We start from the raw sequence: 53,849 nt of genomic DNA on the forward strand, positions 1-53,849 counted from the left end.
GCTCAAGCTCTACAAGGGCAATGCCATGGTGGTGGGACGGGATTCACCCAGCGATTCCCTGTTCGATCCCGCCATCGCCACCTTCGAGGACGATCAGGGCGCCTACAACCAGGCGGATGCGACCGGCTTCATCCGCCTCAATGCGTTGCGCATGCGCATCGCCGCCCGACGTAAGCACCGCTGAAAGGAGCTGCGTTTGCATGATGAAGCGCGCGAAGTTTCACCGGGACCGTTTGGCTTGACCGGAAACCATCGGCCCTCACGGGCAGCCATTTCGGCTGGAATCTGCCTGACGGGAGACAATCATGACCACGCTCGCGGTTGTCAGAAAGAAAGGCCAGATCGCCATCGCGGCGGACACCCTCACCAAATGGGGCACCACCAAGGAATCCGCCGCCTACATCGCCAACCATGAAAAAATTCTGCGCGTGGGCGATAGCTACATCGCCGTCACCGGCACCACCACCTTCAATCTCATCCTGCGTGATTATTTCGCCAGCCTGGAAATACCCCCGGCCCTGGATTCGGTGCAGGCCATTTTCCGCACCTGGCAGGAGCTCCACGGGGCGATGAAGGAGCGCTATTTCCTCATCCCCACGGAGGACAAGGAGGATGATCTGGAAAGCTCCCGCATCCATGTCTTGATCGCCAATCCCCACGGCATCTTCGGTGTTGGCGCACACCGCACGGTGCAGGAGTTCACCCGCTTCTACGCCTACGGCGCGGGCAACGAATACGCCATGGGGGCGCTGTGGGCGTCCTACGACAATCCACGGCTGGATGCGGAAGCCCTCGCCCGGCTCGCCATCGAATGCGCCATCGAGTTCGACGACAGCACCGGCGGTCCCATCACCAGTTACGTCGTCAGGGAAGCGCGGAAAAAGTAGGAGGCAGCCATGCCATCGTTCGACATCGTCTCCGAGGTGGACAAGCAGGAGGTGCGCAACGCGGTGGAGCAGACCAACAGGGAAGTGGCCAACCGCTTTGACTTCAAGGGCTCGGATGCCCGCGTGGAGCAGGCCGATTACGTGCTCACCGTCTATGCCGACGACGAATTCAAGCTGGACCAGGTGCAGGATATTCTGAACGCCCGGCTCATAAAAAGGGGCATCGACATCCGCTGCCTGGAACTTAGCAAGCCGGAGAAAATCAGCGGCAACAAGATGAAACGCACCGTCACCGTGAAGACCGGGGTCAATCCGGAGCTGGCGAAGAGAATCGTCAAGCTCATCAAGGAGAGCAAGCTCAAGGTTCAGGCCAGCATCCACGGCGATGCGGTGCGCGTGGCGGGGCCGAAGAAGGACACGCTGCAGGAGACCATCGCCCTGGTGCGCAAATCCATCACCGACTTCCCCCTTCAGTTCACCAACTTCCGCGATTGAGGCAACCATGGCCCGCGTACTCGTTCCCCTGGCAGAAGGTTTCGAGGAACTGGAAGCCGTCACCATCATTGATCTGCTGCGCCGCGCCGGCGTCGAGGTCGTCACCGCCGGGCTTGCCCCTGGCCCGGTGCGGGCGAGCCGGCAGACGGTCATCGTCCCCGACACCACCCTGGATGCGGTCCTCGACCAGGACTTCGACATGGTCGTGCTGCCGGGCGGCATGCCGGGCGCAAAAAACCTCGACCAGGATGCGCGGGTGAAAGCGCTGTTGCGGCGAATGGCGGAGGCGGGCCGGTTCACCGGCGCCATCTGCGCCGCGCCCATGGTGCTGGCCCATGCAGGGCTGCTGTCCGGAAAGAAGGCCACCAGTTATCCGGGCTTCGTCGACAGCATGGGGCTGGCCGATGTCACCTATGTCGCCGAACCCGTGGTGCGGGATGGCAAGGTGATCACCTCCCGCGGTCCCGGCACGGCCATGGATTTTGCTCTCACCCTCATCGAGGTCCTCGTCGGCCGCGCCAGGCGGGAGGAAGTGGAAGCCGCCCTGTTGCGCCCCGCCAAGGCTTGAGGTTGAGGGTCGCGCGCCAAACCCGGGAGCCCGAACATGCTGGAAAAACCCGCAAAGACCGCCGTGCCCATCCACCCGCTGCTGCGTGACCGCTGGAGTCCACGCGCCTTCGACCCCGCACGCAATGTGACGGAACAGGAAATCCTCGCCCTCCTGGAAGCCGCGCGCTGGGCACCTTCCTGTTATGGGGACCAGCCCTGGCGTTTTCTCCTGTGGAACCGGCAAACCGACCCCCAGGGCTGGCAGGCCGCCTTCGACTGCCTGGCGGAGGGCAACCAGCTCTGGGTCAAGGATGTGCCCCTGCTCATCGCCGCCTTCGCCGTGCCCGATTTCCGTCACGATGGCAAACCCAACCGCTGGGCCCAGTACGATACGGGCGCGGCAGCCATGAGTCTGTGCCTGCAGGCGGTGGCCTTGGGCCTGGCCGCCCACCAGATGGGAGGTTTTGACGCGCAGCGTCTCAAAACGACCTTCGGCGTCCCGCCAGAGGTGACGGCCATGGCCATGATCGCCGTCGGCCACCGGGGCACACCGGAACAGTTGCCGGAGCCGCTGCGGGAAAGGGAAACCGCGCCCCGCAGCCGCCTGCCCCTGGGGGAGGTGGCCTATCGCGGACGCTGGGGAAGCGCCTTCACCACACCCTGACGTCGGGAAAGTTTACAGGCGGCCCCGGAACCTTACGAAAAAGCGCCGTTGAAACAAGCGATTACGGCTTTGGCATTGGCCTTGCTCAACATCAGAGCGCCCTGCCGCGCCGAAGGATCTGGCCGTTTGCTGGAATGTTTCCTCCCCCTGTCCCCTCCGGGAGGACAGGGGGGGACACGCTTCGCGTGGTTTCACGTCGAGGACAGGGCAAATCCTGCGAAAGCCTGCCATGGACTCTGCTGCCGCCGCCCGTCCCCCCGATCCGGCCCGCAAGCCCCGGCTCATGCGGCGGCTCATGTGTCGGATTCTCGGTCACCAGTGGCGTTTCCTCCACGCCCGTGACGACGGGGGCAAGGTCCATCGCTGCCAGCGGTGTGGCCTCGAGGCCGTCTTCGTCCGCTAAGTCCTTGTTTCGTGAGCCCCCGCCCCGACCCCCGGGCACGCTGCCGCAGATGGCATGAGGGTTGCTAGATGGTGTGCGGAGTCCGCATCAGTTCGAGGAGCGCACACCATGATCAAGTGGCTTGCCCAACGTCTTTTCCGCAACCGCAGCCAGGCCAACCCGGACACGGTCATCATCAAGGTGAGGATCAACGACCAGTACACGTTTTACTACCCCTTCACCGCCCGCGCCGGCATGAAGGTGCGGGAAATGAGTGCAGAGGAGTTTCAGGAATATCTCGCCGCGCGCTAGACGCGACGGGAGAGGCGGCTTGTCCCCCGTTGCGAAAGGGCCCGTTGCGAAAGTGAAGGAAGGCCGGCCTATCGGCCGCCCGGGATGCGGGCCACCCCCAGCTTGTCCAGATCCTCCGCGCTGAGCAGCCCGGGCAGCTCCTGCTGGGTGTCCTCCCGCACCTTGTCTTCATCGATCATCACCTGGCGCGCCCGCTGCGCCCGCAATTCGCGGTACTTGTTGGAATTGGCGATGAGCCACTCCATGTTGGTGCGGGAATCGGCGTTGATGAGCGCCTCCTCCCGGCTGATGCGGCCATTCACATAAAGCTCCAGCAGCGATTCCTCGAAGGTCTGCGCGCCTTCCACCAGGCTTTGCTCGATGGCCTCCTTGATCTTGTCGATCTCCCGCCGCTGGATGAGTTCGGCAATGTGCAGGTTGTTGATGAGGACCTCCACCGCCGCCACCCGTTTGCCATCCACCCCCTTCACCAGCCGCTGGGAGATGACCGCCTTCAGGCTCGTGGCCAGGTCCAGCAAAAGTCCCTCGTGGGTCTCCGCGGGGAAGAGGCTGATGATGCGGTTGAGGGCGTGATAGGCATTGTTGGCGTGCAGCGTGGCCAGACACAGATGGCCGGTCTGGGTGTAGATGAGCGCCTGGCGCATGGTCTCCTGATCGCGGATCTCGCCGATGAGGAGGACGTCCGGCGCCTCGCGCAGGGCGTTGACCAGGGCACTGGCATAGGACTCGGTGTCGATGCCCACTTCCCGCTGGTTGACGATGGAACGCTTGTGGCGGTGGATGAATTCGATGGGGTCCTCGATGGCGAGGATGTGACTCGTGGCGTGGGTGTTGCGATGGTCGATCATCGCCGCCAGGGTGGTGGATTTGCCGGAACCGGTGGCCCCCACCACCAGGATCAGGCCCCGCTTCTGCATGACCAGGTCCTTGAGCACCGGCGGCAGGCCCAGGCTGTCGATGGAGGGCACCTGGTCGGTGATGTAGCGGATGACCATGGCTACCGAACCCCGCTGGCGGAAGACATTGACGCGGAACCGTCCGCAGTTGGGCACGGACAGCCCGAAGTTCATCTCCCATCTGGCCTCGAAGGTGCGGATCTGCTCCTCGGTCATCAACGCATAGGCCACGCGCTTGACCATGGCCGCATCGAAGACCTGCTGGTTGACGGGGCGGATCTCGCCCTCGATCTTGATGTAGACGGGTGCGCCGGCGGAAAAGAAGAGGTCGGAGGCGCGTTTTTCCGCCATCAGGCGGAAGAACTGGGTCAGATCCATGGACGCGGCCACCTGGGACTCACGAGAAGAGGGATTTCAGCTTGCCGAGCAACCCCTTGCCTTCCTGCTCCTGGCTTTTCTCCGCCTCCCCTTCGTTGCCCGGCGCTGCCGGTGGCGCCGTTTTCGCCGCTGTGGCGGGACGCACCAGGGTGCGCCGGGCCTGCTGATGGACGCCCAGCTCCCGCAGCCGGTTCGGCTTGTCCAGGATGAACTTGGCGAATTCGTCCAGCACTTCCTGATTGATCTCGTTCACGTCATAGACGAATTCGTTGATGGTGAGGCCATGCAGATTGCGCACCTGCAGGGTGATGCGCGCCTTTTCGAAATCGGCGGAGAACCGGGCCGTGACCGGAATTTCGCTGGCCACGGTGAAGACGGCGCGGGTGACGAGACCGCGCTCGTTGCGGAACTCCGTGCACTGGTATTTGAGATTGTTCTGCCAGAGGTATTCCTTCTGGTTGTCGATCTTCTGCGGCGTGTCCCGTTCGAACTGGATCACCTTGTCGGTGACACATTTGAAGCGCAGCACCAGGGTATTGATGAAATCCTTCTGCCCGATGCGGATGGAGTCGATGCTGAGCGCATAGTTCTGCGGGCGGAAATCGTCGATCAGGCCAAAGCCGTCGATGAAATAGCTGCGCTTGATATCCAGGTTGAGGACGTTGAGCTGGTTGACGAGCTCCTGGAGGTAGCGCTGGATTTCCTTGTACTTGGTCTGGACCGCCATGAAGTTCTGGCTGACGGTGACCAGCTTGGACTGCGTTTCGGTTTGCTCCTGCTGCCGCTTGAGTTCGGCCTGTTTTTTGAGTTCGTCGAGAAACGCCATGATCTACCTGTGCACTCTTCTTACCGGAAGCAAAGCGCCTGGGAGGAATTGTAGTGAAAAATCGCGCCCCTGTCGGCCGCCCGGCGCGCCACTCCCAGTGGCTTCATATCGGCCTGGCCCGGCACAACTTTAACGGGAACAACGGGAAGCGCGTCCTCCCCCTTCCGCCTCGTCGTGCCCCCGGCAGGAAGTGGGTAGCAAGAATTGTTCCATTGACCCCACCGGCGGCGGGACAAGCCAAAACCCTCGCCTGGACGCGGAAAACGACGGCGTGCTATTTTGCCCCACCGCAGCTTACTGACGCTCACCGGCACAATCCGACGAAGTTTTGACACATGCGTATCCGGCATTACGGCCCGGCGCCGAAAAACCGCAACGACTGGAAGACCATCCGCACCCTGCTGCCCTATCTGTGGGAGTTCCGCTGGCGGGTGGCGTTGGCCCTTGCCCTGCTGGTGCTGGCCAAGGTGGCCAACGTGGCCGTCCCCCTCATGCTCAAGCACATCGTCGATGCCCTGGACAAACCCCGTCCGGAGCTGGTGCTGCCCGTCGCCTTCCTCCTCGGCTACGGCCTGCTGCGCTTTGCCAGCACCCTCTTTGGCGAACTGCGCGATGCAGTGTTCGCCAAGGTCACCCAGCGGGCCATCCGTCGTGTGGCGCTCAAGGTGTTCAGCCATCTGCACGCGCTGCCGGTGCGCTTTCACCTGGAGCGGCAGACGGGAGGGGTGTCCCGCGACATCGAACGCGGCACCCGGGGCATCGGCTTCCTGCTCAATTTCATGCTGTTCAATATTTTGCCCACCCTGGTGGAAATCGGGCTGGTGGCAGGCATCCTCATCGTCCACTACGACATCCGCTTTGCCCTCATCGTGCTGGCCACCCTCCTTGTCTATGTGGCCTTCACCCTGTTCGTCACGGAATGGCGCATGGTTTTCCGCCGCACCATGAACGACATGGATTCCAAAGCCAACACCCGCGCCATCGACAGCCTGCTCAACTACGAGACGGTCAAGTATTTCGGCAACGAAGCGTTCGAGACGCGGCGCTATGACGAAAGCCTGCAGGTGTGGGAAAAGGCGGCCATCCGCAACCAGACTTCGCTTGCCGCCCTCAACGCCGGCCAGAGTTTCATCATCGCCGTCGGCGTCACCCTGCTCATGTTCCTCGCCGCGGAAGGGGTGATCGAGGGCACCATGACCCTCGGCGATCTGGTGCTGGTCAACGCCTACATGATCCAGATTTACCTGCCGCTACACTTCCTCGGCTTCGTCTATCGGGAGATCAAGCACTCCCTGGCGGACATGGAAAAGATGTTCGGGCTGCTCGAAGTCACCCCGGAAATCCGCGACAAGCCCGGTGCACCGGAACTCAAGGTGACGCGGGGCGAGATCCGTTTCGAGCACGTGGATTTCGCCTATGAGCCACGACGCCAGATTCTCTTCGATGTCAGCTTCGTCGTGCCACCGGGCAGGACCGTGGCCGTGGTGGGCCACAGCGGGGCCGGCAAATCCACGCTGTCGCGCCTGCTGTTCCGTTTCTATGACGTCACCGGCGGCCGCATCCTCATCGACGGCCAGGACATCCGCGATGTCACCCAGAAAAGCCTGCGTGCGGCCATCGGCATCGTGCCCCAGGACACGGTGCTGTTCAACGACACGATCTACTACAACATCGCCTATGGCCGACCCGATGCCAGCCGCGAGGAAGTCATCGCCGCCGCCAAGGCCGCCCACATCCACGACTTCATCGAAAGCCTGCCGGACAAATACGATACCCTGGTGGGGGAACGGGGCCTCAAGCTTTCCGGCGGTGAAAAGCAGCGCGTGGCCATCGCCCGCGCCCTGCTCAAGAATCCGCGCATCCTCATTTTCGATGAAGCGACTTCAGCGCTGGACTCCAAATCGGAAAAGGCCATCCAGGCGGAACTGCGGCGCATCGCCGAAAACCGCACCACCCTCGTCATCGCCCATCGCCTGTCCACCATCGTCGATGCCGACCGCATCCTGGTCATGGACCATGGCCGCATCGTCGAAGCCGGCACCCACCGGGAACTTCTGGAGGCAAACGGTCTCTACGCCCACATGTGGGCCCTGCAGCAGCAGGAAGACGCAGACGGCGCACCGCTTGCCGCCGTCTCCCTGTAAGTCAGCTGCGGATCATCCCTGAAGCTGCGGCAGGCTTTGGCCCCGCCCGCGATTTGCGGGATAATGCCTGTGGTTGCACCGCGTCGGCCCGGAAGCCCGCTTCCCTGTCCCTCCGGTCAACTTCTTTTCAACCCTTGAGCCGGAGTGAACAGCATGGCCACCGTGGAACTGACCAAAGACAATTTCGAGGAAACCGTCCTCAACAACGATCTCGTGCTCGTGGATTTCTGGGCCCCCTGGTGCGGTCCCTGCCAATCCTTCGCCCCCGTCTATGAAGCCGTCTCGGAGCGCTATCCGGACGTGGTGTTCGGCAAGGTGAATACCGAGGAGGAGCCCGAGATTGCCGGCTACTTCCAGATCCGTTCCATTCCCACGCTGATGGTCTTCCGCGAGCGGATCATCCTTTTCTCCCAGGCGGGTGCGCTCCCCCCCCAGGCCCTGGAACAGGTGGTGGAAGGCGCCAAATCCCTGGACATGGACCAGGTGCGCGCGGAAATCGCCGCCGAGCAGGCCGCTGCCGACAAGGGGTAGGCGCCCTCAGCGCTCCCGTGATGCCGATGCCGGCGTTTCGTGAGCAAGGAGGGCCAACACCTCCCGCACCAGGGGCAGCGTGATGGGCCGCTTGACCTGCAGCGAATAGCGGTCGAGGGCCTCGAGCAGCCCCATGAGGGAAGGCAGATCCCGCTGCCAGGTGCGCAGAAGATAGGCCGCCACATCCCCGCCGAGGGTGAAGCCCCGTTCCCGGGCATGGGCCATCAGGGCCTGGGCCTTGTCCTCGTCCGACAGACAGTGCACCTGGTAGATCAGTCCCTGCGCAAGCCGGGTGGCCAGCTCCGGCCGCAGGCGCAGCCGCATGGGGGGTACACTGCCGGTGACGAGGAGCAACGCTGTGCCTTCCTGCATGCGGTTGATGAGGTCGAAGAGGGCAATCTGTTGGGCATCATTGAGCCGTCCCACGTCCTCCACCGCCACGGCGCCCCGGCGGGCGAGTTCCGCAGGCGAAAGCGCCTCCTCGCCCGCCCGCACCTGGCCGGTGGTGAGCCCCAGGGCGGCGGCCGCGGCCAGAAAACCCGCCGCGAGGTGGCTCTTGCCACAACCGCGGCCCCCCCACAGGTAGACGAAGCGCTCCCCCGCGCGCCCCTCGAGCAGGGCACGCAGGGCGGCCAGCACCTCGGCGTTTCTGCCGGGAACGAAATTCTCCAGGGTGGGTGGTGGCGGTGGCGTGAGCTCCAGGGTGAGCTGCTGCATGGGCGGTCAATGGAGCGTTGGGGTAAAATTCCGGGTCAACCACGACTTTACCCGAACCCCCTGCAGGAACTCAATTGAACCCTGAACAATCCCCGCCCTCCCTGAGTTATCGCGATGCCGGTGTCGACATCGATGCCGGCGATGCGCTGGTGGAGAATATCAAGCCGCTGGCCCGCCGTACCCTGCGTCCCGAAGTGCTCGCCGGCATCGGTGGCTTCGGCGCCCTTTTCGAGCTCACCGGCAAATACCGGGAACCGGTGCTGGTCTCCGGCACCGACGGCGTGGGCACCAAACTCAAGCTCGCCTTCCAGTTGAACCGCCACGACACCATCGGCATCGACCTGGTGGCGATGAGCGTCAACGACATCCTGGTCCAGGGCGCAGAGCCCCTCTTCTTCCTCGATTATTTCGCCTGCGGCCGGCTCGATGTCGCCACCGCCACCGAGGTGGTGAAGGGCATCGCCCGCGGCTGCGAACTTGCCGGCTGCGCCCTCATCGGCGGCGAAACGGCGGAAATGCCCGGCATGTATGCGCCGGGGGAATACGATCTCGCCGGTTTTGCCGTGGGCGTGGTGGAAAAGAGCCGCATCATCACCGGCCGCGACATCACCGTCGGCGATGTGGTGCTGGGTCTTGCCGCAAGCGGCCCCCACTCCAACGGCTATTCCCTCATCCGCAAGGTGCTGGAGATCACCGGTTGCGATCTCGCCGGCGATTTTCATGGCCGCAGCCTGGGCGAAACCCTCCTCGAACCCACGCGCATCTACGTGAAACCGCTGCTCGCGCTGATGGAACGACTGCCGGTCAAGGGGCTTGCCCACATCACCGGCGGGGGCCTTCTGGAAAACGTGCCGCGCATCCTGCCCGAGCACGTGAGTGCGGTGCTCGACCGGCACGCCTGGGAAATGCCGCCCATCTTCCGCTGGCTCAAGGAAGCGGGCAATGTCGCCGAGCGGGAGATGTACCGCACCTTCAATTGCGGCATCGGCATGGTGGTCGTGGTGGCACCGGAAGTGGCGGAGGAAGCCCGGCGTTTCCTCACCGAGCAGGGCGAGACCGTCCACACCCTGGGCCGCATCGTGCCGCGGGCGCCGGGGCAGCCGCAGACCGTGGTGGCGTAGGCGCGTGAAATCCTTCGTCATCCTCATCTCCGGCCGCGGCAGCAATCTGCGCGCCATCCTCGAGGCGGGGCTTGCCGACCGGGTTGCCGCGGTGATCAGCAACAATCCCCTCGCCGCCGGGCTTGAGTTCGCCCGCGCCCGGGGCATCCCCACGCGGGTGGTGGATCACCGGCACTATGCGCGGCGGGAGGATTTCGATGCCGCACTCCGCAGCGTCATCGAGGAATACACGCCCGATCTCGTCGTGCTGGCCGGTTTCATGCGGGTGCTCACGGCGGATTTCGTCAACCATTACGCGGGGCGCATGATCAACATCCATCCCTCCCTGCTGCCCCTCTTCCCTGGTCTCGACACCCACCGGCGGGCCCTTGCAGCAGGGGTGCGCGTTCACGGCTGCACGGTGCATTTCGTCACACCCACCGTGGACCATGGTCCCATCATCGCCCAGGCCGCCGTACCTGTCTTCGACGGCGACACCCCCGAGCGGCTGGCCTCTCGGGTGTTGGAACAGGAACACCGTCTCTATCCGGCGGTGATCCGCTGGTTCCTGGAGGGACGCATCCTTCTCAAGGAAGACGGCCGCGTCGAGGTGACGAAAGCCGGCGCCTCCTGCGGCGCGCTGCTTGCTCCCTGGGACGCATGAGGAAAGTCATCGCGCTCCTGCTCGTCGCGGCAAGCCTCACGGCCCAGGCGGCGCCCGGCCGCATCACCGCCCATTACAGCCTGACCCGCAACGGTCAGGAACTGGCCGAGGTGGTGGAAGTCTTTACCCAAGACAGGGGTCGTTACCGCATCGAGAGCGTCACTCAGGCCGTGGGTGTCTTGCGCCTCCTCACCCGGGAAAACATCCGCTTCCTCTCCGAAGGGCGGGTGACCCACAATGGACTTCAGCCCCTGCACTTCGAGCACCACCGGGGAGCGGCGCCGGCGCGCCGCATCATCGCCGATTTCGACTGGAAGGCCCGGCAGGCGCGCCTTCAGCACGACGGAGAGGAGGAGATCCTGCCCATTTCCCCGGGGCTGCAGGACCGCTTGAGCCTCATGTATCAGTTCATGTTTCTCAAGCTCGACAAACCCGTGCTCGTCTTCGACATGACCAATGGGCGCAGAATCAGCCGCTACACCTACCGGCGAGTGGAGGAAGGGGAGCTGGTCACGCCCGCCGGCTCCTTTCGCACCGTGCAGTGGAGTCGCGTACGGGAGCCCGGCGATGAGGGTACCGACGTGTGGCTGGCCCTCGACCGCCACCAGCTGCCGGTGAAAATCGTCTTCGAGGAGGAAGGGGGGGCGCGGCTCACCCAGGTGCTCACCCGCCTTCTCGTCCAGTGAAGCGGCAGTGTTCACGCGAGCGCTGGGGGTCCCACGAAGGGCGGGAACATGACGCTACCCCACCGGCTGCTGTGGGCGCTTTTGCTCTCGGCTCTCGCCCACGCCCTGCTCCTTTTGCTGCCTGCACCCCGGCCACCCACACCCCCTTCTACGCCGCCGCTTCTTGCGCGGCTTGAGCCCATGCCACCGGCGCCGCCTGCGGCAAAACTCCGGGCTGGGAAGGCGACGGTAAAAGCTGCGCCGCCAAGGCGCCTCACCCCCCCTGCCCCGGAACCACCGGAGGCGCAGGGAGGCGAGACGCCGCGAGCCACCATAAACCAGGAGGAACCGGCCGCCATAAGCAGCGAGCTCGCAGCCGAGGCCGATGCGCCGTCAGTGGCAGGCGAGGCTCGGCTCCCTGGCCGCATCGTCATCGATTTCACCCTCATCCGCGGCGAGCAGGGCCTGGTGGTGGGGCGCATGCGCCACGAGTGGCAGGTCACCGACGACCAGTACACCTTGACCAGCACCGCCGAGGCGACCGGGGTGTTCTCCCTTTTTCTGCCCGGCGTGCTCCTTCAGGTGAGCCGCGGCCTCATCACCCCCGAAGGCCTCAAACCCCTGAGTTTCTGGATTCAGCGGGGACAGCGGCAAGACCGCACGGAATCGGCCAGTTTCGATTGGGGCGCGGGCAGCCTGCGTTTCGGCCGCAGCGGTGAGGAGAAAACCGTCCCCCTGCCCGCCGGCAGTCAGGACGTGCTGTCGGTCTTCTATCAGCTCGCGCTCACCGCGCCCCACAACGGCGTGCTGGAACTGCCGGTGACCAACGGCCGCAAGTTCGACCGCTATCGCTATCGGGTGGTCGGCGAGGAAACCCTCGACACCCCGCTGGGGCCGCTGGTGACGGAACGACTGGAACGCATCCAGGCACCGGGGGAGGATGCGCTCACGCTGTGGCTTGCCCGGGACTACCACTGGCTGCCGGTACGCCTGCGCTTCGTGGACCGACGCGGCGAGGTGGCGGAGCAGGTGGTAGACACCCTGCTTGCCCAATGAACGCCCGCATCTTTCCCCAAGGGCTTTCGCCGTTACAATAGGTGCTTTTGGCTGCCCATGTCCGCGCCCCCCTCTTCCCTTCGCCTCGAGCCTTTGCTGCTGGTCCTGCTCCTGGGCCTTCTCGCCTTCGGCACGCTGCTCGTGCTGCTGCCCTTCGTTTCGGTGCTGCTGTGGGCCTCCATCCTCTGCTATGCCACCTGGCCCCTCTTCGACCAGCTCACCCGGCTGCTCAAAGGCAGGCGTAATCTTGCCGCCTTCCTCATGTGCGTGGCCGTGACGCTCCTCCTCGTGCTGCCCTTCGTGGTGGTGGGGGCAAGTCTCGGCGATAGCGTCGCCCAACTTGCACAAACCCTGCAGCAGGCCTTAAACCATGCGCCGCGCTCAGCACCGTCCTGGCTTGCTTCGCTGCCCCTGGTGGGCAATGGCATCGCCGAATACTGGCAGCGGGTGGTGGATGACCCCAATTCCCTCGTGCAGCAGGCCCGCGCCGCACTGCCCACCGTCTCCCGCTGGCTGCTCGCCCAGGGGCTGGCGCTGGCGCATGGCGTGTTGATGCTGGTGCTCGCCGTGTTCGTCGCCTTTTTCATCTATCGCGACGGCGCGAGTCTGGCTGATCATCTGGCCACGGCCGTGGAACGTCTCGGGGGCGAGCGGGGCGTGCGCCTCATGCACCTGGCCGGCGGCACCATTCAGGGGGTGGTCTATGGCATTCTCGGCACAGCACTGGCCCAGGGCATCCTGGCCGGCATCGGTTTTCTCATCACCGGCGTGCCGGGAGCCCTCATGCTGGGCCTGCTCACCTTTTTCCTTTCCATCATCCCCATGGGTCCGCCGCTCGTGTGGATCCCCGCCGCCATCTGGCTCTTTGCCCAGGGTGAAACGGGCATGGCGATCTTCCTCGCCCTGTGGGGGGCGCTGGTGGTCTCCAGCATCGACAACGTGCTCAAGCCCTATCTCATCAGCAAGGGGGCGGATCTACCCTTCATCCTCGTCCTCTTCGGGGTGCTCGGGGGAATCCTCGCCTTCGGCTTCCTCGGCGTTTTCCTCGGCCCCACCCTGATCGCGGTGAGCTTCAGTCTTCTCAAGGAATGGACCCTGCGGCCGTCCGCGCTCAAGCCATGAGCCTAAGCCCCGCCCTCCTCCACCACGTGGTGGGGGCCCTCGCAGAAATCCTGCCCTTCACCCACCCCGCGGACAAGGTGTTGTCCCACTACCTACGCACCCATCATCTGGGGGCGCGGGATCGCAGCCTGGTGGCAGAAAGGGTGTATGGCGTGCTGCGCCGGCTGCGTTTCCTCGAATATCTGTGTGAATGCCGCGAACCGCGGCCGTTGCTTTTGGCCTATCTCACCCGCATCGAAGGCTACAATCTGCGCGCCCTCGAACCCGTGCTTGAAGCGGGCGAGGCCGCCCTCGTCAAGCGCATCAAGGCGCGTCCCACAGCGGCGCTGCCCTTGGGCGTGCGCGCGGAACTGCCGGACTGGGTGGTGGAACGGCTGCAAGAAAGCCTCAGCGACGAGGCCATCCTGGAGCTGGGGCGGGCCATGCAGCAGCAAGCACCCCTCGATCTGCGGGTCAACACCCTCAAGGCCAGCCGGGAAGAGGTGCTGGCGCGGCTTCAGGCGGAGGGCTTCGCCGCCACCGCGACCCCCTACTCCCCCGTGGGTATCCGCCTTGCCCACAAACCGGCGATCAACCGGCATCCCCTCTTCACTGCGGGCGTGATCGAGGTCCAGGACGAAGGCAGCCAGCTTCTGGGTTTTCTTCTGGCACCGAAACGGCACGAGCGGGTGGCAGATTTCTGCGCCGGCGCCGGCGGCAAGACGCTTTTGCTGGGCGCCCTCATGCACGCCCAGGGGCGGCTTTATGCCTTCGACGTCTCCGCCCGACGCCTTGCCCAATTTAAGCCACGCCTGGCCCGTTCCGGCCTGTCCAATGTGCATCCGCAGGTCATCGAGGACGAAGGCGATGTCCGCCTCAAGCGTCTGGCGGGCAAATTCGACCGTGTGCTGGTGGATGCCCCCTGCACGGGGCTGGGCACGCTGCGGCGCAATCCCGACCTCAAGTGGCGTCAGACCCCCCAGTCGGTGGCGGAACTGACGGCAAAACAGGCGCGCATCCTGGAGGCGGCCGCGCGCCTGCTCAAACCCGGTGGCCGGCTCGTCTATGCCACCTGCAGCATCCTTAAGGAAGAAAACGAAAATATCGTCGCCGCCTTCCTTAAACGGCATCGCGATTTCAGGCTGCGCCCCGCCGGCGAGCTTTTGGCCAAAAGCCACATCCCCCTCGAGATGGGAGACTTTCTTCGCCTCTCACCGGCCAGCCACGGCACGGATGCCTTCTTCGCCGCCGCCCTCGAGTACGACGTGAGTTCTGCCGCCGAAGGATCAGCATGACACGCCTGCTTGGCCCGCTCCTCGCAAGCCTCCTTTTCCTCATCGCCCCCGCCGAAAGTGCAGAACGGCTGCCGGCGCAGGGCAGCATCGAGCTTGCCTTCACGCCGGAGGACAACGCCATCCATCTCATCGCGCAAGCGCTGCGTGAGGCAAGACAGAAAATCCGCGTCCAGGCCTTCAGCTTCACCAGCAACGAGATCGCCTTCGCCCTCATCGAAGCGAAACGGCGCGGCGTCGATGTGCAGGTGGTGGCGGATGCAGAACAGTCCCTGAAGCTGGAGAACAGCCGCATCCGGCTCCTGGCGGAGGCCGGAATACCGGTCTGGTTGGATGACCAGCACAGCGCCGCCCACAGCAAGGTCATCATCATCGATCCGGGCACGGCGCAGGCGGCGGTCATCACCGGCTCCATGAATTTCACCTATGCAGGGCAGTTCAAAAACGCGGAAAATGTCCTCATCCTGCGCGGCAACCCGCGCCTGGCCGAGGCGTATGCCGCCAACTGGCAACGCCACCGCCAGCACTCCCGCAAGCACCCCTGAACAAGTGGACCATGAACCGCACCCAGCAAGCCCATAACCTGTTGCTTGAGGCGCTGGCCGATCTCGACCGCCCGGCCATGCTCTGGCAGGCCGCGGTGATCGGTCTGGCGGTGGCCCTTGCCTGGCTGCTGGCCGGCGCACTCAAGCGCCGTCTAGCACCGCCGGATCCCAGCAAACCCTCCCTGCTCGGCCTGCGCCACGCGGCGGCCCCCGCCCTCGCCGTGCTGCTGCTTCTGCCCGCCAAGGCGCTGTTGAAGACCTGGTTTGCACCGACCCTGCTCAACGTCGCCATCCCGCTGCTTTTCGCCCTCACCCTGATGCGCGTGGCCTCCCAGTTGCTGCGCTATGTGTTCGTGCCCAGTGGCGTGCTGCGCCTGGTGGAGCATGCCGTCACCTGGACGGTGCTGGTGGGACTCGCGCTTCACCTCACCGGCCTCACCCAGGAAGTGGTGGCGGTGATGGACGACATCGGTTTTACCATTGGTCGGCAGAGGATTTCGCTGCTCCTCGTGCTGCAGGGCGTGCTGGCGGTGGTCATCGCCCTGCTCATCGCCCTCTATCTCGGCCGCATCCTGGAAAACCGGCTGATGAGGAGCGAGGCGCTGGATCACAGCCTGCGGCTGGTGTTTTCCAAACTGGCGCGGGGCGTGCTCATCGTCATCGCGGTGGTCATCGCCCTGCCCCTTGCCGGCGTCGATATCACCTTTCTCTCCCTCTTCGGCGGCGCCCTGGGCGTGGGCCTCGGCTTCGGCCTGCAGAAGATCGCCGCCAACTATGTGAGCGGCTTCATCATCCTCCTCGACCGTTCGGTGCGCATCGGTGATCTCCTGACCATCGACAACCGCTACGGCACCGTCACCGAGATCAAAACCCGTTACACGGTCCTGCGCGCCACGGATGGAACCGAGGCCATCATCCCCAACGAGGCCCTGGTGTCCTCGGTGGTGATCAACCATTCCTTCAGCGACCGCCAACTGCGCATCAACCTGCCGGTGCAGGTGGGTTATGGCAGCGATGTGGAACGGGCCATGGCCATCCTTGTCGAAGTGGCCCGCAGCCATCCGCGGGTGCTCAGGGAACCGGGGCCCGCCGCCTTCCTGCGCGAGTTTGCCGACAGCGGCATCAATCTGGAGCTGGTGGTGTGGATCGCCGATCCGGAGGAAGGCCAGCTCAACCTGCGCTCGGCACTCAACCTGGAAATCTGGCGGCGATTCAAGGCGGAGGGGATTGAGATTCCCTATCCCCACCGCGATATCCGCATCCTGCCCACTGAGTCCGAAAAAAAGACTTAGTTGTCTTTTTGAAGCAATCCGGTACAATGGGTTTTCCGTCATTTCCGTAAAGGTTCTGCATTTTATGTTCACTGGTTTGATTTCAATGCCCTGGTGGGGTTACGTGGCCGTCACCCTGGTGCTCACCCACATCACCATCGCCTCGGTCACGATTTTCCTGCACCGTCACCAGGCCCACCGGGCGCTCGATCTGCATCCCATCGCCAGCCACTTCTTCCGCTTCTGGCTTTGGCTGACCACCGGCATGATCACCCGGGAGTGGGCGGCAATCCATCGCAAGCACCACGCCATGTGTGAGACGGTGAACGATCCCCACAGCCCGCAGATTTTTGGCATCCGCAAAGTGCTCTGGCAGGGAGCCGAGCTCTACCGCCAGGAGGCAAAGAACCGGGAGACCATCGAGAAATACGGCAAAGGCACCCCGGACGACTGGCTGGAGCGCAACCTCTACGCCAAGCACAGCGCCCTCGGGGTCAGCATCATGTTCGTGATCGATGTCGTCCTTTTCGGCCCCATCGGCATCACCATGTGGGCGGTGCAGATGATGTGGATTCCCTTCATGGCCGCCGGCGTCATCAATGGCCTCGGCCACTATTGGGGTTACCGCAACTTCGCTGCCGACGATGCCTCCACCAACATCGTCCCCTGGGGCATCATCATCGGCGGTGAGGAACTGCACAACAACCACCACGCCTATCCCACCTCGGCCAAGCTGTCCGCCAAATGGTGGGAATTCGACATTGGCTGGCTCTACATCCGCCTGCTGGAAATGCTGGGACTGGCGCGGGTGAAGAAGGTCGCCGGCAAGCCGCAGATCATTCCCGGCAAGACGGCGGCGGACGCCGCCACCCTGCAGGCCGTGCTCACCCACCGTTACGAGGTGATGGCCCGCTTTGTGCAGAGCGTGAAATCCACCTTGCGCGAGGAGATCGCCAAGCTCAACATCCACGAGCTCAATGTGAAGACCTTCCGCAAGTGGCTGCATCTGGATGAGGCGGCGCTGCCGGCACCGGAAAAGGAAGTTCTGGAAAAGGCCCTGCATATGAGCCGCGTGCTTGCCACCATCTACACCATGCGCAAGGAGCTGGCCGGCCTCTGGGCGCGTTCCACGGCAAGCCAGGAGGAGCTCCTCAAGCGTCTGGAGGAGTGGTGCCAGCGTGCCGAGGCCACCGGCATCGAAGCCATGCAACGCTTTGCCCGGCAGCTTCGCGCCTACGCGTAATTGGGCCCAACTCAAGCAAAAAGGCCAACCCACGCGTTGGCCTTTTTGCTTCGTGAAAAACCGCCCGCTTAAGAATCGGGCGGAAATGAAGAGGGTCCTTACTTGAGCTTGGCTTCCTTGTACAGCACGTGCTTGCGCGCCACCGGATCATATTTCTTGAACTCGAGCTTTTCCGGTGTGGTGCGCTTGTTCTTGGTCGTGGTGTAGAAATGGCCCGTGCCCGCCGTGGACTCGAGCTTGATCTTTTCCCGTCCGCCTTTCGCCATGATTCAGTCTCCGGATTCCGGCACTCAGATGCGCTCGCCCTTCGCCCGCAGTTCGGCGAGGACGGCATCGATGCCTTTCTTGTCGATGGTGCGCAGGGCGGCGTTGGTCACCCGCATGCGCACCCAGCGGTTCTCGCTTTCCACCCAGAATTTGCGGTACTGGAGATTGGGCAGGAAGCGACGCTTGGTCTTGTTGTTGGCGTGGGACACGTTGTGGCCCACCATCGGTTTCTTGCCGGTCACTTTGCATACGCGCGCCATGGCAGATTCCTTACCTTGCTGGAAAAAGGCGGAACTATACAGAAGTTTGCAAAATCCCTCAAGAGGCGGTATCGTGCCGCTCTTTCGTTTTCCTCACCATGCTGGAAGCCGTCGATCTTTCCTGCGAACGGGGCGGCCGCACCCTCTTTTCCGGCCTGAGTTTCACCCTCGCTCCCGGACAGGCCCTGCTCGTCACCGGCCCCAATGGCGCGGGCAAGACCAGCCTTCTGCGCATCCTGTGTGGGTTGAGCCCCCCTTTCACCGGGGAGGTGCGCTGGCAGGGGCAGGGGCTTGCCGCCGCGGCCGACCGCTTCCGCGGCGCGCTCTTCTACCTGGGCCATCACAATGGCATCAAGGATGAGCTCACCGCGTTGGAAAACCTCCACATCAACGCCACCCTGGCGGGGGACTCCCTGTCGGAGGAGGCCGCGCGGGCGGCGCTGGCCGGGATGGGGCTCGCCGGCCGCGAGGACCTTCCCGCCAAGACCCTCTCCCAGGGGCAGCGGCGGCGGGTGGCGCTTGCGCGCCTGTTGGTGAGCCATGCCCCCCTCTGGGTGCTCGATGAACCCTTGACCGCCCTCGACAGCCGTGCCGCGGCGTTGATCGAAAGCCGCCTGCGCGCCCATCTCGCCGACGGGGGGCTTGTGGTCCTCACCACCCACCAGCCCATCGATCTGCCGGAAATCGCCCTGCGCCGGCTGACCTTGGGGGAGGCATGAGGATCTTCTTCACCCTCGTGCGCCGCGACCTGTTGGTTGCCTACCGCCGGCGGATGGACGTGCTGGTGAGTCTCATCTTTTTCGTCATCGTCGTCAGCCTCTTCCCCTTGGGTGTGGGGCCGGAGCGGGAAACGCTGCGCCTCATTGCACCCGGCGTGGTGTGGGTGGCGGCCCTGCTTTCGGCCATGCTGGCCCTGCCCCGCCTGTTCGCCGCCGATCACCAGGATGGGACTCTGGAACAGATGCTGCTCGCTCCTTTTCCGCTGTCCGCCATCGTGCTCGCCAAGGTGCTCGCCCACTGGCTCGTCTCCGGGCTGCCCCTGGCCTTCATGGCCCCCGTGTTGGGCCTGCAGTTCGACCTGCCGACAAGCGCGCTGCTGGCGTTGCTTGCATCGCTCCTTCTGGGCACGCCCGCCCTCTCCCTCATCGGCGCCATTGGCGCTGCGCTCACCCTGGGTCTGCGCGGAGGCGGCGTGTTGTTGTCCCTACTCGTGCTCCCGCTGTACATTCCGGTTTTGATTTTCGGCGCGGGCGCCGTGGAGACCACCATGATGGGAATGACGCCGGAAGGACATCTGTCCCTGCTGGGCGCCTTTCTGATTCTGGCCGTGCTGGCCACCCCCTTCGTCGCCGCCGCGGCCCTGCGTATTGCCCTTGAGTGATGAAGATCAACTGGTTCAAATACGCCTCCCCGGCCACCTTCTACCCCCTGGCCGGCCGCATGATCCCCTGGTTCTACACCGCGGCCGCGCTGCTGTGCGCCGTGGGACTTTATGTGTCCTTTTTCCTCGCCCCCACCGACGCCACCCAAGGTGAGGCCTATCGCATCATTTTCATCCACGTGCCGGCCGCCTGGATGTCCATGTTCATCTACCTGGTGATGGCTTTCTGGGCCGGCATCGGACTTGCCTTCAACACGCGGCTTTCCTCCATGATGGCCCAGGCCCTGGCGCCCACCGGCGCCATGTTCACCTTCGTCGCCCTGTGGACGGGCGCGCTGTGGGGCAAACCCACCTGGGGCACCTGGTGGGTGTGGGATGCGCGCCTCACCTCGGAGCTCATCCTGCTTTTCCTTTACCTGGGCTATCTCGCGCTGACCGCCGCCATCGACGATCCCCGCCGCGCCGACAAGGCCGGGGCCATCCTCGCCCTGGTGGGCGCGGTGAACGTGCCCATCATCTATTTTTCGGTACAATGGTGGAACACGTTGCACCAGGGCGCTTCCGTCAGTCTCACGCGGGCGCCCAGCATGGCCAGGATCATGCTGATCGGCATGCTCCTCATGGCCTTGGCCGCCTGGATGTATTCCATCGCCGCGGCGCTGTCGCGGGTCCGCCTCATCATCCTCGAACGGGAAAAGAATACCGCCTGGGTGCGCGAAGTCTTGGAGCGCGAAGCATGAATTGGGGCAGTTGGTCCGCCTTCTGGCACATGGGCGGTTATGGCCTGTACGTGTGGGGTTCCTATGGTGTCACCCTGCTTTGTCTTGCGGGCGAGATCTGGCTGCTTGGCCGACGCCGCAGAACTTTGCTCGCCCGCTTGAATCAGATGCTCAGGCTTTCCCGCCAAAACGGAAATGAAACCCCGACATAAGAAACTCGCCCTAATCGCCGCCGGACTTGCCGCCCTTGCCGCCGCCACGGCCCTGGTGCTCAACGCCTTCGAAAGCAATCTGGTGTTCTTCTTCACCCCCACCCAGGTGGCGAAGGGGGAAGCGCCCGTGGATCGCACCTTCCGCATCGGGGGCATGGTGGAGGAAGGCAGCCTGCGGCGGGAGCCCGATGGCCTGACGGTGAGCTTCGTCATCACCGATCGGTTAAACCGCCTGCCCGTCACCTACAAGGGCATCCTTCCCGACCTCTTCAAGGAGGGCAAGGGCGCGGTGGTGCAGGGCCGGCTCAAGGCCGATGGCCTGTTCGTCGCCGATCAGGTGCTGGCCAAGCACGACGAGAACTACATGCCGCCTGAGGCCGCCCACTCTTTGGAAGAGGCGCGCAAGGCCGCCGCCCAGACCGGCAAAACACTGCGCCCTTGAGGCCCCCATGATCCCTGAACTCGGTCATTTCGCCCTCATCCTCGCCCTGCTCCTCGCCCTGGTGCAGGGGACCCTGCCTTTCCTCGGCGCCGCCCGCAACGCTCCCAATCTCATGGCGGTGGCGCGCCCCGCCGCGGTGGGACAGTTCGTCTTCCTCGCCTTTGCCTTCGGCTGCCTCGCCTACGCTTTCCTCACCAATGATTTCTCCGTGCGCTACGTGGCCGCCAATTCCAACAGCGAGCTGCCGCTCCACTACCGCTTCACGGCGGTGTGGGGAGGCCATGAAGGTTCCATGCTGCTGTGGACCTTCATGCTCGCCCTGTGGGGACTTTTCGTGAGTGCCTTCTCCCGCCACCTGCCGGATGATCTGGTGGCGCGGGTGCTGGGGGTCATGGGGGCCATCGCCGTGGGTTTCCTGCTGTTTTTGCTCCTCACCTCCAATCCTTTCGAGCGCCTGTTGCCCGCCCCCCTGGAAGGCCGCGACCTCAATCCCCTGCTGCAGGACCCGGGCATGGTGTTCCATCCGCCCATGCTGTACATGGGCTATGTGGGCTTTTCCATCGCCTTCGCCTTCGCCCTGGCGGCGCTGCTGGCCGGACGGCTGGATGCGGCCTGGGCACGCTGGTCGCGGCCCTGGACCACGGCGGCTTGGGTCTTCCTCACCCTGGGCATCGCCCTGGGCAGCTTCTGGGCCTACTACGAGTTGGGCTGGGGCGGCTGGTGGTTCTGGGACCCGGTGGAAAACGCCTCCTTCATGCCCTGGCTGGTGGGCACCGCCTTGATCCATTCCCTCGCGGTGACGGAAAAGCGCGGCGCCTTCAAGAGCTGGACGGTGCTGCTCGCCATCGTCGCCTTTTCCCTGTCCCTTCTAGGCACCTTCCTCGTCCGTTCCGGGGTGCTCACCTCGGTGCATGCCTTCGCCACCGATCCCAGGCGGGGCGTGTTCATTCTGGGCTTTCTTGCCCTCGTGATCGGCGTGTCGCTGTTTCTTTTCGCCTGGCGCGCGCCCAGGGTGGGGGTGGGGGGCCGCTTCGCCCTGCTTTCCCGCGAGACCCTGCTGCTTGCCAACAATGTGCTCCTCCTGGTGGCGGCGGGCGCCGTGCTGCTGGGCACCCTCTATCCCCTCTTCATCGACGCCCTGGGTCTAGGCAAGATTTCCGTGGGGCCGCCGTATTTCGATGCCGTCTTCCTGCCCCTGATGGTCCCCGTGGTTTTCCTCATGGGGGTGGGGCCCATCACCCGCTGGAAGCAACACCCCCTTCCGGACCTGGCGACCCGCCTCAAATGGGCTTTCGGCCTCGCGGTGGTGACAAGCCTCCTCCTGCCCTGGGTGCTGGGCCACTGGACGCCTCTCATCATGCTCGGCTTTCTGCTCGCCTTCTGGGTCTTCGCCACGGTCGCCGTGGCGGTGTGGCAGCGTTTGCGCGGCAGCCGCAACAGGCCGCCGCGCGCCTTCTGGGGGATGCATCTCGCCCATCTCGGGGTGGGGGTGTTCATCATCGGCGTGACGGTGGTGAAGGGATTCGAAATCGAGCGGGACGTGAAAATGAAGGTGGGGGACCACACCACCGTGGCCGGCTACACCTTCGTCTTCCGGGAGCTGGCCGACAGGACCGGGCCCAATTACCAGGCCACCCAGGCGCGGGTGGAGGTCCTGCGGGAGGGCAGGCACGTGGCGTTGCTGCGGCCGGAAAAGCGGGTCTACAACGCCTCCCGCATGCCCATGACGGAGGCCGCCATCGACGCCGGCCTCACCCGCCACCTTTACGTCTCCATGGGCGAGCCGCTGCCGGATGGCGCCTGGGTGGTGCGGGTCTATTACAAGCCCTTCGTGAGCTGGATCTGGGGCGGCTGTCTCCTCATGGCACTGGGGGGGCTCGCCGCCCTCACCGACCGGCGCTACCGCACCCGCCATGAAGGGGCAGTCGCGGCACCGCAGGCGCTGGCGGGGGGTGTGGCCTGATGGCGCGTTTTCTCATCCCCCTCGTCATTTTCGCGGTGCTGGTCTTCTTCCTCTGGCAGGGGCTGTCGCGCAATCCGCGGGAAGTGCCCTCGCCCCTGGTGGGCAAGCCGGCGCCGGCCTTCACCCTGCCCCGCCTCGATGCGCCAGACAAAACCTTCTCCCCCGCCGACATGCGGGGGAAAGTGTGGCTTCTCAATGTGTGGGCATCCTGGTGTGTCTCCTGCCGGGAGGAGCATCCGGTGCTGGTGGACCTGGCGAAAAGCGGCGATGTGTCCATCGTCGGTCTCAACTACAAGGACCAGCCGGCGGATGCCCAGGCGTGGCTTGCCCGCTTCGGCAACCCCTACCAGCTGAGCGTGATGGATGCCGACGGCCGGGTGGGCATCGACTACGGGGTGTACGGCGTGCCCGAGACCTATGTGATCGACCGGCAGGGCATCATCCGCATGAAGCACATCGGCCCGGTGACCCCGGAGGTGCTGGGCACCAAAATCCTGCCCTTAGTGGCGGAGCTGTCCCGATGAAGACCTGGCTTGCCGCCTGTCTCTTTCTCCTTGCTGCTGTCGCCCCGGCGTTTGGCGGGGAAGCCCCACCCGAGGCCCCGGACCCGGCACTGGAGGCGCGGCTCATGGCCCTTGCCCGGGAACTCCGCTGCCTCGTCTGCCAGAACGAAAGCCTCGCGGATTCCCAAGCCGATCTCGCCCAGGACCTACGGCGGGAAATCCGCGAGCTCATGCGCCAAGGTAAAAGCGATGCGGAAATCAAACGCTATCTCACCGACCGCTACGGTGACTTCGTCCTTTACCGGCCGCCGCTGAAATCCACCACCTGGTTCCTCTGGTTCGGGCCTTTTCTCCTCCTCGTCGGCGGACTCGCCGGTTTCGTCTATTTCCTCCTGCGCCGCCGCCAAAGCCTGCCGGACAGCCCCCTCGACCCGGAGGAGGCGGCACGGGTGCGGGCGCTGCTGGATAGCCAAAACACCGCCAGGGATTCCCAGTCATGACCGCTTTCCTCCTGGCGGCGGGGCTTTTGGCCCTGCTTGCCGTGCTCTTTGTCGTGCTCCCCCTCCTGCGCGGGCAGCGCCTCTCCCTGCCCCACGACGCCGCCAACGTGGCGGTCTATCGGGATGAGCTTGCGGAACTCGAAGCCGACCGGGAGGCGGGCACCCTGTCCCAAGCCGACTACGAGGCCGCCCGCCGGGAGCTGGAACGTCGGCTTTTGCAGGACATCACCGGGGAGGGGAAGCCCGCGGCTCTTTTCCCCCGCTGGCCGGCAGTCCTCCTCGCCCTCTTCCTTCCCCTGGCCGCCGCGAGCCTTTACTGGCGGCTGGGAGAACCCGCGGCCATCACGGCGCCCCGCCTTACGGGGCTCACACCCACCCAGCAGGTGCAGGCCCTGCTGCCGGCGCTGGAAAAACACCTCAAGGAGGCGCCGGAGGATGCCACCGGCTGGCGCATGCTGGCCAAGGCCTACATGGCGCTGGAGCGTTACCCGGAGGCGGCCGCCGCCATGGAACGGGCAGCAAAGCTTCTGCCCCGGGATGCCCAGGTACTCGCCGACCAAGCCGATGCCCTCGCCATGGCCCAGGGCCAGCGGCTTGCGGGCCGACCCCAGGCGCTGCTTGCCCGCGCCCTGGAACTCGATCCGGACAATGGCAAGGCGCTTTATCTTGCCGGTTACGCGGCGCTGGAGGCGGGCGACCGGGAGACCGCCGCCCGCCACTGGAAGCGCCTCCTCGCCCGCCTGCCGGCGGATTCGGAGGACGCCGCCACCGTCCGCCAGCAGCTCGAGGAAATCGGAGCAGCCACCCCCCGCGCAGAGCAAAAGGCCGCCATCAGCGGCACGGTGCGGCTTCATGAATCCCTGCGGGCACGGGTTGCGCCGGAGGACACGGTCTTCGTCTTCGCCCGCGCGGTGAACGGGCCCCGCATGCCTCTCGCCATCCTGCGCCTGAAGGCGCGGGAGCTGCCCGCCCCCTTCCGCCTCGACGACAGCCAAGCCATGTCCCCCGCAATGCGCCTGTCGGGCGCGCGCGAGGTGGTGGTGGGAGCCCGCATCAGCAAAAGTGGCAACGCCACCCCCCGGCCCGGCGACCTGGAGGGCGTGAGCGCCCCCGTGAAACCGGGGGCGCGGGAAGTCACGGTGGTGATCGACCGCGTGGTGCCCTGAGGCCAACCCTACAGCAGGCCCCGTTCGGCGAAGGACACCCCCGGGGTGCCGGCGGCGACGATGAAATGGTCCAGCACCCGCACGTCGATGAGGGCGAGGGCTTCCTTGAGCGCCCGGGTGAGGGCTTCATCGGCGCGGCTGGGCTCCGCCACCCCGGAGGGGTGGTTGTGGGCAAGGATCACCCCGGCGGCATTGTGAGTGAGCGCCCGCTTGACCACTTCCCGGGGATAGACACTGGTTTCCTTGAGGGAGCCGCGGAAGAGCTCCTCACAGGCAATGACCCGGTTCTGGGTGTCCAGGAAGACCGCGACGAACACCTCATGGGGGCGGTCGGCCAGGCGCAGCCGCAGATAGTCCCGCACCGCCTGGGGCGAGGAAAGGGCATCCTGTTTTTCCGCCCGTTCCGCCAGGGCGCGGCGGGCGAGCTCCAGCACCGCCTGCATCTGGGCGTATTTGGCCGGCCCCAGGCCGGGCAGGCGCTGGAATTCGGCATAGGAGGCGCCAAACAGCCGGTTGAGGGAGCCGAAATGGGCGATGAGATCCCGGGCAAGATCCACCGCGCTCTTGCCGGCAACTCCGGTTCGCAGGAAGATGGCGAGCAGTTCCGCATCGGAAAGGGCCTGCGCCCCCTGGCTGATGAGGCGCTCCCGCGGCCGCTCCGCCGCGGGCCAGTCGGCAATGGCCATGAATCACTCCCTGATCGTTGGCAGGAGAACCTCATCGCGGAAAGCCCCCTTTCCCCGGGAAGCGATGTCCCGGCTGGGGCCGGGTTGGGGGCCGCAAGGGTTCTCGTTGAAACGGACGGATTATGGCGGATTTTGATTCCAAACGCATATTGCTGGGGGTAACCGGCGGTATCGCCGCCTACAAGGCGGCGGAACTGACGCGCCTTCTCGTGGGGCGGCGTATGGAGGTGCAGGTGGTGATGACGGAGGCCGCCACCCGCTTCATCACCCCCGTCACCCTGCAGGCCCTGTCGGGCAAGCCGGTGTTCGTCAGCCTCTGGGATCCCCGCATCGACAATGGCATGGCCCACATCGAATTCACCCGGGATGCGGACGCCTGCCTGGTGGCGCCCGCCAGTGCCGACTTCCTCGCCAAGCTGGCCCAGGGACGGGCCGACGACCTTTTGTCCACCCTGTGTCTTGCGCGTGAGTGCCCACTTCTTGTCGCCCCTGCCATGAACCGGCAGATGTGGGAAAACCCCGCGACCCAGCGCAACCTGGAGCAAATCCGTCGCGATGGCATCGTGGTGCTGGGTCCCGCAAGCGGCGAGCAGGCCTGCGGCGAGTGGGGCATGGGGCGCATGCTGGAGCCTGCCGAACTGCTCGAGGACCTGGAGGCCTTCTTCCAGCCCAAACTCCTTGACGGCAAACGGGTGCTGGTGACGGCGGGCCCCACCTTCGAGGCCATCGATGCCGTGCGGGGCATCACCAACCGCTCATCGGGCAAAATGGGCTATGCGGTAGCCCGCGCCGCCCTGGAAGCCGGCGCCACGGTGACCCTGATCACCGGCCCCACCCAGCTCAAAGCCCCGCGGGGCGCGAAGGTGATCCCCGTCGTTTCCGCCCAGGAGATGCTCAACGCGGTGAACGCGGAAGTGGACACGGCGGACATCTTCATCAGCGTGGCGGCGGTGGCGGACTACTACGTCCTCAACCCGTCGGAACACAAGATCAAGAAGGATGCCCACATCCTCACCCTGGAGCTTGCCCCCAATCCGGACATCCTCGCCAACGTGACCAGCCGGCCCAACCCGCCCTTCTGTGTGGGCTTTGCCGGGGAAAGCGAAAATCTCCACGAGTTCGCCGAACTCAAGCGCCGGCGCAAGCATCTGCCGCTGCTTGCGGCAAACCTGGTCCAGGAGGCGGTGGGGGGCGACACCTCGCGGCTCACCCTGTTCGACGACAATGGCGTGCACGCCCTGCCGCCGGGACCCAAGATCGAGCTCGCCCGCGCCCTCATCTGCCATATCGCAACCCTGTACGCGGCTACGAATTCTGCGCGCTGAACACGCCGGTTTCCATTCCCAGCAACAGGGGGGGCCGGGCATAATAGCGTCACCGCCTCCCCATAACAGGCCAGTCAAGGCCGGGCATGGAAACCATCGAACTCAAAATCCTTGATCCCCGGATGAAGGCGCTTTTGCCCGCCTATGCCACGGCGGGCTCCGCCGGCCTCGATCTGCGCGCCGCCATCGAGGCACCCTTATGCCTGGCCCCCGGGCAGACCGAACTCATCCCCACGGGGCTTGCCATCCACATCGGCAACGCGGGCTATGCGGGCCTCATCCTGCCCCGCTCGGGGCTCGGCCACAAACACGGCATCGTGCTGGGCAATCTGGTGGGCCTCATCGACTCCGACTACCAGGGACAGCTTTTCGTCTCCTGCTGGAACCGCGGCCAGGAGGCATTCACCCTGCATCCCCTGGACAGGATCGCCCAACTGGTGATCGTTCCCGTGGTGCGGGTGGCCTTCGACATCGTCGAGGAGTTCCAGGCAAGCGAACGGGGTAGCGGCGGATTTGGCAGCACCGGCAGGCAATAGCCGGCCCCTATACGCCTGGCACGGAATGTGCTCAAGGCCCCGGGAAGGAGACAGCCCGGCATGGCCGGAAAAACACTCAACCACGGGCTCCGGCGGCAAGACCGGAGCGGTGAGCGGAGCAGAAGCGCGTCATGAAGCCTTCCCTCGCCCGCCTGTTTTTGGTGGGATTCTTCGTGCTGGCCCTGGCCGCCTCGGCGGGGGGATTCCTGCTGCATGCCGTGGTTTCCCTGCACCAGCATTACCTCAAGAGGGAACCGCCACCCTATGCCCAGGCCGTCCTCGCCGCCCAGTTGCAGAACCTGCCCATCCGCCTGCGCGAGGAGGCCCGCGCCATCGCCCGCTCCCCCCTGACCCTCGAGGTCCTCGCCGAAGGGGACCACACCGCCCGTCAGAATCTCGTCGCCACCCTGCGGGGCCTGTACCCGGACTTGCAGGAGATCCAGATCCTGAGCGAAGACGAGGCGGCGGGAAGGCAACCCGTCGCCGGGAGCTTGAGCCCCGCCCAGCGGGAACTCATCGAGCTTTTGCGGCAAAAACCGGACAGCCCCGACGCCATGCGGGTGGATCGGCTCAACCTGCGCTTTTCCGCCCCCGTGCGCCATCCGGACAACGACCACCTGCTGGGCTACGTGCTCCTTGCCCGCGATCTCGGCGACATCCAGCTCCTTTTCTCCGGCACCCCCCTCCTCGATGGCTACGCGGAACTGCAGCAGGAGGAAGGGGGCCACTTCGTCACCGTGCTCAAACGGGGCGATGAAGGCCTCAAGGCCATCACCCCGCCCCGGTACACGGAAATTTCCGGCACGCCCTGGCGGCTTGCCACCTGGTCCGCGCCGCCCCCGGGGGGGCTGCTTTCCGACCTCAAAACCAGTTTCGTCCTGGTCTGGGCGGGACTGGTTTTGCTCCTAGCTCTGACGCTGGCCCTCATCTACTTCTACGGCAACCGGGCCCTGCAGGACGATCTTGCCGCGCTCACCAAGCTCTTCTCCGACCTCGGCAAAAACCGCCTGCGCAAAGCCTACAACGTGCAGTTGGAGGAGCTGCAGCTGGCCTTTCACGTCATGTACCAGTTGGCGAAGCTCACGGTGGGCAAGCACCTGGCCGTGGTGAATTCGGCGGGCATGGATCATCTGTCCCAGGTACACAACCGGCGCAGCTTCGACGCCAAGCAACACGAAATTTTCCAGCAGGTGAAGGAGGGTTGGCCGGCCAGTCTGCTCATCCTGGACATCGACGAATTCAAGCGGATCAACGACATCTATGGCCACGATGCCGGCGACCAGCTCATCGTCCAGTTTGGCAAGGCCCTCAAAGAGCGGCTCCGGTCCAGTGACTTCGTGGCCCGCTTGGGAGGTGACGAGTTCTGCGTGATTTTCCCCAACACGCCCTTGAAGCGGGCGATGGAACTGGCCGAGCGGCTGCGCCGCAGCATGCCCGCCACGCTGGAGCTTGCGCCCGGCGTGGTGCACGCCCTCTCCTGGAGCGGCGGGCTTTCCGAGTACAACCGTAACGATCAGTCGGAGAATGCGGCGCTTGCCCGCGCCGACCAGGCGCTTCTGGAAGCCAAGCGGGGGGGACGCAATCGCACCGAGGCGAAGGCCGCTTGAGGCTCAGAAGGGACCCATCTGGGTGCTGGAGAAAAGCAGCTCGTGGGCGCGGCGGGCGAATTCCTCCGCCTTCGCGTCGTCGATGAAGAGCTTGATGAGCTTACGGCAGGAATCGATGGTGGCGGCGAGCTCCTGCGGGCTTTGCCCCGATTCCTCGATTTTTTTCACCACCTTCCCGCTTTGCGCCCCCAGGAGGGAACGGGCCAGGGCGATCAGCTCCGCCTTGGGGTCACCCACGGCGCGGCCGCGCCGCCCCGCTTCCTCCGCGGTGGCAATGTAGCCCTCCTGGGCCAGGGTGGCCAGCGCCGCCTCCACGTCCGGCACCCCCAGTGCCCGCTCGAGGATGCGGGACACCGGCGACTTGCCATCGACCAGGATCAGCACCCGCCGCAGCGTGTGGGCGAGGCCATGGCTGCGACGTTCGAATTCCTCCTCGCCCTTGGCGGTGCGCACGAAAACCAGCCGGGGGTCCATGGTGAGTTCCATTTCAAGCCGACAGTTCTTCGATCACGGTATGGATGAGCTTGATGGTGATGGCCACATAGATCGCGCCGAAGAAGAAAATCAGCGCCACCACGTACCGGAGCGTGACCTCCGAGAGCTCACCGAGAAAGGGCATGGCGGCGTAACCGATGGAGAACAACACCACCATGGCGGTGAGCACCCGCCAGCGTTTGCCCACCACCCCGCCGGGCACCCGCGATTTCAGGCTGAAGACCAGCCACAGGCAGTAGAGCATGACGATGATGGCCGAAGCCATGATGACTGTAATGATCTCGACATCCATGTTGGCGTTTCCTCGTTTTGTTGTTGCTTTTGCGTCGGCACCCGCCGACCCCCATCCCGCCTCACGGGATATATTAGCGTAACACGACCCGGTCCTTTTGGATCATGCCCCAACCTGCGCAAATACGCATGCAAGTTCCACGCCAGCGCCTGGGTTGGCCGACAAGCGGCGGGCCCGGCGATCAGCATCACGAGTCTTGACGGATCGAACATTCGTTCGATAGGATGCCGGCATGGGGGACGATGCCCGCTACCTCGCCAAGCTGCAGGATTTCTACGCCCGCCACCGCGTGCTGCCCGCCTATTCCACCATGGGCGAGCTCCTGGGTTTGCGCTCCAAGTCGTCGGTTGCCGCCCTCATCGAACGGCTCAAGCGCGCGGGCTTCCTGGAAACCGCGCCGGACCGCCGGCTCAAGCCCACCGCCCGCTTTTTCCAGCGCCCCCGGGTGGAAAGCGTGCGCGCCGGCCTCCCCCACCCGGCAGCGGAAGGCAACCCGGAAGGCCTCACCCTCGATGAATACCTCATCGAGCGCCCCTCCCGCACCGTGCTCATCACCGTCAAGGGCGATTCCATGGTGGAGGCGGGCATCCGCGAAGGGGACATCGTGGTGGTGGAACGCCGCCCCACCGCCGAGGTGGGGGACATCGTGGTGGCCATCGTGGACGACGAGTTCACCCTCAAATTCCTGGACAGGGATGGCGAAGGCTTTCTCCTCAAACCCGCCAATCCTGCCTATCGGCCCATCCGCCCCGCCGGCAGCCTGGAAATCTACGGCGTGGTGGTGGGTCTCGTGCGCAAGTACCGCTGAGTCCGCCTTGACATAGTGTAATCCGGACACTATTCTCGGGGTCCGGATGACAGACCTGTGACAGGCGTGGCTCCCTTCTGCTACTCCCACCCCCATCCCGCGGTCACCACGGATGTGGTGCTGTTCACCATCCGCGAGGAGCGGTTGCAACTGGTGCTCGTGCGCCGGCGCAATCCGCCCTTTGCCGGTCAGTGGGCGCTGCCGGGCGGCTTCCTCGACCTCAAGGAGGACCTCGCCGCCTGCGCGTTGCGGGAATTGAAGGAGGAGACGGGGATCACCGACGTCTATCTGGAGCAGCTCTACACCTTCGGCCGTCCGGACCGCGATCCCCGCGAGCGGGTGATTTCCGTTGCCTATTATGGGCTCGCCCCCGCCGACCGGCTGCAGCTCAAGCCCAGCTCGGATGCCACGGAAGCGGCCTGGTTTCCCTACGGGGCGCTGCCGCCCTTAGCCTTCGATCACCGGGAGATCGTGGAAAAGGCCCATGAGCGGCTGGTGGCCAAGCTGGGCTACTCCACCATTGCTTTCCAGTTTCTACCCGCCGAATTCACCCTTGGCGAGCTGCAGGAGGTGTACGAAATCATCCGCTCGGAGCGGCTGGACAAGCGCAATTTCCGCAAGTGGATCCTCACCCGCAACCTGATCGAGGAAACCGGCGCCACCCGCCGCAATGGCAGTCGCCGCCCCGCCAAGCTCTTTCGCACCAGGCATCCCGGCCGCGTGGAAATCATCCGTTAGCGGCCCCAACCCCTCGAGGCGCCCATGGAACCCACCCTCCCCTTTCCCCTCGAATCCCCCGCGGAAGACCAGGCGGCCCGGCTCGTTCGCATCAAGCGGCTGCTTGCGGACCAGGATGCCGTGCTGGTGGCCCACTATTACACCGACGCCGCCTTGCAAACCCTGGCCGATGAGACCGGCGGCTGTGTGGCGGATTCCCTGGAAATGGCGCGCTTCGGCCGCGCCCATCCGGCGCGCACCCTGGTGGTGGCGGGCGTGCGTTTCATGGGGGAGACGGCCAAAATCCTCAATCCGGAAAAACGGGTGCTCTTGGTGGAAAAGGAAGCCACCTGCTCCTTGGACGATGCCTGTCCGGCCGACCGCTTCGCCGCCTTCTGCGATGCCCATCCGGATCGTACCGTGGTCGTCTATGCCAACACCAGCGCAGCGGTGAAGGCCCGCGCCGACTGGGTGGTGACCTCCAGCATCGCCGTCGAGGTGGTGGCCCACCTCCATGCCCAGGGGCGGAAGATCCTCTGGGCGCCGGACAAACATCTGGGAAGCTATGTGCAGCGGGTGACCGGTGCCGACCTCCTCCTCTGGGACGGGAGCTGTGTGGTGCACGAGCGGTTCAAGGCCGATCTCCTCGCCCAGATGAAACAGCGGCACCCGGGCGCGGCGGTGCTCGTGCATCCGGAATCCCCGGCCGAGGTGGTGGCCCAGGCCGACGTGGTGGGATCCACCACCACCCTCATCCGCGCCGTGCGGGAACTCCCCAACCGGGAATTCATCGTCGCCACCGACAACGGCATCCTGCACAAAATGCGCGAGGCCGCCCCCGACAAAGTCTTCCTCGAAGCCCCCAGCGGCGGGGCCGGGGCCACCTGTGCAAGCTGTGCCCACTGTCCGTGGATGGCCATGAACAGTCTTGCCAGCCTGGAGCGGGTGCTCACCACCGGCGCCAACGAGATCCACATCGACGAAGCCATCCGCCGCCGCGCGGTGGTGCCCATCCAGCGCATGCTGGATTTCGCCGCCTCCCGGCACGGGCGGTAAGCCGCGTTCAAGTCCCGCCTCTGCCTGCCGTTAAAGGAGGCAGGACTCGGGAAACATGGCGTGATCAAACTTGCCCTCCGGTTGAAGGACCGTCTGCTCGCCCTCTGGCGCCGCCCCACTTCCGTGGACGAGCCCGCGCACGCCGAGGACCCCGAGGCGAAGGAGGCGCCGGCAGAACCAGAACCCCCGCCGGCCCCACCCCCGGAAGCGGCCGTGGCCGCGGCAAGCCCTGTGCGGCCGGGCTTTCCCCGCGGCCTCTGGCTGGGGGCAGCGGCCCTCCTCTTCGCCGCCGCCGGGGCCTTCGCCGCCGTCCTCGTCATGGGTAGCCGCGAAAACGCCGCCTTCCAGCAGCTCAAGGCAAGACAGGCGGCCCTGGAAGAGGAAAACCGGCGGCATCATTCCCAGCCCATCATTCCTGCCCCTGACCGACCGGTTACGGAAGTGGTCAAGCCGTCTTCGCCCGCCCCGGCCAGCCTGCCGGCGGTGGAAGCCCCACCCCGGGGCGCACCCGTGAGCGGCGAATGCCTGGTCTCCGGGGAGGACGACCTACGTGGGGTGGTGCACGAATGCATCACCGCCTTCAACCGCGCCGCAGCCCGACGCCGCTGACGGGAGAAGACCATGGAAGAGCGCATCTTCCTCGCCCGTCAGCCCATCCTCGACCGGCAGCAGAATCTTTTCGCCTACGAGCTCCTCTTCCGCGACAGCGCGAGCGGAACCGCCAACGTGAAAAGCGACCTCGCCGCCACGGCCCAGGTCATCACCCGCCTTTTCTCCGAGATGGGGGTGCAGGCCGTTCTCGGCCAGGCCCTGGGCTTCATCAATGTGAGCCGGGAAATGCTGCTTTCCGACATGATCGAACTCCTGCCCGCCAATCAGATCGTGCTGGAAATCCTGGAGACGGTGGAAGTGGATCGCGCCGTGGTGGACCGCTGCGTGGCGCTCAAGAAGGCGGGCTTCACCCTCGCCCTCGACGATTTCACCGTGCTGCGGGAGGAATACCGGATGCTTCTGCCCCTGGTGGACATCGTCAAGGTGGACGTGATGGGCATGGATACGGCAGCCCTGCACGAAGCCTGCCAGCGGCTCAAACCCTGGCCTGCCAAGCTGCTCGCGGAAAAAATCGACGACCGCGGCCAGTTTGTCACCTGCCTTGAGCTGGGCTTCCACTATTTCCAGGGCTATTTCTTTGCCAGGCCATTGGTCATGGAGGCGCGGCGGGCCGATCCCTCCCAGCTTACGCTGCTCAAGCTTTTGGCCCTGGTGCTGGAAGATGCGGAAACCACGGAGCTGGAAAACGCCTTCAAGCAGGACCCCAAGCTCACCTACAGTCTGCTGCGGCTCACCAATTCCGTGGCCTGTGGTGTCACCCAACGCATCCGCAGCCTCTCCCAGGCCATCGTCGTGCTGGGCCGCCGCCAGCTCCTGCGCTGGCTGCAGCTCCTCCTCTTCGCCCTGGAGCAGGGCAGCGGGCCCTATCCCACCCCCCTCATGCGGCTGGCGGCGGCGCGGGGGAAGACCATGGAGATCCTCGCCCGCATCGGCGCCGCCAAGGACCGCGTGCTACAGGATCAGGCCTTCATGACCGGTGTGTTCTCCCTCCTCGACGTGCTGCTGGGACAGCCCCTGGCAGACCTCGTGGAACAGTTGCGCCTGGATGACGATCTGAAAATCGCCCTGCTTGAGCGGCAGGGACAACTGGGGCGTCTGCTTCGCCTCTGCGAGGCGATGGAGAAGGCCGACTTCGACGCCGTGGCGGCCATTTTGCGGGAACTGCCGGCACTCAGCCCCCACGACCTCATGGAAGCCCAGCTCGCCGCCGCCCGCTGGGTGGACAGTCTGGCCGAAACGAGCCCTTAGCCCGGCTGGCCGTCGATGCGGGGGCGCAGCCACATGGGCGCATAAATCCAGAGGAAAAGGGCGAAGGCCAGCGCCCACAGCCACTGGGTTGCGCCGAGGAAGAAGGGATAGGCCGCCGGCCAGAACAGGGGGCCCAGCACCCGGGTCACGAAGGCCGCCAACATGAGGAAAAACACTGCCGTCAGCAACCGGGGTGGTGCCTGGATGCTGCGGCCGGTGTGGCCAAGGCTCACCCGCGCCATCATGCCCACCGTCATCAGCCCGATGCCGCCGGCGGCGAAGGCATGCACGGCCAGGAAGGGCGACACCCCCGCCCAGATGGCCAGCGCCTTGAGGGCAAAGCCCAGCACCGCCGCCCCATAGCCGAGGTACAGAATCCACAGCAAGGGCTTGCGCCAAATCCCGGGCGTATGCCAGTCGTAAAGCCGCACCCCGTGCACCACGAAAAGCGCCAGCGCACTCACTCCCGCAAGCCACGGCCAGGGCAAGAAGACATCCGCCGCCCAGAAGAGCAGCATCAAGGCGAGGCTCGCCCGATCCACCCAGACGCGGTTTTTCAGGGTCACCGGATAGCCTACCCCCCGCTCGATGAAAAAGGGCACGACGCGCCGACCCATGACGAAAATCAGGGAGACCACCAGATAGAGCCCGGAATAGAGTCCCCAGCGCACCGCCGGGGCGTGGGACATCGCCCCCCAATAGAAAAGCCCGTTGGCCAGCACGAGGAGCAGCACCTTGGAGACGATCCCGTACTGCCGCCACTGCCCGGCGCGAGCGAGCGGCTGGGCGAGGGCGCCGACGAGGAACAGCCCGAAGGCAAGGTCGAAAAGCGCGGCGAGATGCCAAGCCCTGGGGGCAAAGCCCATCATGAGCCGCGCGGCAAGCCACAGGGCACAAGCCGCCGCCAGGGCCGGCCCACGTAGGGTGGGAAGATTCGTCCAGTTGCGCACGGCAGTCAGGAGAAATCCGGCCACCACCGCCAGCGCATAGCCGAAGATCATCTCGTGGGCGTGCCAGGCGGCAGGCGCCACCGGCAGGGGCGCCGGCAGGGGCCAGGCGTAGAGCTGGCTGCCCGTCCACAGGGGGATGGAAAGCAGGGAAAACACCGCCGCCAGGAGAAAGAAGGGGCGGAAACCCAGGTTGAAAAGGGCGAAGGGATGGAGTTTTGCGGCAGGGGGAGTGAGGGGGACCACGGTCATGACTTCATTCTCCGAAAAAACCAGGGACTTCGCCTTGACGGACCTCAAGGCCGGAAAACCGTTGCGGGGAGGCGGCCTCCAGGAGACCGCGGGGCACGGGCGGCAGGGTGCCGGTGAGGGCTGCGGCGAGGATTTCCCCCGCCAGTCCCGTGGTGATCAGTCCCCGCGTGCCATGGGCGAGGCTCACCCCCAATCCCGGCGCGGCGAGGCCGACGATGGGCATGGCGCCCGGCGCGGAACAGCGCACCGCCGCCCGGCCACCCACGATGCGCGCGCCTTCGCCCCCCAGCGCGGCGTAGAGGGCCGGGGTGCCGGCGGCAAGCCGCGCCAGGTTTTCTGCGTGTTCTGCCGTCCGCAGATCGGTGCCCGCATCGTCGAAGCGGCTGCTTGCCCCCAGTACATGGCGCCCGGCAAGCGCCGGGGTGAGATACACTTCGCCGCAGACCACGGGTTCAAGGCGCAGACTCGTCGGGGTGGCGGCGACCTCCGTGATCTGGCCCCGCACCGGCTGCAAAGGGAGGCTTACCAGGGGGGGAAGCTTTCGCGCGGCAACGGCATTCGCCACCACCACCGCCGCGGCCGTGTAGCCTCCCCGGACAGTTTCCACCTGCCAGCCCTCACTGGTGGGGCAAAGTCCCGTCACGGGCTCCCCCAGGCAAAGTCTGAGCCCCTCCCCCTGCCGCGCGGCAAGGCGCGCCGGCCTCACCCACCCGCCCTGGGGAAACCAAAGGCCGGGAAAGGAGAGGGGCAGGCCGGCAAGACGGCCGGCCTCCTGGGCAGCAACCGGCTCTAGGAGGTGAGGGGGCCAGACAAGCCCCGCCAGGCGCTCGATCCGTCGCGCTTCTTTCGGTGTCACCGCAAGCTGCAGCAGTCCGCATTCTGCCCGCTGTTCCCCGTCCACCGGCACGATTTCGTCGAGCTGGCCCAGCGCATGGCCCCAGGCCGCCAGCAGCAGGCGCTGCAGGGCGCCCATGCCGGCGGCAAGACGCAGGTGGAGCACGCCCACGGGATTGCCCGAGGCACCGCTTGCCAAAACCGGCGCGGCATCGAGCAGGGTCACGGCAAGGCCGCGGCGGGCGAGCGCGAAGCCTGCTGCGGTGCCCGCGAGCCCACCGCCGATGACGAGGACAGGCCCCTTGGGCAGGCCCGCAGGCGGCGCGGCCGCGGGCTTGCGGCCCACGGTCATTTCCCGTTTGCGGCCAAAGCCCCGGCGCTTTTCCACGGCAAAGCCCGCCGCGGCGAGGTTGCGCCGCACCCAGCCGGCGGCGGTGTAGGTGGCCAACGTCGCTCCAGGGCGGCTTGCGCGGGAAAGCTCCCGGCACACCGCCGCCGACCACATTTCCGGATTCTTCGCCGGGGCAAACCCGTCCAGGAACCAGGCGTCCATCGCCCCATCGGGCAGCCCTGACAGGGCCTTGAGCACGTCTTCCCAGGCGAGCGTCAGGCGCACCCGTCCCTGGGCGAAATGCCAGCGGTTCCAGCCCGGCACCCGCCGCCGCCAGCGCGCCGCAAGCTGCGGGACAAAGGGCGCAAGCGGGGGGAAGGGCGCCAGGGCCGCCGCCCATTCCGCCGCCTCCAGGGGATGGGCTTCGATGCCGAAATAATCGAGCTGCGCCCCGGCGGGGGCGAGGGCCTCAAACAGGCGCCAGGTGGCAAGGAAGTTGAGCCCTGTGCCAAAACCGGTCTCGCCGAGGGTGAAGGTCTCACCGGGCGCAAGCTTGGCGAAACGGGCGGCAAGGTCATTGCCGGCGAGAAAAACATGCTCGCTCTCCCCCAAGCCCGATTCGGCGGAGAAATAGACGTCGCCAAAGCGGGGGGAGAAGGGGCAGCCGTCACGCCAGTCGATGGCCATGGCGCGCCCGCAGCGGGGCCGGCTACAGCCGGTTTTCCACCCAGGCCGCCACGGATTGCAGAGCAGCCGGCAGGTTCTCCGGCTGGCTGCCGCCCGCCTGGGCCATGTCCGGACGGCCGCCGCCCCGGCCGCCCACTTGGGCCGCCACATGGTTGACGAGCTCGCCGGCGGCAAGCCGCGCGGTGAGGTCGGGGGTGACCCCGGCGATCAGGGTGACCCTGCCCCCGTCGCGGCTTGCCAGAACGATGGCTGCGCTTTTGAGTTTGTCCTTGAGCTTGTCCAGGGTCTCGCGCAGGGCCTTGGCATCCGCCCCCTCGATTTCCGCGGCCAGCACCTTCACCCCTTTGACCGTCACCGCGCTTTCCGCGAGCTCCTCCCCGCGGGCGGCAGCAAGCTTGGATTTGAGCCGCGCCAGCTCCTTCTCCAGGTGCTTCACGTTGTCCAGGATCTGCGCGATTTTCTGGGTGACTTCCTCGGGATGGGTCTTCAGGGCGGAAGCCGCGGCAAGCAGACGATCCTCCTCCTGCTGCACGTATTGCAGAGCGAGATCACCGGTCACCGCCTCGATGCGACGGATGCCGGCAGCCACCCCGGATTCGGAAACGATCTTGAACAGGCCGATGTCCCCCGAGCGCTTCACATGGGTGCCGCCACAGAGTTCGGTGGAGAAATCCCCCATGCCCACCACGCGCACCTCGTCCCCGTATTTTTCGCCAAAGAGGGCAAGTGCCCCGTGACGGATGGCTTCGTCGTATTTCATGAGGCGCACCTGCACCGGATAGTTGGCACGGATGGCCTCGTTGACCAGGGTTTCCACCCGGTGCAGCTCCTCGGGGGTGAGGGGCTGGGGATGGGAAAAATCGAAGCGGGTGCGTTGCGCGTCCACCAAGGAGCCCTTCTGCATGACGTGATTGCCCAGCACGCGGCGCAGCGCGGCGTGCAAAAGATGGGTGGCGGAATGATTCCACGCCGCCCGCTGGCGCGCCACCTGGTCCACCTGCGCCTCCACTACATCGCCCACGCTGAGCGTGCCGACGGCAAGCCGCCCCTTGTGGCCGAAAACCTCGGCCTGGATCTTCTGCGTGTCTTCCACGACGAAGGTGCCATGGGTGGCCGCAAGCTGCCCCCGGTCACCCACCTGACCGCCGGATTCCGCATAGAAGGGCGTGCGGTCGAGCACCACCACCGCCTCATCCCCCGCCTGGATTTGGCTCACCTGGGTGCCTTCCTTGTAGATGGCCAGCACCTGGGCCTGCAGGTTCAGGGTGTCATAACCGTGGAAGGCAGTGGGTTGACCCTCGAATTTCACCACCTGCCCCATGTGGAAACGGGAAGCCGCCCGCGCCCGCTCCCGTTGCAGGGCCATGGCATGTTCGAAACCGGCGAAGTCCACGGTGAAGCCCCGCTCGCGGGCGATGTCCGCGGTGAGGTCGAGGGGAAAGCCGAAGGTGTCGTAGAGGCGGAAGACGGTTTCCCCATCGAGGATACGATCCCCCCCCGTGCCGTGCATGGCAGCCTCCAGCACCGCCATGCCGTGCTCCAGGGTCTCGGCGAATTTTTCCTCTTCCTGCCGCAACACGCCCATCACCCGCTCCTGCGCTTGGGGCAGCTCCGGATAGGCTTCGCCCATCACCCGCGCCAGGTCCGGCACCAGCTTGTAGAAGAAGGGCTCCCGACGACCCAGCTTGTAGCCGTGGCGGATGGCGCGGCGGATGATGCGGCGCAGCACATAACCCCGCCCCTCGTTGCCGGGAATCACCCCATCGACGATGAGGAAGGAACAGGCGCGGATGTGGTCGGCGATCACCCGCAGCGAATTGCTGGTGAGATCCGGGGCGCCGGTCTCCCGCGCCGCGGCTTCGATGAGATCGCGGAAAAGATCGATCTCGTAATTGGAATGCACGCCCTGCATCACCGCGCTGATGCGCTCGAGACCCATGCCGGTGTCCACGGAGGGTTTTGGCAGGGAATGCAGCAGACCGTTTTCGTCGCGGTTGAACTGCATGAAGACCAGGTTCCAGATTTCGATGTAGCGATCGCCGTCGGCCTCCGGGCTGCCGGGTGGGCCGCCTGGCACTTCCGGGCCGTGGTCGTAAAAGATCTCCGTGCACGGGCCGCAGGGGCCGGTATCCCCCATGGACCAGAAATTGTCGGAGTGGTATTTGCCCGCCCCGGGCTTGTCGCCGATGCGGGCGAGGCGCTCGGGGGGCACGCCGATTTCGTTGAGCCAGATGTCCGCCGCCTCATCGTCCTCCTCGTACACCGTCACCCACAGCCTCTGCTCGGGGATGCCCAGCTCGCGGGTGAGAAACTCCCAGGCATACTGGATGGCATTGCGCTTGAAGTAGTCGCCGAAGCTGAAATTGCCCAGCATCTCGAAGAAGGTGTGGTGCCGCGCGGTGTAGCCCACGTTTTCCAGGTCGTTGTGTTTGCCTCCGGCGCGCAGGCAACGCTGGCTGGAGGCGGCGCGCACATAGGGTCGGGTCTCGCGGCCGAGGAAGACGTCCTTGAACTGCACCATCCCGGCGTTGGTGAAAAGCAGCGTCGGGTCATTGCCGGGGATGAGGGAGCTGGAGGGCACGATGGTGTGCCCCTTGGAGGCGAAATAGTCGAGGAAGAGGCGGCGGATTTCGCTGGACTTCATGGGCTTTCCTGAAGGCGGGATGAATGACGCATAAAAACCAGGATGATAGCGCGAATCCCCGCCTTCAGGGGCAACCGCCTTTGCCGCCGGCGCGGGGTTTTGCGCCGAAGAATCAATCCTCGCCCCCGCCCAGCACACGGACAATGACACCCAGCGGAAAGCCGCGGCCTTGAAGGAAACGCATCTGCCGCGCCCGCTCCCGGGCATCCCGGGGTGGGCTGCCGAAGCGGCGGCGCCACACCTCTCGGGCGCGCTCAAGTTCCGACGCGGATAAGGCGGCAAGCTGGCTTTGCACGAGCGCCTCGGGCACGCCCCGCTGCCGCAGGGTATGGGCCAGGGCAAGGCTGCCGAGGCGGGCGCCCTTGGCCCGCACCAGGGATTCAGCGAAGCGGGCGTCCGAAAGCCACCCCCGGCGGGAAAGTTCATCGAGAAGGCTTTCCAGCTCTTCGCGAGGGGCGTGGGCGGCGAGCTTGCGCCGCAGTTCCGCCCGGCTGTGTTCCCGCCGTGCAAGAAGCGCGAGCGCCCGCTGGCGCAGGCTCAAGGCCTTGCCCATGCGGCTTAGACCTCCTCCAGCACCTCCTCCGGATCGAAGGCGGACGCAAAGCCTCCGGCAACACCCACCGCGGCGCGGATCTTGGCCTCGATCTCGCGGGCGATTTCCGGATGCTCCTTGAGGAATTCCCGCGCATTGTCCTTGCCCTGGCCGATTTTCTCGCCGTTGTAGGCATACCAGGCGCCGGATTTGTCGATGATGCGGTTGGCCACGCCCAGCTCGATGATCTCGCCCTCCCGGGAAATCCCCTCCCCGTAGAGGATATCGAACTGGGCCTGCTTGAAGGGGGGCGCGACTTTGTTTTTCACCACCTTCACCTTGGTCTCCGAACCGATCACCTCCTCGCCCTTCTTGATGGAACCCACGCGGCGGATGTCCAGGCGCACCGAGGCATAGAACTTGAGGGCGTTGCCGCCGGTGGTGGTCTCCGGGTTGCCGAACATGACGCCGATTTTCATGCGAATCTGGTTGATGAAGATCACCAGGGTGTTGGAACGCTTGATGTTGGCGGTGAGCTTGCGCAGCGCCTGGCTCATCAGCCGCGCCTGCAGGCCCATGTGGGCATCGCCCATTTCCCCTTCGATCTCGGCCTTGGGGGTGAGGGCCGCCACGGAGTCGATGACCACCACATCCACCGAGCCGGAGCGCACCAGCATGTCGGCGATTTCCAGGGCCTGCTCCCCGGTATCCGGCTGGGAGACCAGAAGATCGTTCACATTGACCCCCAGCTTGGCGGCATAGCTGGGATCGAGGGCGTGTTCCGCGTCGATGAAGGCGGCGGTGCCCCCCAGTTTCTGCGCCTCGGCGATGACCTGCAGGGTCAGCGTCGTCTTCCCGGAGGATTCCGGACCGAAGATTTCGACGATGCGACCCCGCGGCAGCCCCCCCACGCCGAGGGCGATGTCCAGCCCCAGGGAGCCGGTGGAAATGACCTGCAGGTCCTGCGCCTGGACGTGGTCCCCGAGGCGCATGACCGAACCCTTGCCAAACTGTTTCTCGATCTGGCTCAAGGCAGCGGCGAGGGCTTTCATTTTGTCATCGGTGGGTGCGGTGGCCATGGCGGTCTCCTTCCTGGTTAAAGGGTTGGGAATGGGCTCGATGCCGGATCGGGCCGACAGGGTCACTCTAGTCCATACTCTCCTCGATGTCAATATTTTTTATCATGTCAGTCTTTTTGACAACCTAATCATTTCTATCAGGCAGAGGATTGGGCCTATAATCGGAACAACCCCACTTTGACGAGCCCCATGGACACACCTGAGCGCCTGCCCGCCCTCAAATGGTCCACCCGCCAGCGGCTGCAGTTCATCGAGGTGATGGCCTACTACGCCGGGGTGGTGACCCGCAGCGACGTGGCACGGGCCTTTGGCCTGTCCGACCCGGCCGCCACCAAGGACCTGAAGCTCTACGGGGAGCTTGCGCCCGGCAACCTCGTCTACACCCAGGCCCTGTTCGGCTTCGTGCCGGCACCCGGTTTCCGGCCGCGGTTTGCCGACCTTTCCCCGGCGGCGGTGCTCCCTTTGCTGGCCGCCAATCTGGCGGTCGCGGGCGGCCCCTACGGCAACACGCCCCTCTATGGGCTGCCCACGGAGCGGCTGCCCCTGCCGGTGCGCCTGCCCTCCGCGGAAATCCTCGCCCAGATCACCCGCGCCATCCGCGGCCGCCGGCGGCTTGCCGCCCGCTACCATTCCCTGAGTGGCGAAGCGGCGCCGGAGCTTCGCATGCTGGAACCCCATGCCCTGGTGGACACCGGGCTGCGCTGGCATGTGCGGGCCTATGCAACGGACCGCTACGCCTTCCGGGACTTCGTGCTCTCCCGCTTCAGCGCCGCGCAATGTCTGGACTTGCCGGCGGAATCGGACCCGGAGCACGACGAGGATTGGGTCGAGCACCTCACCCTGCGCCTTGCCCCCCATGCGGGGCTCGATGCGTCGCGGCAACAGGCGCTCGCGCTGGATTACGGAGCAAGGGAGGGGGTGATCGAGCTCACGGTGCGGCGCAGCCTCGTGGGCTACGTGCTGCAGCGGCTGATGGTGGACACGAGCCGGGATCACTCCGGCAACCCCCGCGCCTATCAGCTCATGCTGCTCAATCGGGACGAGGTGGAACCCTTCGCCGCCTGGGCACTGCGTTGAACCATTTGCGCGCCGGCCCCTGGGCAAGGAGCAAGGCGTCATCGGGCCTTGTGCTTAAGCGCGCGCTGAATCAGGTGGCGGCGGGGGTGGCGGTGAGGGCAAGCAGGCCCTCGAGGGCCGCCGCCACCGCCTGGCGGCGCACGGCGGCGCGGTCGCCTTCGAAATGGAAGGTGCGCAGGCGGAGTTCCCCCTCGCGGGTGGCCCAGGCCATGCAGACGGTGCCCACCGGCTTGCCCGGCGTGGCGCCACCGGGGCCGGCGATGCCGCTGATGGCCACGCTCACATCGGCGGGACTTTTCGCCAGCGCCCCTTGCGCCATTTCCGCCACCACTGCCTCCGACACGGCGCCGTGGCGCGCCAGGGTGTCGGGGGACACCCCCAGCATCTCCTCCTTGGCGCGGTTGGTGTAGGTGATGAAGCCGCGCTCATACCACTGGGAGCTCCCGGGCACGGCGGTGATGGCCTGGCCCAGCCAGCCTCCGGTACAGGATTCCGCCGTCACCAGCCATAAGCCGCGGGCCTTGAGGGCCGAACCCACCCGCGCCGACAAATCCTCGAGCTCATCCATCGAGCCACCCGAACAGGAGTTTCAGCACCACGACAGTGTAGAACGCAGCCAGCAGATCGTCGAACATGACGCCGAAACCGTTCTTGAGACGCGCATCGAAATAGCGGATGGGAAAGGGTTTCCACACATCGAAGAGACGGAAGAGGAAAAACGCCGCCGCCCACCCCGACAGCGTAGCCGGGGTGAACCAGAGGATGAGGACAAAGGCGACGATCTCATCCCAGACGATGCCGCCATAGTCGGCAACCCCCACCTCGCGCCCCACCCGCGCGCACGCCACCACCCCCACGGCAAAGAGAAGCGCCACTAGCGCGAAAAACGCCACCGCAGAGGGGCTCGCCCACTTAATGAGCCAGAAGAGGGGAAAGCCGCCGAGGGTGCCGACGGTGCCGGGGGCAAAGGGGGCAAGGCCCAGGCCGAAGCCGAAGGCGATCAGGCGCAGGGGATGGTGCGCCAGATAGCGCAGGTCAGGCGAAGTGGTCAAACCCCCTCTCCTCGAAGGTCACCCGCTGGCCCTGGGCGTCCAGCAACACCAGCCCCGAGCCCCGGGTGATGCGGCCGATGCGGGTCAAAGGAAGCTCTAGCCGGCGCCCCAAAGCCTCGATGGTCCGCCGCGCGGCCACCGGGGCGGTGAAGAGCAGCTCGTAATCGTCGCCGCCGGCCAGCACGGCGCGGCGCCCTGCCGCTTCCCCCTGCCAGGCGGCCACCACGGGGGAGAGGGGCAGCGCAGCAAGCCAGATCTCGGCACCGACGCGGGAAGCCGCCAGCACGTGGCCAAGATCGGCGAGCAGACCATCGGAGATGTCGATCGCCGCATGGGCCAATCCCGTCAGGCGCCGCCCCAGGGCAAGCCGCGGTGTGGGGCGGTGCAGCCGCGGCAGGAGGCTCGCCAGCTCTGCGGGGCTCAAGGACACCTGCCGCCTCAAGGCCATGAGGGCGAGGGCCGCATCGCCCAGCGTGCCCGAAACCCAGAGGTCATCATTGGCCTTTGCCCCGGAGCGGCGTAGCGCCGCCCCCCGCTCGACCTCCCCCAGCACGGTGAGGGCGAGGGTTAAGGGACCGCGGGTGGTATCGCCACCGATGAGCGCCACACCGTGTTCCTCCGCGAGAGCGAAAAGTCCCCGGGAGAAGGCGGCAAGCCAGGTTTCGTCCGCCTCGGGCAGGGCGATGGAAAGGAGCGCCCAGCGGGGCACCGCCCCCATGGCGGCAAGATCGGAGAGATTCACCGCCAGCGCCTTGTGACCCACGGACTCGGCATCGTCTTCGGGGAAGAAATGCCGCCCGGCGAGCAGCATGTCCGCCGCCACCACGAGTTCTTTCCCCTGGGGGAGGCGCACCAGCGCCGCGTCGTCGCCCACCCCCAGCACCGTGCGCCGGGCGGGCCGGGTGAAATAGCGGGCGATGAGGTCGAATTCGGAAGGCATGCCCTAGTTGGCCAGGATCCAGGCCGTGATGCTCTCGACGACGTCTTTCTCCACGCCGTTGAAGCCATGGTAGGCCCAGGCATCGCACGGATTCCCCCGGCTGATGCCGCCTTGAACGGCGAAGAGCGCCTTGCGCGGCACGTTGATGAGCTTGTCCATGAGCTGCGGGATGTCGCCATACCGGCAATGGACACAGCCGTCGTTTTCGTGATGCACCACGAGCACGGGAATGTTCAGGCGCTCCAGCCCCATCTCCGGCACCGCCCGCTCCCGTTTGTCGCTCAGGATGGTCGCCGTGAGCACCAGGCCGTCTGGGCGGTCCGGCGCGTCGGCCAGCGCAGTCGCGACCCAGGCGGCGGACTGCGTGCCGCGGCTCGTGCCGATGAGCCATACCCGCAGCTTTGTCTGCGCCCGCAGCCAGGCCATCACCGCGCGCACATCCTCGACGTGCTCGGGAGTCTGGCGGCGTTGATTCAGGTTGGGCACATCGGACGGCTTGTCGATCACGGCGACGACAAGACCTTGCTGCGCAAATTGCTCGCGCGTGCGCACGAGGAAGTTGCCGCCGCCCCAGCCGAAGCCGCCACGGTCATCGATGTTGAGGGCGCCATGCCCACCGGCAAAAACGATCACGGCCGCCTTCGCATCGGGCGGGGTAAGCAGAAGGAAACGCTGGGTGACGCCGGGTCGGGTCGGGAGATCGACCACGCGCTGCGCGGTCTCGGCCAGGCACAGCTGAGCCCACGCAAACAGCAGCAGGAGTGCGGTCAAAGCATTTTTCACGGATGCTCCCCTGGCAAGGCGGAACGCCGGCGGAATCTTCAGGAGGCCCGCGCCCGGCCCACCTCGGCCGGCCGCAGCTCGGCCACCAGTTTGTCCAACACACCGTTGACGTATTTGTGGCCGTCGGTGCCCCCATAGCGCTTCGCCAGCTCCACGGCTTCATCGATCACCACCCGGTAGGGCACCTCCGGACAGTGCTGCGCCTCGTAGGCGCCCATGAGCAGAATGGCATGCTCGATGGGGCTTAAGCGGGCGATGTCCCGGTCCAGTTTGGGCACGAGCAGGGCATCGAGGCTTGCCTGTTGCGCGGTGACGCCGGCAAGAAGCGTGGTGAGGTAGCCCTCGTCGGCCTGGGCGAAATCCTCCGCCTCCCGCAGGTGGCTCAGGATATCGGCCACGGCATTGCCCCCCACCAGCCACTGGTAGAGGCCCTGCAAAGCGAGCTCACGGGCCTTGTGTCGGCTCTTGGCCATGGCCCGGCGTCACAGGCGCTTGCGCAGGTTGGCCATCTCCACCGCCACCCGCGCACACTCGCGGCCCTTGGTTTCCATGCGGGCGAGGGCCTGATCCTCGGTGTCGGTGGTGAGGATGCCGTTGGCGATGGGGATGCCGGTGTCCAGTTGCACCTGGGTGATGCCGCTGGCGGATTCATTCGCCACCACCTCGAAATGGTATGTCTCCCCGCGAATCACCGCCCCCAGCGCGATCAGGGCATCATAGCGCCCGCTGTTGGCCATGAATTGCAGCGCCAGGGGCACCTCCAGCGCCCCCGGCACGGTGACCAGGGTGCTGTTCTCGTCGCGCACATTGAGTTTGCGCAGTTCCGCGGCACAGGCGCCCAGCAGGCCCTCGGCCACATCGATGTTGAAACGGGCCATGACGATGCCGATCATCAGGCCGGCGCCATCGAGATTGGCTTCGATCTCGGTGATGTTGTCGTATTTGCGGGCCATGGATGCTCACTCCTCCACTTGGTTGCTTTCCACCACATCGGTGGGCAGGATGTAGCCGGTCACTTCCAGGTCGAACCCCTCCAGGCTGGGCATGCGGCGAGGTGCGGCAAGCAGGCGCATCCGGCGCACCCCCAAGTCCTTGAGGATTTGCGCACCAATGCCATAGTCCCGCAAATCCATCTTCGGCGAGGGCTTGTGCGCCGCGTGGGCAAGCCGCGCCAGCAGAGCGTCATTGGATTCCGGGCGCCGGAACAGAATCATCACCCCCGCCATGGCTTCCGCCAGGGTTTTCATCGCCTGGTGAATCCCCCAGGAATGGGTGCTGTCGGCATCATCGAGGAAATCGATCACCGACAGGGGTTCATGCACCCGCACCAGGGTCTCCTCCTCTGCCAAGATGGGGCCCTTGACCATCGCCAGGTGAATCTGATCGGCAATCTTGTCGCGGTAGGCGATGAGATCGAACTCGCCGTAGATGGTCTCCACCTTGCGCTCCGCCACCCGCTCCACCAGGCGCTCGTTCTTGGAGCGGTAGTGGATGAGATCGGCGATGGTGCCGATCTTGAGCCCATGCACCTGAGCGAATTCGATGAGGTCGGGCAGCCGGGCCATGCTGCCATCGTCCTTGAGGATTTCGCAGATCACCGCCGCCGGTTCCAGACCGGCCAGTTGCGCGAGATCACAGCCCGCTTCGGTATGGCCGGCACGCACCAGCACCCCGCCGGGCTGCGCCCGCAGGGGAAAGACATGGCCGGGCTGGATGATGTCGCTGGGCTTGGCATCCCGCGCCACTGCGGTGCGGATGGTGGTGGCGCGATCGGCGGCGGAAATGCCGGTGGTGACCCCCCTTGCCGCCTCGATGGAAACGGTGAAAGCCGTGCCGTGAGGGGTCTGGTTATCCTCCACCATCTGCCGCAATCCCAGTTGGCGACAACGGGCATCGGTGAGGGTGAGGCAGATGAGGCCGCGGCCGTATTTGGCCATGAAGTTGATGGCCTCCGGCGTCACGAGCTCCGCGGCCATCACCAGATCGCCCTCGTTTTCCCGGTCTTCCTCATCCACCAGAATGACCATCCTGCCTGCGGCGATGTCGGCGATGATTTCTTCGATGGGACTGATTGCCATGGCGCGCTCTCGCATGAAATTCACACCGCGATTATCGCACTTTATCGAAGCGCCAAGGGAAAGGAGCGGCTTTTCTTCCCCTTGCGCCACCACACCTCACGCCCCGGGCGGGGTATAGGTCAGCAGGCGCTCCGCATAGCGGGCGAGGAGGTCCACCTCCAGGTTCACCCTACGGCCGGGTGCGAGATGCGTGAGCGTCGTCACCAGCAAGGTGTGGGGAATGAGATTGACGCGGAAGCGTTCCCCCTCCACCTCGTTCACGGTGAGGCTCACGCCATCGAGGGTGATGGAGCCCTTTGCCGCGATGTAGCGGGCAAGGGCGGGGGGTGCCTCCACCTCCAGCAGCACACACTCGGCCAGCGCCTCCCGTCGCGTCACCACCCCCACGCCATCCACATGCCCCGAGACCAGATGGCCGCCCAGGCGGTCCGCAAGGCGCAGCGCCTTTTCCAGATTCACCGCATCGCCCGGGGCAAAGCCCGTGGTGCAGCGCAGGGTCTCCGCCGACACCTCTACCTTGAAGTGACTGTCGCCCTTCTCCACCACGGTGAGGCACACCCCGTTGACCGCGATGCTGTCGCCAATGGACACATCCTCCAGATCGAGGTCCCCGGCGTCGATGGTGAGCCGAAGCCCCTCCCCGCGCGGCGTTGCCTCCCGCACCCGGCCCACCGCCTGCACGATGCCTGTAAACATCACGTCTCCCTCCGCCCGCTCAGCCGGGCGATGATCCGCAGGTCTCGCCCCACCGCGCGCACATCGCGAATGACGAGGTCGATGCGTTCCTCCATGCGGGTGAACTCCGGAAGCTTAAAGAGCCCCCGCGCCGGGCTGCCCAGCACGGTGGGGGCGAGATAGAGCACCAGCTCATCCACCACGCCGGCTTCGAGCAGCGCGCCGTTGAGAGTCGCCCCCGCTTCCACCAGAAGCTCGTTCACCTCCTGCGCCGCAAGCCAGCCCATCAGGCGCACGAGATCCACGTCGCCCCCTTTGCGGCCCATTTCCACCACCGTCACGCCCTGCTCACGGAACGTGGCAAGGAGCGCGGCATCCTCCGCCGCGGTGATGACCACGGTGTTGCCTCCCTGCAGAATTCTGGCCTGGGGTGACAGGCTCAGGTGGCTGTCCAGCACGATGCGCCGCGGCTGGCGTGGCGTATCGATCTCCCGCACATCGAGGCGGGGATCGTCGGCGAGCACGGTGCCGGCCCCGGTGAGGATGGCGCAGGAGCGGGCCCGCCAGTACTGCACGTCATGGCGCGCGGCGGGGCCGGTGATCCATTTCGACACGCCGTTGGCCAGCGCCGTCCGTCCGTCGAGGCTCGCCGCGCATTTCATGCGCACCCAGGGCCGGCCACGGGTCATGCGGGAGACGAAGCCGATGTTGAGCTCGCGCGCCTCGTTTTCCAGCAGACCGACCTCCACCGGGATGCCCGCTTCGCGCAGCCGCGCAATACCGCGTCCGGCGACCAATGGGTTGGGATCCTCCATGGCCACCACCACCCGCGCCACACCGGCACTGAGGAGGGCATCGGTGCAGGGGGGCGTGCGCCCGTGATGGGCACAGGGTTCCAGGGTCACATAAACCGTCGCCCCGCGGGCCGCCGGCCCCGCCGCCGCGAGTGCAACCACCTCGGCGTGGGCTTCGCCCGCGCGGCGATGATAACCCTCGCCCACCACCCGGCCCTCCCGCACCAGCACACAGCCCACGCGTGGATTGGGACTGGTGCCAAACAGCCCTGCTTCGGCCAGGCGCAGCGCGCGGGCCATGAATTCATGGTCGGCAGCAGAAAACATCATTCAACAGCAATGGAATGCAGGCATGCGAGGAAGGGGAGCTAGGCCGGGGGTGCCGTTTCCTTAAGCGGAGTTAAGGATCGTCAGCGTTTGCGCTTCTTCGATTCCGCCGCCCCCAGGTCCCGGATCACCTCGCGGAAATCGTCCACGTCCTCGAAACTGCGATAGACCGAGGCAAAGCGGATGTAGGCCACCTTGTCCAGCTTGTAGAGTTCGGCCATAACCATTTCGCCGATCCGACGTGCCTCCACCTCCCGCTGCCCCAGGCTCAGGAGTTCCTGCACGATGCGCTCGATGGCGGCGTCCACGTATTCGGTGGGCACCGGCCGCTTGTGTAGGGCACGCATGAAACCCGTGCGCAGTTTTTCCTTGGAGAATTCCTCGCGGCTGCCATTCTGCTTCACCACCTGGGGCAGGCGCAGCTCGGCGGTCTCGTAGGTGGTGAAACGCTTGTTGCAGCCCGCGCAGCGCCGCCGGCGGCGGATGCTGTCCCCTTCGTCGCTGACCCGGGAATCGATGACCTGGGTATCGGGGGAACCGCAGAACGGACATTTCACGACCGCCCACCTCCCGGCTTACTCCCCTCACCACGCACGGCAGGCTCTCAAGCCGCTACTTTCCATAGACGGGGAATCTCGCACACAAAGCCTTGGCCTCGGCCGCCACGCGGGCAATCATCGCCTCGTCGGTGGGCGCATCCAGCACATCGGCAATGAGATTGGCGAGATACTCCGCCTCGATTTCGCGGAAGCCCCGCGTGGTCATCGCCGGCGTGCCGATGCGGATGCCGCTGGTGACGAAGGGCTTCTGCGGATCGTTGGGGATGGCATTCTTGTTCACCGTGATGTGGGCACGCCCCAGGGCCGCTTCCGCATCCTTGCCGGTGAGATTCTTGGAGCGCAGGTCCACCAGGAACATGTGGGAATCGGTGCGCCCGGAAACAATCCGCAGCCCCCGTTCGTGGAGCACCTTGGCCATGACGCGGGCGTTGGCCACCACCTGTTCCTGGTAATGCCTGAAGTCCTTGCTCATGGCCTCCTTGAACGCCACCGCCTTGGCAGCGATTACGTGCATCAGCGGCCCGCCCTGGGTGCCAGGAAAGATGGTGGAATTGAGGGGCTTTTCGAACTCGGCACGGGAAAGGATGATGCCACCCCGCGGGCCCCGCAGGGTCTTGTGGGTGGTGCTGGTGACGAAATCGGCAATCCCCACCGGGCTGGGATAAACCCCCGCCGCCACCAGCCCCGCGTAGTGGGCCATGTCCACGAAAAGGTATGCGCCCACGGCATCGGCAATGTCGCGGAAGCGCTTCCAGTCGATGACGAGGGAATAGGCAGAGGCGCCGGCGACGATCATTTTCGGCTTGTGCTCCATGGCCAGGCGCTCGACCTCGTCGTAGTCGATGACTTCCGTTTCCGGATGCAGGCCATAGGTCACCGCCTTGAACCACTTGCCGGAGAAGTTCACGGAAGCGCCGTGGGTGAGATGCCCGCCGTGCGCAAGCGACATACCCAGGATGGTGTCCCCCGGTTGCAGGAAGGAAAAATACACCGCGGCATTGGCCTGGGAACCGGAGTGCGGCTGCACGTTGGCATATTCGGCGCCGAAGAGCGCCTTCGCCCGGTCGATGGCAAGCTGCTCCACCCTATCCACGTATTCACAGCCGCCGTAATAACGCTTGCCGGGATAGCCTTCCGCGTATTTGTTGGTGAGCACCGAGCCTTGGGCCTGCATCACGGCGGGGCTCGCATAGTTTTCGGAGGCGATCAGCTCGATGTGATCTTCCTGGCGTTGGCGTTCCTTTTCCATCGCCTCCCAGAGCTCGGGGTCGATGGCGGCAAGGGTATGGGCGGGGCTGAACATGGATGGCGTCTCAAGTCTTTGAAGAAAAAGCGGCATTTTATCACGGCCGGGGTGGCCGGGACAGCGTTTCCAGAAGCGCCGCGATGCGGGCAAGCTCCGCCTTCAACCCCTCCACCTCCTCCCGCAGGGCGCGGATGTCCTGGTGCATTTCCCGGCGCAGGCGCCTTTCATCCTCACCGATGAAAAAAGCGGCGAAAGCCGCCGTCACTAGGGACAGCATGGCAAAGCCCACCAACACCACCAGGACGGCAAGCACACGGGCACCCAGGGTAGTGGGCACCAGATCACCGTAGCCGACGGTGCTGCCGGTGACGAAGGCAAGCCACACCCCCTCCCAGAACGAATGCACGCCAGGCTCGAGCCAGTAGAAGCCCGCCCCCGCCGCGCCGAAGAGCAATACCCCCCAGCCCAGGAGATAAGGAACGGAAGCGGGGGCGAGCAGCTCCCGCAGACCGGCCACCGCCCGGGCAAAAATGAGGGTCACGTACACCAGCCGGAAAACCCGGATCACCGGCAGCCAGTCCAGGCTCACCTCCCACAGGCTTAAAAAGGCGGCGCCGATGATGAGGAGGTCCATCCAGTTGTAAAGCACATACAGACGCCGCTGGCGGGTCAGATGGAGCATCCACAGGAACTCGGCACTGAAGGCGAGAAAGATCAGCAAATCCAGCCCCCGCCCGGCGAGATGCCATGGGCCGCTGGTATAGACGCTTTCCAGGTAATAGGAAGGCAGGGCGAGCAGAGCTACGAACACCATCACCCAATGCAGACGGCGTTCCCACAGATAGGCGCGCGGGTTGTCGTGGGGTGGCACCCCGCCCATGCCCAGGACGCGGCGGACTTTCATGGGCGCGATAGTAGCAGGCCCGCCGCTAGGAACAAGACGCCGCAACCGGCACCTGCAGGGGGGCCTTGGGAAGGGGGGTGAGGGCCGCCCCGGCCCTTTATAATGCGGGCTTTGTCACAGGATGGCGGGACATGAACCCTCTTCTTGCCTTGGCCCGACTCATCGACCGCACCAACGAGCGCATCGGCCGCGCGGTGTCGTGGCTGGTGCTCATCATGGCGCTGGTGAGCGCCGGGAATGCGGTAAGCCGCAAGCTTTTCGATCTTAGCTCCAACGCTTTCCTGGAGTTGCAGTGGACGCTCTTTGCCGCCGTGTTTCTCCTCGCGGCGGGCTACACCCTCAAGCGCAACGAACATGTGCGTATCGACGTAGCAAGCGCGCGTCTTTCCCCCCGCGCCCGGGCGGTGCTGGACATTTTCGGCACGCTGTTCTTCCTCTTTCCCTTGTGCCTGCTCATCCTCTACCACGGCCTGCCCTTCTTTCTCGACAGTTACCGCAGCGGTGAGGTCTCCAACAATCCGGGCGGCCTCATCCTCTGGCCGGGCAAGCTCCTCATCCCCTTGGGTTTTGCCCTGCTGTTCGCGCAGGGGCTTGCGGAGATCATCAAACGCCTTGCCTTTCTGCTGGGTCAGGCAGGGGAACCCACGCCGCCCCATTCCCCCGAGGCGGAGGACATGATCATGGGCGAGGAGGGCAGTTGATGCCGGCGGAGTATTTCGCACCGGCGATGTTCACCGCCCTGGTGGTCTTCCTCCTCCTCGGTTACCCCGTGGCTTTTGCACTGGCCGCCAATGGTCTCCTCTTCGCTGCCCTCGGCATCCAGCAGGGGCTGCTTGCGCCGGAGCTGTTGGGCGCCCTGCCGGCGCGTATCTACGGCATCATGCAGAACGAGACCCTGCTCGCCATTCCGTTTTTCACCTTCATGGGTCTCATCCTGGAGAGGAGTGGCATGGCCGAGGACCTGCTCGACACCATCGGCCAGCTCTTCGGTCCGGTGCGGGGTGGACTCGCTTTTGCCGTCATCCTGGTCGGTGCCCTGCTGGCGGCCACCACGGGGGTGGTGGCCGCCTCGGTGATCGCCATGGGGCTCATCGCGCTGCCCATCATGCTGCGCTATGGCTATGACCGGCGCCTAGCTTGCGGGGTGATCGCCGCCTCCGGCACCCTCGCCCAGATCATTCCGCCCAGCCTGGTGCTCATCGTGCTCGCCGATCAGTTGCGCCGGCCGGTGAGCGATCTCTATGAGGGCGCCCTGCTGCCGGCGCTGCTGCTCACCGTCCTCTACGCCGTGTTCGTCGCCCTCGTCGCCCTCTTCCGCCCCCGCCTTGTGCCAGCGCTTCCCCCTGCCGCGCGCACCCAGGCGTTGCCCGGCCTCCTGAAGGGGGTGCTGGCCTCCCTGCTTCCGCCGCTTCTCCTCATCTTCCTCGTGCTGGGCACGATCTTCATCGGCCTGGCCACCCCCACCGAAGGGGGCGCCATGGGGGCGGTGGGGGCACTGCTGCTCGCCTTATGGAAGGGGCGGCTGAGTCCTGCCCTTCTGCGTCAGGCAATGGACAGCACCACCAAGCTTTCCGCCTTCGTTCTTTTCATCCTC

63 protein-coding genes (1 of these 63 running past the window's edge) are annotated in these 53,849 nt (G+C 65.5%); 38 read left to right on the forward strand and 25 right to left on the reverse strand.

All coding sequences use genetic code 11. The annotated features are described in order from the left end of the window. The 7 genes from K6T56_09365 to K6T56_09395 all read left to right on the forward strand — a co-directional run. Positions 1-184 (forward strand): argininosuccinate synthase (locus tag K6T56_09365; protein ID MCL6556554.1); only part of this gene is annotated, 184 nt, incomplete at its 5' end. Positions 185-305: 121 nt separating this feature from the next. Further along, positions 306-887, forward strand: coding sequence for an MFS transporter (locus K6T56_09370; protein MCL6556555.1), 582 nt, complete (start codon positions 306-308; stop codon positions 885-887). Between the two features lie 9 nt (positions 888-896). Then, complete coding sequence (locus tag K6T56_09375) at positions 897-1,382, forward strand: YajQ family cyclic di-GMP-binding protein (protein ID MCL6556556.1); 486 nt, start codon at positions 897-899, stop codon at positions 1,380-1,382. A 7-nt stretch (positions 1,383-1,389) separates the two neighbouring features. Next, complete coding sequence (locus K6T56_09380; protein MCL6556557.1) at positions 1,390-1,950, forward strand: DJ-1/PfpI family protein; 561 nt, start codon at positions 1,390-1,392, stop codon at positions 1,948-1,950. Positions 1,951-1,986: 36 nt separating this feature from the next. Beyond that, positions 1,987-2,595, forward strand: coding sequence for a nitroreductase family protein (locus K6T56_09385; GenBank protein ID MCL6556558.1), 609 nt, complete (start codon positions 1,987-1,989; stop codon positions 2,593-2,595). A 229-nt stretch (positions 2,596-2,824) separates the two neighbouring features. After that, positions 2,825-2,998 carry a hypothetical protein gene (locus tag K6T56_09390; GenBank protein ID MCL6556559.1) on the forward strand — a complete coding sequence of 58 codons (174 nt, stop codon included), beginning with the start codon at positions 2,825-2,827 and terminating at the stop codon, positions 2,996-2,998. 108 nt (positions 2,999-3,106) lie between these two features. Beyond that, the gene (locus K6T56_09395; GenBank protein ID MCL6556560.1) at positions 3,107-3,289 is read left to right on the forward strand and encodes a hypothetical protein; all 183 of its coding nucleotides are present in this window, start codon (positions 3,107-3,109) and stop codon (positions 3,287-3,289) included. A 68-nt stretch (positions 3,290-3,357) separates the two neighbouring features. On the opposite strand, the gene K6T56_09400 is transcribed toward K6T56_09395, so the two are convergent. Both K6T56_09400 and K6T56_09405 read right to left on the reverse strand, forming a co-directional pair. Beyond that, a complete protein-coding gene (locus tag K6T56_09400) occupies positions 3,358-4,563 on the reverse strand; it encodes a PilT/PilU family type 4a pilus ATPase (protein MCL6556561.1) in 1,206 nt (401 codons plus the stop codon). 19 nt (positions 4,564-4,582) lie between these two features. Then, the gene (locus tag K6T56_09405) at positions 4,583-5,389 is read right to left on the reverse strand and encodes a hypothetical protein (GenBank protein MCL6556562.1); all 807 of its coding nucleotides are present in this window, start codon (positions 5,387-5,389) and stop codon (positions 4,583-4,585) included. A gap of 335 nt (positions 5,390-5,724) precedes the next feature. Here K6T56_09405 and K6T56_09410 point away from each other — a divergent pair, with 335 nt between their 5' ends. Further along, entirely contained in the window at positions 5,725-7,533 is a 1,809-nt protein-coding gene (locus K6T56_09410) for an ABC transporter ATP-binding protein/permease (GenBank protein MCL6556563.1), read from the forward strand. A 153-nt stretch (positions 7,534-7,686) separates the two neighbouring features. After that, positions 7,687-8,064 carry a thioredoxin gene (gene trxA, locus K6T56_09415; protein MCL6556564.1) on the forward strand — a complete coding sequence of 126 codons (378 nt, stop codon included), beginning with the start codon at positions 7,687-7,689 and terminating at the stop codon, positions 8,062-8,064. A gap of 6 nt (positions 8,065-8,070) precedes the next feature. Here the strand turns inward: trxA and hda are convergent, their stop codons facing one another. Next, positions 8,071-8,781, reverse strand: coding sequence for a DnaA regulatory inactivator Hda (gene hda, locus K6T56_09420; GenBank protein MCL6556565.1), 711 nt, complete (start codon positions 8,779-8,781; stop codon positions 8,071-8,073). 74 nt (positions 8,782-8,855) lie between these two features. Between hda and purM the strand changes: the two genes are divergently transcribed. The 9 genes from purM to K6T56_09465 all read left to right on the forward strand — a co-directional run bounded on the left by purM (position 8,856) and on the right by K6T56_09465 (position 17,718). Next, positions 8,856-9,902: a phosphoribosylformylglycinamidine cyclo-ligase gene (gene purM / locus K6T56_09425; protein MCL6556566.1), complete on the forward strand. Its 1,047-nt coding sequence runs from the start codon at positions 8,856-8,858 to the stop codon at positions 9,900-9,902. A gap of 4 nt (positions 9,903-9,906) precedes the next feature. Next, entirely contained in the window at positions 9,907-10,545 is a 639-nt protein-coding gene (gene purN / locus K6T56_09430; protein ID MCL6556567.1) for a phosphoribosylglycinamide formyltransferase, read from the forward strand. Then, complete coding sequence (locus K6T56_09435) at positions 10,542-11,231, forward strand: DUF3108 domain-containing protein (GenBank protein ID MCL6556568.1); 690 nt, start codon at positions 10,542-10,544, stop codon at positions 11,229-11,231. Before purN ends, K6T56_09435 begins: the two co-directional genes overlap by 4 nt. 48 nt (positions 11,232-11,279) lie before the next feature. Next, positions 11,280-12,266 carry a DUF3108 domain-containing protein gene (locus K6T56_09440; protein MCL6556569.1) on the forward strand — a complete coding sequence of 329 codons (987 nt, stop codon included), beginning with the start codon at positions 11,280-11,282 and terminating at the stop codon, positions 12,264-12,266. Positions 12,267-12,323: 57 nt separating this feature from the next. After that, on the forward strand, positions 12,324-13,388 hold the full coding sequence (locus tag K6T56_09445; protein ID MCL6556570.1) for an AI-2E family transporter: 1,065 nt from the start codon (positions 12,324-12,326) through the stop codon (positions 13,386-13,388). Then, a complete protein-coding gene (locus tag K6T56_09450) occupies positions 13,385-14,662 on the forward strand; it encodes an RsmB/NOP family class I SAM-dependent RNA methyltransferase (GenBank protein ID MCL6556571.1) in 1,278 nt (425 codons plus the stop codon). Before K6T56_09445 ends, K6T56_09450 begins: the two co-directional genes overlap by 4 nt. Further along, a complete protein-coding gene (locus tag K6T56_09455) occupies positions 14,659-15,204 on the forward strand; it encodes a phospholipase D family protein (protein MCL6556572.1) in 546 nt (181 codons plus the stop codon). Before K6T56_09450 ends, K6T56_09455 begins: the two co-directional genes overlap by 4 nt. Before the next feature lie 11 nt (positions 15,205-15,215). After that, positions 15,216-16,496 carry a mechanosensitive ion channel gene (locus K6T56_09460; GenBank protein MCL6556573.1) on the forward strand — a complete coding sequence of 427 codons (1,281 nt, stop codon included), beginning with the start codon at positions 15,216-15,218 and terminating at the stop codon, positions 16,494-16,496. A gap of 64 nt (positions 16,497-16,560) precedes the next feature. Next, positions 16,561-17,718 (forward strand): fatty acid desaturase, encoded by a 1,158-nt coding sequence (locus tag K6T56_09465; protein MCL6556574.1) that lies wholly within the window; start codon positions 16,561-16,563, stop codon positions 17,716-17,718. 98 nt (positions 17,719-17,816) lie between these two features. On the opposite strand, the gene rpmG is transcribed toward K6T56_09465, so the two are convergent. Continuing rightward, positions 17,817-17,984, reverse strand: a complete 168-nt coding sequence (rpmG, locus tag K6T56_09470) for a 50S ribosomal protein L33 (GenBank protein ID MCL6556575.1) — start codon at positions 17,982-17,984, stop codon at positions 17,817-17,819. Positions 17,985-18,008: 24 nt separating this feature from the next. Then, the gene (rpmB, locus tag K6T56_09475) at positions 18,009-18,245 is read right to left on the reverse strand and encodes a 50S ribosomal protein L28 (GenBank protein ID MCL6556576.1); all 237 of its coding nucleotides are present in this window, start codon (positions 18,243-18,245) and stop codon (positions 18,009-18,011) included. A gap of 98 nt (positions 18,246-18,343) precedes the next feature. Here rpmB and ccmA point away from each other — a divergent pair, with 98 nt between their 5' ends. Genes ccmA through ccmI form a run of 9 tightly spaced genes read left to right on the forward strand, consistent with a single transcriptional unit; the run spans position 18,344 to position 25,131 of the window. Further along, positions 18,344-18,964: a cytochrome c biogenesis heme-transporting ATPase CcmA gene (gene ccmA / locus K6T56_09480; GenBank protein MCL6556577.1), complete on the forward strand. Its 621-nt coding sequence runs from the start codon at positions 18,344-18,346 to the stop codon at positions 18,962-18,964. Further along, positions 18,961-19,626 (forward strand): heme exporter protein CcmB, encoded by a 666-nt coding sequence (ccmB, locus tag K6T56_09485; GenBank protein MCL6556578.1) that lies wholly within the window; start codon positions 18,961-18,963, stop codon positions 19,624-19,626. Before ccmA ends, ccmB begins: the two co-directional genes overlap by 4 nt. Next, positions 19,626-20,366: a heme ABC transporter permease CcmC gene (ccmC, locus tag K6T56_09490; GenBank protein ID MCL6556579.1), complete on the forward strand. Its 741-nt coding sequence runs from the start codon at positions 19,626-19,628 to the stop codon at positions 20,364-20,366. Before ccmB ends, ccmC begins: the two co-directional genes overlap by 1 nt. Next, positions 20,363-20,557 carry a heme exporter protein CcmD gene (gene ccmD / locus K6T56_09495; protein MCL6556580.1) on the forward strand — a complete coding sequence of 65 codons (195 nt, stop codon included), beginning with the start codon at positions 20,363-20,365 and terminating at the stop codon, positions 20,555-20,557. Before ccmC ends, ccmD begins: the two co-directional genes overlap by 4 nt. Beyond that, positions 20,541-20,999 carry a cytochrome c maturation protein CcmE gene (gene ccmE, locus K6T56_09500; GenBank protein ID MCL6556581.1) on the forward strand — a complete coding sequence of 153 codons (459 nt, stop codon included), beginning with the start codon at positions 20,541-20,543 and terminating at the stop codon, positions 20,997-20,999. Before ccmD ends, ccmE begins: the two co-directional genes overlap by 17 nt. Positions 21,000-21,006: 7 nt before the next feature. Continuing rightward, positions 21,007-22,962: a heme lyase CcmF/NrfE family subunit gene (locus tag K6T56_09505; protein MCL6556582.1), complete on the forward strand. Its 1,956-nt coding sequence runs from the start codon at positions 21,007-21,009 to the stop codon at positions 22,960-22,962. Beyond that, positions 22,962-23,486 (forward strand): DsbE family thiol:disulfide interchange protein, encoded by a 525-nt coding sequence (locus K6T56_09510; GenBank protein ID MCL6556583.1) that lies wholly within the window; start codon positions 22,962-22,964, stop codon positions 23,484-23,486. The genes K6T56_09505 and K6T56_09510 overlap by 1 nt, the downstream gene beginning before the upstream one ends. Continuing rightward, positions 23,483-23,965, forward strand: coding sequence for a cytochrome c-type biogenesis protein CcmH (locus K6T56_09515; GenBank protein MCL6556584.1), 483 nt, complete (start codon positions 23,483-23,485; stop codon positions 23,963-23,965). Before K6T56_09510 ends, K6T56_09515 begins: the two co-directional genes overlap by 4 nt. Then, entirely contained in the window at positions 23,962-25,131 is a 1,170-nt protein-coding gene (gene ccmI / locus K6T56_09520) for a c-type cytochrome biogenesis protein CcmI (protein MCL6556585.1), read from the forward strand. The genes K6T56_09515 and ccmI overlap by 4 nt, the downstream gene beginning before the upstream one ends. Before the next feature lie 8 nt (positions 25,132-25,139). Here ccmI and radC read toward each other — a convergent pair whose 3' ends face one another. Further along, entirely contained in the window at positions 25,140-25,817 is a 678-nt protein-coding gene (radC, locus tag K6T56_09525; protein ID MCL6556586.1) for a DNA repair protein RadC, read from the reverse strand. Between the two features lie 122 nt (positions 25,818-25,939). On the opposite strand from radC, the gene coaBC reads away from it, so the two are divergent. The 3 genes from coaBC to K6T56_09540 all read left to right on the forward strand — a co-directional run bounded on the left by coaBC (position 25,940) and on the right by K6T56_09540 (position 29,285). Further along, complete coding sequence (gene coaBC / locus K6T56_09530; protein MCL6556587.1) at positions 25,940-27,142, forward strand: bifunctional phosphopantothenoylcysteine decarboxylase/phosphopantothenate--cysteine ligase CoaBC; 1,203 nt, start codon at positions 25,940-25,942, stop codon at positions 27,140-27,142. Between the two features lie 86 nt (positions 27,143-27,228). Next, complete coding sequence (gene dut, locus K6T56_09535; GenBank protein MCL6556588.1) at positions 27,229-27,678, forward strand: dUTP diphosphatase; 450 nt, start codon at positions 27,229-27,231, stop codon at positions 27,676-27,678. Between the two features lie 131 nt (positions 27,679-27,809). Then, positions 27,810-29,285: a GGDEF domain-containing protein gene (locus tag K6T56_09540; GenBank protein ID MCL6556589.1), complete on the forward strand. Its 1,476-nt coding sequence runs from the start codon at positions 27,810-27,812 to the stop codon at positions 29,283-29,285. A gap of 3 nt (positions 29,286-29,288) precedes the next feature. Here the strand turns inward: K6T56_09540 and K6T56_09545 are convergent, their stop codons facing one another. After that, positions 29,289-29,771: a hypothetical protein gene (locus K6T56_09545; protein ID MCL6556590.1), complete on the reverse strand. Its 483-nt coding sequence runs from the start codon at positions 29,769-29,771 to the stop codon at positions 29,289-29,291. Position 29,772: 1 nt separating this feature from the next. After that, positions 29,773-30,072 (reverse strand): hypothetical protein, encoded by a 300-nt coding sequence (locus K6T56_09550; GenBank protein ID MCL6556591.1) that lies wholly within the window; start codon positions 30,070-30,072, stop codon positions 29,773-29,775. A gap of 232 nt (positions 30,073-30,304) precedes the next feature. Here K6T56_09550 and K6T56_09555 point away from each other — a divergent pair, with 232 nt between their 5' ends. The 5 genes from K6T56_09555 (at position 30,305) to K6T56_09575 (ending at position 34,513) form a co-directional block, all read left to right on the forward strand. Next, positions 30,305-30,880 (forward strand): LexA family transcriptional regulator, encoded by a 576-nt coding sequence (locus tag K6T56_09555; protein MCL6556592.1) that lies wholly within the window; start codon positions 30,305-30,307, stop codon positions 30,878-30,880. Positions 30,881-30,946: 66 nt separating this feature from the next. Next, positions 30,947-31,618 carry an NUDIX hydrolase gene (locus K6T56_09560; protein MCL6556593.1) on the forward strand — a complete coding sequence of 224 codons (672 nt, stop codon included), beginning with the start codon at positions 30,947-30,949 and terminating at the stop codon, positions 31,616-31,618. Between the two features lie 24 nt (positions 31,619-31,642). After that, entirely contained in the window at positions 31,643-32,653 is a 1,011-nt protein-coding gene (nadA, locus tag K6T56_09565; protein ID MCL6556594.1) for a quinolinate synthase NadA, read from the forward strand. 60 nt (positions 32,654-32,713) lie between these two features. Then, a complete protein-coding gene (locus K6T56_09570) occupies positions 32,714-33,262 on the forward strand; it encodes a hypothetical protein (protein MCL6556595.1) in 549 nt (182 codons plus the stop codon). A 12-nt stretch (positions 33,263-33,274) separates the two neighbouring features. Next, positions 33,275-34,513, forward strand: coding sequence for an EAL domain-containing protein (locus tag K6T56_09575; protein ID MCL6556596.1), 1,239 nt, complete (start codon positions 33,275-33,277; stop codon positions 34,511-34,513). Here the strand turns inward: K6T56_09575 and K6T56_09580 are convergent. The 5 genes from K6T56_09580 to recA form a co-directional block, all read right to left on the reverse strand. After that, entirely contained in the window at positions 34,510-35,712 is a 1,203-nt protein-coding gene (locus K6T56_09580; GenBank protein MCL6556597.1) for an NnrS family protein, read from the reverse strand. The two genes, K6T56_09575 and K6T56_09580, sit on opposite strands and share 4 nt — an antisense overlap. A gap of 4 nt (positions 35,713-35,716) precedes the next feature. Further along, positions 35,717-37,564: a bifunctional tRNA (5-methylaminomethyl-2-thiouridine)(34)-methyltransferase MnmD/FAD-dependent 5-carboxymethylaminomethyl-2-thiouridine(34) oxidoreductase MnmC gene (gene mnmC, locus K6T56_09585; protein ID MCL6556598.1), complete on the reverse strand. Its 1,848-nt coding sequence runs from the start codon at positions 37,562-37,564 to the stop codon at positions 35,717-35,719. Positions 37,565-37,586: 22 nt separating this feature from the next. Next, positions 37,587-40,208: an alanine--tRNA ligase gene (alaS, locus tag K6T56_09590; protein MCL6556599.1), complete on the reverse strand. Its 2,622-nt coding sequence runs from the start codon at positions 40,206-40,208 to the stop codon at positions 37,587-37,589. A gap of 112 nt (positions 40,209-40,320) precedes the next feature. Continuing rightward, positions 40,321-40,761, reverse strand: a complete 441-nt coding sequence (recX, locus tag K6T56_09595; GenBank protein MCL6556600.1) for a recombination regulator RecX — start codon at positions 40,759-40,761, stop codon at positions 40,321-40,323. Between the two features lie 5 nt (positions 40,762-40,766). Further along, a complete protein-coding gene (gene recA, locus K6T56_09600) occupies positions 40,767-41,819 on the reverse strand; it encodes a recombinase RecA (protein MCL6556601.1) in 1,053 nt (350 codons plus the stop codon). 189 nt (positions 41,820-42,008) lie between these two features. Between recA and K6T56_09605 the strand changes: the two genes are divergently transcribed. Beyond that, a complete protein-coding gene (locus K6T56_09605) occupies positions 42,009-42,896 on the forward strand; it encodes a WYL domain-containing protein (protein MCL6556602.1) in 888 nt (295 codons plus the stop codon). Positions 42,897-42,966: 70 nt separating this feature from the next. Here K6T56_09605 and K6T56_09610 read toward each other — a convergent pair whose 3' ends face one another. From K6T56_09610 to K6T56_09665, 12 genes are all read right to left on the reverse strand, one after another. Then, complete coding sequence (locus tag K6T56_09610; GenBank protein MCL6556603.1) at positions 42,967-43,464, reverse strand: nicotinamide-nucleotide amidohydrolase family protein; 498 nt, start codon at positions 43,462-43,464, stop codon at positions 42,967-42,969. Then, entirely contained in the window at positions 43,457-43,948 is a 492-nt protein-coding gene (locus tag K6T56_09615) for a phosphatidylglycerophosphatase A (protein ID MCL6556604.1), read from the reverse strand. The genes K6T56_09610 and K6T56_09615 overlap by 8 nt, the downstream gene beginning before the upstream one ends. Then, entirely contained in the window at positions 43,932-44,888 is a 957-nt protein-coding gene (gene thiL / locus K6T56_09620) for a thiamine-phosphate kinase (GenBank protein ID MCL6556605.1), read from the reverse strand. The genes K6T56_09615 and thiL overlap by 17 nt, the downstream gene beginning before the upstream one ends. 3 nt (positions 44,889-44,891) lie before the next feature. Next, positions 44,892-45,671, reverse strand: coding sequence for an alpha/beta hydrolase (locus tag K6T56_09625; GenBank protein ID MCL6556606.1), 780 nt, complete (start codon positions 45,669-45,671; stop codon positions 44,892-44,894). Positions 45,672-45,709: 38 nt separating this feature from the next. Further along, positions 45,710-46,144 (reverse strand): transcription antitermination factor NusB, encoded by a 435-nt coding sequence (nusB, locus tag K6T56_09630; GenBank protein MCL6556607.1) that lies wholly within the window; start codon positions 46,142-46,144, stop codon positions 45,710-45,712. Positions 46,145-46,153: 9 nt separating this feature from the next. Beyond that, positions 46,154-46,624 carry a 6,7-dimethyl-8-ribityllumazine synthase gene (ribH, locus tag K6T56_09635; protein MCL6556608.1) on the reverse strand — a complete coding sequence of 157 codons (471 nt, stop codon included), beginning with the start codon at positions 46,622-46,624 and terminating at the stop codon, positions 46,154-46,156. A 6-nt stretch (positions 46,625-46,630) separates the two neighbouring features. Beyond that, positions 46,631-47,749 (reverse strand): 3,4-dihydroxy-2-butanone-4-phosphate synthase, encoded by a 1,119-nt coding sequence (gene ribB / locus K6T56_09640; protein MCL6556609.1) that lies wholly within the window; start codon positions 47,747-47,749, stop codon positions 46,631-46,633. Positions 47,750-47,845: 96 nt separating this feature from the next. After that, positions 47,846-48,445 (reverse strand): riboflavin synthase, encoded by a 600-nt coding sequence (locus K6T56_09645; protein MCL6556610.1) that lies wholly within the window; start codon positions 48,443-48,445, stop codon positions 47,846-47,848. After that, positions 48,445-49,545: a bifunctional diaminohydroxyphosphoribosylaminopyrimidine deaminase/5-amino-6-(5-phosphoribosylamino)uracil reductase RibD gene (gene ribD, locus K6T56_09650; protein ID MCL6556611.1), complete on the reverse strand. Its 1,101-nt coding sequence runs from the start codon at positions 49,543-49,545 to the stop codon at positions 48,445-48,447. The genes K6T56_09645 and ribD overlap by 1 nt, the downstream gene beginning before the upstream one ends. An 83-nt stretch (positions 49,546-49,628) precedes the next feature. Then, positions 49,629-50,102 (reverse strand): transcriptional regulator NrdR, encoded by a 474-nt coding sequence (nrdR, locus tag K6T56_09655; GenBank protein ID MCL6556612.1) that lies wholly within the window; start codon positions 50,100-50,102, stop codon positions 49,629-49,631. 55 nt (positions 50,103-50,157) lie between these two features. Next, positions 50,158-51,408, reverse strand: a complete 1,251-nt coding sequence (locus K6T56_09660) for a serine hydroxymethyltransferase (GenBank protein ID MCL6556613.1) — start codon at positions 51,406-51,408, stop codon at positions 50,158-50,160. A gap of 40 nt (positions 51,409-51,448) precedes the next feature. Further along, positions 51,449-52,255, reverse strand: coding sequence for a potassium channel family protein (locus K6T56_09665; protein MCL6556614.1), 807 nt, complete (start codon positions 52,253-52,255; stop codon positions 51,449-51,451). A 131-nt stretch (positions 52,256-52,386) separates the two neighbouring features. Here K6T56_09665 and K6T56_09670 point away from each other — a divergent pair, with 131 nt between their 5' ends. Both K6T56_09670 and K6T56_09675 read left to right on the forward strand, forming a co-directional pair. After that, positions 52,387-52,956 (forward strand): TRAP transporter small permease subunit, encoded by a 570-nt coding sequence (locus K6T56_09670; GenBank protein ID MCL6556615.1) that lies wholly within the window; start codon positions 52,387-52,389, stop codon positions 52,954-52,956. Then, on the forward strand, positions 52,956-53,849 hold the 5' portion of the coding sequence (locus K6T56_09675) for a TRAP transporter large permease subunit (GenBank protein ID MCL6556616.1). 513 nt of this gene lie beyond the right edge of the window; only the first 894 of its 1,407 coding nucleotides appear in the window; it begins with the start codon at positions 52,956-52,958; its stop codon lies beyond the right edge, outside the window. Before K6T56_09670 ends, K6T56_09675 begins: the two co-directional genes overlap by 1 nt.

The sequence above is a fragment of the Burkholderiales bacterium genome (assembly GCA_023511995.1).
Classification (GTDB): domain Bacteria; phylum Pseudomonadota; class Gammaproteobacteria; order Burkholderiales; family Thiobacteraceae; genus Thiobacter.

Excerpts from the sequence above, each read along its gene's own strand:
- K6T56_09380 (MCL6556557.1), top strand. The coding sequence starts at position 1,390 with ATGGCCCGCGTACTCGTTCCCCTGGCAGAAGGTTTCGAGGAACTGGAA.
- coaBC (MCL6556587.1), top strand. The coding sequence starts at position 25,940 with ATGGCGGATTTTGATTCCAAACGCATATTGCTGGGGGTAACCGGCGGT.
- K6T56_09465 (MCL6556574.1), top strand. The coding sequence starts at position 16,561 with ATGTTCACTGGTTTGATTTCAATGCCCTGGTGGGGTTACGTGGCCGTC.
- K6T56_09550 (MCL6556591.1), bottom strand. The coding sequence starts at position 30,072 with ATGGATGTCGAGATCATTACAGTCATCATGGCTTCGGCCATCATCGTC.
- ccmD (MCL6556580.1), top strand. The coding sequence starts at position 20,363 with ATGAATTGGGGCAGTTGGTCCGCCTTCTGGCACATGGGCGGTTATGGC.
- K6T56_09450 (MCL6556571.1), top strand. The coding sequence starts at position 13,385 with ATGAGCCTAAGCCCCGCCCTCCTCCACCACGTGGTGGGGGCCCTCGCA.
- K6T56_09435 (MCL6556568.1), top strand. The coding sequence starts at position 10,542 with ATGAGGAAAGTCATCGCGCTCCTGCTCGTCGCGGCAAGCCTCACGGCC.
- K6T56_09670 (MCL6556615.1), top strand. The coding sequence starts at position 52,387 with ATGAACCCTCTTCTTGCCTTGGCCCGACTCATCGACCGCACCAACGAG.
- K6T56_09385 (MCL6556558.1), top strand. The coding sequence starts at position 1,987 with ATGCTGGAAAAACCCGCAAAGACCGCCGTGCCCATCCACCCGCTGCTG.
- ccmI (MCL6556585.1), top strand. The coding sequence starts at position 23,962 with ATGACCGCTTTCCTCCTGGCGGCGGGGCTTTTGGCCCTGCTTGCCGTG.
- K6T56_09545 (MCL6556590.1), bottom strand. The coding sequence starts at position 29,771 with ATGGAACTCACCATGGACCCCCGGCTGGTTTTCGTGCGCACCGCCAAG.
- ribD (MCL6556611.1), bottom strand. The coding sequence starts at position 49,545 with ATGTTTTCTGCTGCCGACCATGAATTCATGGCCCGCGCGCTGCGCCTG.
- alaS (MCL6556599.1), bottom strand. The coding sequence starts at position 40,208 with ATGAAGTCCAGCGAAATCCGCCGCCTCTTCCTCGACTATTTCGCCTCC.
- rpmB (MCL6556576.1), bottom strand. The coding sequence starts at position 18,245 with ATGGCGCGCGTATGCAAAGTGACCGGCAAGAAACCGATGGTGGGCCAC.
- ccmE (MCL6556581.1), top strand. The coding sequence starts at position 20,541 with ATGAAACCCCGACATAAGAAACTCGCCCTAATCGCCGCCGGACTTGCC.
- radC (MCL6556586.1), bottom strand. The coding sequence starts at position 25,817 with ATGGCCATTGCCGACTGGCCCGCGGCGGAGCGGCCGCGGGAGCGCCTC.
- K6T56_09405 (MCL6556562.1), bottom strand. The coding sequence starts at position 5,389 with ATGGCGTTTCTCGACGAACTCAAAAAACAGGCCGAACTCAAGCGGCAG.
- K6T56_09445 (MCL6556570.1), top strand. The coding sequence starts at position 12,324 with ATGTCCGCGCCCCCCTCTTCCCTTCGCCTCGAGCCTTTGCTGCTGGTC.
- K6T56_09440 (MCL6556569.1), top strand. The coding sequence starts at position 11,280 with ATGACGCTACCCCACCGGCTGCTGTGGGCGCTTTTGCTCTCGGCTCTC.
- K6T56_09645 (MCL6556610.1), bottom strand. The coding sequence starts at position 48,445 with ATGTTTACAGGCATCGTGCAGGCGGTGGGCCGGGTGCGGGAGGCAACG.
- K6T56_09580 (MCL6556597.1), bottom strand. The coding sequence starts at position 35,712 with ATGACCGTGGTCCCCCTCACTCCCCCTGCCGCAAAACTCCATCCCTTC.
- K6T56_09455 (MCL6556572.1), top strand. The coding sequence starts at position 14,659 with ATGACACGCCTGCTTGGCCCGCTCCTCGCAAGCCTCCTTTTCCTCATC.
- K6T56_09665 (MCL6556614.1), bottom strand. The coding sequence starts at position 52,255 with ATGAAAGTCCGCCGCGTCCTGGGCATGGGCGGGGTGCCACCCCACGAC.
- K6T56_09515 (MCL6556584.1), top strand. The coding sequence starts at position 23,483 with ATGAAGACCTGGCTTGCCGCCTGTCTCTTTCTCCTTGCTGCTGTCGCC.
- recX (MCL6556600.1), bottom strand. The coding sequence starts at position 40,761 with ATGGGCAAGGCCTTGAGCCTGCGCCAGCGGGCGCTCGCGCTTCTTGCA.
- K6T56_09375 (MCL6556556.1), top strand. The coding sequence starts at position 897 with ATGCCATCGTTCGACATCGTCTCCGAGGTGGACAAGCAGGAGGTGCGC.
- ccmC (MCL6556579.1), top strand. The coding sequence starts at position 19,626 with ATGAAGATCAACTGGTTCAAATACGCCTCCCCGGCCACCTTCTACCCC.
- dut (MCL6556588.1), top strand. The coding sequence starts at position 27,229 with ATGGAAACCATCGAACTCAAAATCCTTGATCCCCGGATGAAGGCGCTT.
- hda (MCL6556565.1), bottom strand. The coding sequence starts at position 8,781 with ATGCAGCAGCTCACCCTGGAGCTCACGCCACCGCCACCACCCACCCTG.
- K6T56_09400 (MCL6556561.1), bottom strand. The coding sequence starts at position 4,563 with ATGGATCTGACCCAGTTCTTCCGCCTGATGGCGGAAAAACGCGCCTCC.
- K6T56_09395 (MCL6556560.1), top strand. The coding sequence starts at position 3,107 with ATGATCAAGTGGCTTGCCCAACGTCTTTTCCGCAACCGCAGCCAGGCC.
- recA (MCL6556601.1), bottom strand. The coding sequence starts at position 41,819 with ATGGCCACCGCACCCACCGATGACAAAATGAAAGCCCTCGCCGCTGCC.
- K6T56_09410 (MCL6556563.1), top strand. The coding sequence starts at position 5,725 with ATGCGTATCCGGCATTACGGCCCGGCGCCGAAAAACCGCAACGACTGG.
- K6T56_09540 (MCL6556589.1), top strand. The coding sequence starts at position 27,810 with ATGAAGCCTTCCCTCGCCCGCCTGTTTTTGGTGGGATTCTTCGTGCTG.
- ccmA (MCL6556577.1), top strand. The coding sequence starts at position 18,344 with ATGCTGGAAGCCGTCGATCTTTCCTGCGAACGGGGCGGCCGCACCCTC.
- thiL (MCL6556605.1), bottom strand. The coding sequence starts at position 44,888 with ATGCCTTCCGAATTCGACCTCATCGCCCGCTATTTCACCCGGCCCGCC.
- ribB (MCL6556609.1), bottom strand. The coding sequence starts at position 47,749 with ATGGCAATCAGTCCCATCGAAGAAATCATCGCCGACATCGCCGCAGGC.
- K6T56_09610 (MCL6556603.1), bottom strand. The coding sequence starts at position 43,464 with ATGGATGAGCTCGAGGATTTGTCGGCGCGGGTGGGTTCGGCCCTCAAG.
- K6T56_09370 (MCL6556555.1), top strand. The coding sequence starts at position 306 with ATGACCACGCTCGCGGTTGTCAGAAAGAAAGGCCAGATCGCCATCGCG.
- nusB (MCL6556607.1), bottom strand. The coding sequence starts at position 46,144 with ATGGCCAAGAGCCGACACAAGGCCCGTGAGCTCGCTTTGCAGGGCCTC.
- ccmB (MCL6556578.1), top strand. The coding sequence starts at position 18,961 with ATGAGGATCTTCTTCACCCTCGTGCGCCGCGACCTGTTGGTTGCCTAC.
- K6T56_09510 (MCL6556583.1), top strand. The coding sequence starts at position 22,962 with ATGGCGCGTTTTCTCATCCCCCTCGTCATTTTCGCGGTGCTGGTCTTC.
- K6T56_09660 (MCL6556613.1), bottom strand. The coding sequence starts at position 51,408 with ATGTTCAGCCCCGCCCATACCCTTGCCGCCATCGACCCCGAGCTCTGG.
- K6T56_09555 (MCL6556592.1), top strand. The coding sequence starts at position 30,305 with ATGGGGGACGATGCCCGCTACCTCGCCAAGCTGCAGGATTTCTACGCC.
- rpmG (MCL6556575.1), bottom strand. The coding sequence starts at position 17,984 with ATGGCGAAAGGCGGACGGGAAAAGATCAAGCTCGAGTCCACGGCGGGC.
- K6T56_09605 (MCL6556602.1), top strand. The coding sequence starts at position 42,009 with ATGGACACACCTGAGCGCCTGCCCGCCCTCAAATGGTCCACCCGCCAG.
- nadA (MCL6556594.1), top strand. The coding sequence starts at position 31,643 with ATGGAACCCACCCTCCCCTTTCCCCTCGAATCCCCCGCGGAAGACCAG.
- ribH (MCL6556608.1), bottom strand. The coding sequence starts at position 46,624 with ATGGCCCGCAAATACGACAACATCACCGAGATCGAAGCCAATCTCGAT.
- K6T56_09505 (MCL6556582.1), top strand. The coding sequence starts at position 21,007 with ATGATCCCTGAACTCGGTCATTTCGCCCTCATCCTCGCCCTGCTCCTC.
- K6T56_09390 (MCL6556559.1), top strand. The coding sequence starts at position 2,825 with ATGGACTCTGCTGCCGCCGCCCGTCCCCCCGATCCGGCCCGCAAGCCC.
- K6T56_09460 (MCL6556573.1), top strand. The coding sequence starts at position 15,216 with ATGAACCGCACCCAGCAAGCCCATAACCTGTTGCTTGAGGCGCTGGCC.
- K6T56_09575 (MCL6556596.1), top strand. The coding sequence starts at position 33,275 with ATGGAAGAGCGCATCTTCCTCGCCCGTCAGCCCATCCTCGACCGGCAG.
- mnmC (MCL6556598.1), bottom strand. The coding sequence starts at position 37,564 with ATGGCCATCGACTGGCGTGACGGCTGCCCCTTCTCCCCCCGCTTTGGC.
- trxA (MCL6556564.1), top strand. The coding sequence starts at position 7,687 with ATGGCCACCGTGGAACTGACCAAAGACAATTTCGAGGAAACCGTCCTC.